The sequence below is a fragment of the Streptomyces lincolnensis genome (assembly GCF_021173675.1).
GTDB classification, from domain to species: domain Bacteria; phylum Actinomycetota; class Actinomycetes; order Streptomycetales; family Streptomycetaceae; genus Streptomyces; species Streptomyces lincolnensis_B.
In genome coordinates this window covers 227475-284771 of the sequence record NZ_JAIHON010000014.1, presented here as the reverse complement: position 1 = coordinate 284771, position 57297 = coordinate 227475, and the positions used below count along the sequence as shown (strand labels likewise).

The window sequence follows — 57297 nt, the reverse complement described above, 5'->3', positions numbered from 1 at the left end:
TCACGTACGCACTCGACGGCCGCCGCCTCGGCGGCCGTTTCTGTGTCTCCCTCCAGCACTCCTGAGGGGCAACCGGCCGGCGAGGTCGGCGGGCCCGACCAGGAGGAGAGAGATGACGCGGGTATTCAGCGGGGTCAAGCCGACCGGGCACCTGACGCTGGGGAACTACCTGGGAGCCATGCGGCAGTGGGCCGCCGTCGACCAGCACCGCGCCGACGCGCTGTTCTGTGTCGTGGACCTGCACGCGCTGACCGTGGACCACGATCCGGCGCGGGTACGGCGGCTGAGTCGGCAGGCGGCGACGTTGCTGCTGGCGTCGGGGCTGGATCCGGAGCTGTGCACCCTGTTCGTGCAGAGTCATGTGGACGAGCATGCGCGCCTGTCGTACCTGCTGGAGTGCGTGGCCACGGACGGCGAGATGCGGCGGATGATCCAGTACAAGGAGAAGGCCGTCCGGGAGAGGGAGCGCGGCGGGAGCGTGCGGCTGTCGCTGCTGACGTATCCCGTGCTGATGGCGGCGGACATCCTGGCGTACGGAACCGACGAGGTGCCGGTCGGGGACGACCAGGCCCAGCACGTGGAGCTGTCGCGGGATCTGGCGGTGCGGTTCAACCAGCGGTACGGACATACGTTCGTGGTGCCCAGGTCCACGGTGCCGAAAGTGGCCGCGCGAGTCATGAACCTTCAGGATCCGGCTTCGAAGATGGGGAAGTCCGACGACTCCGGTCCGGGGATCGTCTATCTGCTCGATGAGCCGGACGTCGTCCGGAAGAAGGTGATGCGGGCCGTGACGGACAGCGGGCAGGAGGTCGTCTACGACAGGGAGTCGCGGCCGGGGGTGGCGAATCTGCTGGAGATCCTCGCGGCCTGCACGAGTGGGAACCCATCGGAGCTGAGCGGTGTATATGAAACGTACGGAGCTTTGAAGAAGGACACCGCCGAGGCCGTGGTCGAGGTCCTGAGGCCCGTGCAGGACAGGCACAGGGAGTTGTGCGCGGATCCTGGCTATGTGGAGGGGGTGCTGCGGGATGGGGCGGAGAGAGCTCGGGCGATGGCCCGGCCGACGGTCGATGCCGCGTATCGGGCGATCGGGCTGCTGCCGGCCGCTGCTGATAGCGCGGTGACCGCGGCTCGGTAGAGCGGCGCGGGTCCGGCGGGAGTGGGCTTGCCGCCCCCGGGTGGGCAGGGGGCGGCGGGCCGGGGGTCAGCTGTTGTTGCCGGAGGCCAGTGCGCGGCTGCGGTCGCGGGCGGCTTCGAGGGCGGCGATGAGGGCGGCCCGTACGCCGTGGTTCTCCAGTTCGCGGATGGCGCTGATGGTCGTGCCCGCGGGGGACGTGACGTTCTCGCGGAGCTTGACCGGGTGTTCGCCGCTGTCGCGGAGCATGGTGGCGGCGCCGATCGCGGACTGGACGATGAGGTCGTGGGCCTTGTCGCGGGGCAGCCCGAGGAGAATGCCGGCGTCCGTCATGGCTTCGACCAGGTAGAAGAAGTACGCCGGGCCGGAGCCGGAGAGGGCGGTGCAGGCGTCCTGCTGGGACTCGGGGACGCGGAGTGTCTTGCCGACGGCGCCGAAGATCTCCTCGGTGTGGGCGAGGTGGTCGGCGGTGGCGTGGGTGCCGGCGGAGATGACGGACATGGCCTCGTCCACGAGGGCGGGCGTGTTCGTCATGACGCGGACGACCGGGGTGCCGTTGGCGAGGCGCTCCTCGAAGAAGGAGGTGGGGATTCCGGCCGCGCCGCTGATGACCAGGCGGTCGGTGGGGACGTGCGGGACGAGTTCGTCGAGGAGGGCGCCCATGTCCTGCGGTTTGACCGTGAGGATCAGGGTGTCGGCGGTCTTGGCGGCCTCGGGGTTGGTGACCGGGGTGACTCCGTAGCGGGTGCGGAGTTCTTCGGCTCGCTCGGGGCGGCGGGCGGTGACCAGGAGGTCGGCCGGGGCCCAGCCGGCGCGGATCATTCCGCTGAGCAGGGCTTCGCCGATCTTGCCGGTGCCGAGGACTGCGACTTTCTGGGTCATGGTGCGGGGCCCTCCGGGGGTGCGTCGTCCGGGGTTCATCCTCGCACCGGGGGCATGGGGCGGGCGCGGTTGTCCGGTGGGCGGGACGGGCGGGGCGCGGGTCGGAGACGGCGGCCCGTTACGCCGTCCGCCTCCTCAGCGTCGCCGCTCCCAGTCCCAGTACCAGGACCGCGCATCCCGCCACGATCAGTACGTCCCGTACGAAGGTCGCGGTCATGTCGGTGTGCCGGAGCACCTCGTTCATGCCGTCGACGGCGTAGGACATCGGCAGCACGTCGGAGATGGCCTCCAGGACGGGGTGCATGGTGTCGCGGGGAGTGAAGAGACCGCAGAGGAGGAGTTGGGGAAAGATCACGGCCGGCATGAACTGGACCGCCTGGAACTCGGAGGCGGCGAAGGCCGAGACGAAGAGGCCGAGCGCGGTGCCGAGCAGTGCGTCGAGCAGGGCCACCAGCAACAGGAGCCAGGGGCTGCCCGTGACATCGAGGTCGAGGAACCAGACCGCGAGACCGGTGGCAAGGGCGGACTGGATGATCGCGAGGATGCCGAAGGCGAGCGCGTAGCCGGCGATGAGGTCGCCCTTGCCGAGGGGCATGGCGAGGAGGCGTTCGAGGGTGCCGGAGGTGCGTTCGCGCAGGGTGGCGATGGAGGTGACCAGGAACATCGTGATCAGGGGGAAGATCCCCAGGAGGGAGGCGCCGATGCTGTCGAAGGTGCGTGGGTTGCCGTCGAAGACATAGCGCAGCAGGAGCAGCATCACGCAGGGGATGAGGATCATCAGCGCGATGGTCCGCGGGTCGTGGCGGAGCTGGCGCAGGACGCGGGCCGCGGTGGCGGCGGTGCGGGACGCGTTCAGGGCGCTGGTGGGGGCGGGCGCGGGAGTCGTACCCCGTGTGGGGCCCCCGCCGGTGTTCGTGCCGCTGTCCGTGTGCGCGCTCGTGCTCATCGTGCCGTCTCCTTCTGCTGTGTGCGGTCGGCCGCGATCGCCTCGTCGACCAGGTGCAGGAATGCCGCCTCGACCGTGTCGGTGTGCGTCCGGGTGCGCAGGGCGTCCGGGGTGTCGTCGGCGAGGATGCGGCCCTCGCGCATGAGGAGGAGGCGGTGGCAGCGCTCGGCCTCGTCCATGACGTGGGAGGAGATGAGGAGGGTCGCGCCGCGCCGGGCCGCGATGTCGTGGAAGAGGTTCCACAGGTCGCGGCGGAGGACGGGGTCCAGGCCGACGGTCGGTTCGTCGAGGACGAGGAGTTCGGGGGTGCCGAGGAGGGCGACGGCCAGGGAGACTCGGCTGCGCTGGCCGCCGGAGAGGTTGCCGGCGAGGGCGTCGGCGTGGCTGGTGAGGCCGACGTCGGCGATGGCGCGGGTGACGTCGTCGTGGCGGCGTTCGGAGGCCGCGCGGCCGGGGGCGAGGATCGCGGCGAAGTAGGCGAGGTTCTGGCGGACGGTCAGGTCGTCGTAGACGGAGGGGGCTTGGGTGACGTAGCCGATGCGGGTACGCAGGGTGGGGTGGCCGGCGGGGCTGCCCAGGACGTCGAGGGTGCCGGTGACCTTGGCCTGGGTGCCGACGATCGCGCGCATCAGGGTCGACTTGCCGCAGCCGGACGGGCCGAGGAGGCCGGTGATCTGGCCGCGCGGGACGGTGAAGTCGAGGCCGCGCAGGACCGTGCGGGGGCCTCGGACGACGGTGAGGTCTTCGGCGCGGACGGCCGGAGAGGCGGAGGGGGTGCTGGGAGAGGCGGTGGAGGGGGTGTCGTCGTTCGTGGGTGGACCGGGCGGATAATTCATCATGTGATGAATACTGCTCCGGAGGCGCGGGGTCGTCAAGCCGGGTCGTCAAGCGGGCATGCCGGACGGCGCGGGCACGCGGGTGCGGTGGCGCGCGGGTGAGATGAGGCGGTGGCGCGGTGACGTGATCGGAGTCGGGCGTCCGGGCGGTGCGAGAGGTGGGGCCGCCGGGCCGGGGGTCAGGCGGTGGTGGCGAGCAGGAGGTCGACGTCGTAGACCTCATCGACGATCTCGTCGGGGAAGGTCTTGAGGAGGAGGGCGCGCTCGTCGGCGAGGAAGGCGGCGGAGGCCTCTTCGCCGTGGACCAGGAAGATCGAGTGGCTGCCTATGTTGGCCAGGTGCGTGTCGAGGGGGACGCGGCGGCTCCAGCGGACCCAGCGGCGGGTGAAGGTGAGGCGGCCGGTGGGGTCGACGAGGGCGGAGTGGTCCGCGTCGCCGTTGCGGTGGACGGTGCGGTCGCCGCCGAAGCGGTGCTGGATGCGGTGGGACTGGGCGGCGATCCACGGCACGTCGAGGGCGTGGGTGTTCCACCACAGGGCGAGCGCGCCGCCCGGGCGCAGGACGCGGAGGGCTTCCGGGACCGAGCGGTCGGGGTCGGTCCAGTGCCAGGCCTGGGCGTAGGTGAGGAAGTCGACCGAGTCGGCGGCGAGGGGGAGGTCGTTGCCGTCGCCCCGGATGATCGGGATGCCGGGGTGGGCGCGGCGGAACTGGGCGGCCATGCCGTCGCCGGGTTCCACGGCGACGACCTCGGCGCCCCGGGCGTGCAGGAGTGCCGTGGCGAGACCGGTGCCGGCGCCGACGTCCGCGACACGGGCGCCGGCGAGGGGGCGGCCGGCCAGTTCCTCGATCGTGTCGAGGAGGGCGGTCGGGTAGGAGGGGCGGTTGGCGGCGTACTGGGCTGCCGCGGCGTTGAAGGAGTGGGCCCGGAAGGCGTGGGAGGAGGCCGTCATACGGCCATGGTGGCGGGGGTGGGTGTGGTGGCGGTGAGTTTTCGGTGAGAGTGGGCGGGCCCGGGCGCTGTCCGCGGCGGCGTTGTGTGCGTGCGGCCTGGTCCGCCGGGTCGGCTCTAGGAGCGGCGGCGTTTCTTGGAGGGGTTGCCGGTGCGGCGGGAGGTGCGTTTGCGGTGCTGGTCGAGGGCCGTCTCGTACTCGGCGCGGTGGAGTTTCTCGCCGGGGGCCTCTGTGAGGCAGCGGAAGGAGTAGGCAAGGAGTGAGCCGACGAAGCCGATGGCCAGCAGGCCGCGCAGGGAGGCCTGGCGGTCGGGGTCCGGGCGCTTGCCGAAGCCGTCCCAGGTGTGGCGGAAGGCGAGGGCGCTGCACACCGCGAACATCACGACGACCAGGAGCGTGACGAAGCTGCCGGTGTCGGCGATCCGGAGGCCCTCGAAGGCGAAGCGGAGGACGAGGCAGGAGGCGGCCGCGGCCGCGAGGGAGCCGACGCCTGCCCCGACTCGACGGAGGGCGTAGCCGTTGTCGTGGTTCACCCAGGTGGTGCCGAAGAGGCGGAGGGGCTCGGGGCGGGGGCCGCTCTCGGAGCCCGCGGGGGTGTTCTGGGTGCCGGATTCGTCGCTCACGCGTCGATTATGGCTCCGCACGGACCGCGGGCTCCGGGTGGGTTCAGCCGCAGCGGGACGCCACGTAACCGTCGCTGCCGGTGTTGACGTAGGCGTCCGAGACGAACTCGCCGTTGCTGATGTTGTCCCAGATGTTGGTCGTGCCGTAGGTGCCGGAGACCCAGGTGCCCGGGCTCTGGCAGTAGATCGGGACCTTGGATCCGCCGGGCAGGGTGCGGACGATGCTGTAGCCGGTACCGGGGCCGCTGCGGACGTTGAGACGGACTCCCGGAGCGGTGGTGTAGTAGCGCAGGGCCGCGGCTGTCGTGACGAGTTCTTCCCCGCCGCCCTCGATCTCCTCGACATGCTCAACAGACATGAATGCCTCCCCCGTTGGTCCCATGACTGCCATGGGATGCCGTTGATTCCCCCGAATCACGACATGAAACACATGTACGCAACTCGCACGCGGAGACTAGCAAGCCGCCTCTGTCTCGTACGAGACATCGACTAGGCTCCGTGCGTCGCGCGCGCGGACGAACAGCACGGGGGTGGTTCCATGGCGCCACAGCAGGGCACGGGAGCGGGTGCTGAAGCGGAACGTCCCGAGTACGCCGGTCACTACCGCCTGGAGTCGACTCTCGGGTCCGGCGGGATGGGCGTCGTCCACATCGCCCGGAGCGCCTCGGGGATGAAGCTCGCGGTGAAGATCGTCCATGCCGAGTTCGCCCGGGACCCGGAGTTCCGGGGCCGGTTCCGGCAGGAGGTGGCCGCGGCGCGGCGGGTGAGCGGGGCCTTCACGGCGTCCGTCGTCGACGCCGACCCCGAGGCCGAACGGCCGTGGATGGCCACGCTGTTCATCCCCGGGCCGACGCTGTCCGACCATGTGAAGCAGAACGGGCCGATGCCCTCGTCCCAGTTGCGCCGGCTGATGGCGGGACTGGCCGAGGCGTTGCGCGACATCCATCGGGTCGGGGTGGTCCACCGGGACCTCAAGCCGAGCAATGTGCTGCTCGCCGAGGACGGGCCGAAGGTCATCGACTTCGGTATCTCCCGGCCGAAGGACAGCGAACTGCGCACGGAGACCGGGAAGTTGATCGGGACGCCTCCTTTCATGGCGCCCGAGCAGTTCCGTCGGCCGCGCGAGGTGGGTCCCGCCGCCGACATCTTCGCGCTCGGGTCGGTGCTGGTGCACGCGGCCACGGGCCGGGGGCCGTTCGACTCGGACAGTCCGTATGTGGTCGCCTACCAGGTCGTCCATGACGAGCCGGACCTGACGGGCGTACCGGAGAATCTCGCGCCGCTGATCGCGCGGTGTCTGGCGAAGGAGCCCGAGGACCGGCCGACGCCGGACGAGTTGATGCGGGAACTGCGTTCGGTGGCGGCTTCGTACGACACGCAGGCCTTCATACCGGCGCAGCGGACGAGTGCGGAAGGGCCGCCGGAGCCGCCGGAGTCTTCGGAACCATCGGAAGCTTCGGAGGCGGAGCCCGGGCCGAAGCCCGCGAGGAAGGGGGTGCGCCGGCGGGTGGCGCTCGTGGGCGGGGCCGTCGCCGTCCTCGCCTGTGGCGTGCTCGCCTCGGTCCAGCTGATCGACGGGGGCCCCACCCCGCGTGAGGACACCGCGGCGCACTCGGCACCGGCGGCGTTCGGCGCGTGGGACGTGAAGCCCGCGCCCCGGGCCGACGGGGTGCCGCAGTGTGCCCACGGGGCGGGCAGGGTGCTGTGCGCGCAGGCCGGCCTCGTCTACGCCCTGGCCCCGTCCGACGGGACCGTGCTGTGGCAGCACTCCGTCTCCGAGGAGATACCGGGCGGCCCGCCGGTCGTCTCCGGTGGTCTCGTGCAGACCTCCACGGACGGCGGCCGGCGTCTGGAGGGGCTCGACCCCGCCACGGGCAAGCAGGTCTGGGAGCGGAGGCTGTCCGGTTCCGGCTCGGTGCGCTACGGCGGCGGGACGGTTCTGCTGACGGGGGCGGACGGGACGGTCACGGGGGTGGACGGCGCGTCGGGCGAGACGCGGTGGGAGCGCCGTATGCCGGGCGTCGGGGCCTTCGCCTCGTTCGCCGGGGATCCGCTGGCCTATGCCACGCGGGCGTCGGACGACGGTTCGAGCACCCGGGTCACCGCGGTCGATCCGGGCACGGGTGACGTGCGGTGGGAGGCACGGCTGGAGGGCATGCTGAGACCCGTCGCCGCCCGGGACGGATCCCTGGTGTTCCTCTCCGCCGACTGGGCCACGGGAAACACCGACGCCGTGGTCCGCTACACGCCCGCATCGAAGGAGACGACCCGGGTCGCCCTGCCCGTCCCGCGTCAGGACGCCATCGCCGGGGTGCGGGGGGACGTGGTGTACGTGCTGGCCACCGGTGGTTCGCTGGAGGCCGTCGATCTGGACGCACGCAAGCGGCTGTGGCATCTGGAGACCTCGGTGAGCCGCGGATCCGCTCCGGTCTCGGACGGTGAGCGGGTGTACTTCACCGCCCCCGACGGGCGGCTGCTGGCGGTCGACGGCGGCAGCGGGCGGCTCCTCGGGCAGACTCCGCCGCGGCTCGCCGCCGACACGGACCGGGTCGTGGCGACGCTGCCCACCCCGGTGCTCGTGGACGGCCACGTCTACGCGACCGCCCCCGACGGCACCGTCTTCGGCGTGGACGCCCGTGATCCCGCCCAGTGGTGACATGGGAAAGGGGCCGCCCCCGAGGAGGCGGCCCCCACCCGGAGGATCAGCCCAGCATGGAGACGTCCCGCACGGCGCCCTTGTCGGCGCTGGTGGCCATCGCCGCGTAGGCGCGCAGGGCCGCGGAGACCTTGCGCTCGCGGTTCTTGGGGGCGTACACGCCGTTCAGCGCCTGCTCGCGGCGGGCCAGTTCGGCGTCGTCGACCAGGAGCTCGATGGTGCGGTTCGGGATGTCGATGCGGATGCGGTCGCCGTTCTCGACGAGCGCGATGGTGCCGCCGGAGGCCGCCTCGGGTGAGGCGTGGCCGATGGACAGGCCCGAGGTGCCGCCGGAGAAGCGGCCGTCCGTGATCAGTGCGCAGGTCTTGCCCAGGCCGCGGCCCTTGAGGAAGGACGTCGGGTAGAGCATCTCCTGCATGCCGGGGCCGCCCTTGGGGCCCTCGTAGCGGATGACGACGACGTCGCCGTCGGTGACGTGTTTGTTGAGGATCTTCTCGACGGCCTCCTCCTGCGACTCGCAGACGACCGCGGGGCCCTCGAAGGTCCAGATCGACTCGTCGACGCCGGCCGTCTTGACCACGCAGCCGTCCACGGCGAGGTTGCCCTTGAGGACGGCCAGGCCGCCGTCCTTGGAGTAGGCATGCTCGGCGCTGCGGATGCAGCCGCCCTCGGCGTCGTCGTCCAGGGCCTCCCAGCGCTCGGACTGGGAGAAGGCCTCGGCGGAGCGGACGCAGCCCGGGGCCGCGTGCCACAGCTCGACGGCCTTGGGGGACGGGGAGCCGCCGCGGACGTCCCAGGTCTTCAGCCAGTCGGCCAGGGACGGGCTGTGGACGGCGTGCACGTCCTCGTTGAGCAGGCCGGCGCGGTGCAGTTCGCCGAGGAGGGCGGGGATGCCGCCGGCGCGGTGCACGTCCTCCATGTAGTACGTGCGGTTCTTGGCGACGTTCGGTGCGACCTTGGCCAGGCAGGGCACGCGGCGCGAGACCTCGTTGATCTCCTCCAGGCCGAAGGGGACGCCCGCCTCCTGGGCCGCGGCCAGCAGGTGCAGGATCGTGTTGGTGGAGCCGCCCATGGCGATGTCGAGGGCCATGGCGTTCTCGAAGGCCGCGAAGGTGGCCACGTTGCGAGGGAGGACCGTCTCGTCGTCCTGCTCGTAGTAGCGGCGGGTGATGTCCATGACCGTGCGGGCCGCGTCGACGTAGAGCTGCTTGCGCGCGGTGTGGGTCGCCAGGACCGAGCCGTTGCCCGGCAGGGAGAGGCCGATGGCCTCGGTCAGGCAGTTCATCGAGTTGGCGGTGAACATGCCGGAACACGAGCCGCAGGTCGGGCAGGCGTTCTCCTCGATACGGAGGATGTCCTCGTCGGAGATCTTGTCGTTGACCGCGTCGGAGATCGCGTCGACCAGGTCGAGCGTGCGGACCGTGCCGTCGACCAGCGTGGCGCGGCCGGACTCCATCGGGCCGCCGGAGACGAAGACCGTGGGGATGTTCAGCCGCAGGGCCGCGTTCAGCATGCCCGGGGTGATCTTGTCGCAGTTGGAGATGCAGATCAGGGCGTCGGCGCAGTGGGCCTCGACCATGTACTCGACCGAGTCCGCGATGAGGTCGCGGGAGGGCAGCGAGTACAGCATGCCGCCGTGTCCCATCGCGATGCCGTCGTCCACGGCGATGGTGTTGAACTCGCGCGGGATGCCGCCGGCCTCGACGATCGCCTCGCTGACGATCCGGCCGACGGGCTGCAGGTGGGTGTGGCCGGGGACGAACTCGGTGAAGCTGTTGGCGACCGCGATGATCGGCTTGCGGCCGATGTCCGCGCCGGGTACACCGGAGGCGCGCATAAGGGCGCGTGCGCCCGCCATGTTGCGGCCGTGGGTGACTGTGCGGGACCTCAGCTCGGGCATCGTCGCTCGCTCCTTCAGACAGATCTGACTGCTAACGAGCGTACGCCCGGGGTCTGACACCGTGGCCCCGGTGTCCGTATCGCGGGACGCGCGTCTCAGAGGAGCACGAGGTCGGGGATCTCGGCGAAGGACGCCTCAGGGACCCGTCAGGGCCCCGTCAGATGCCCCTGCACCACCGGCGCCACCCGCGCGATGATCTCCTCCACGTCCGCCGAGGCCACCGGTTCGATCTTGATGACGTAGCGCATCATCGCGACGCCGACGAGCTGCGCGGCCGCCAGTTCGGCGCGCAGCTCGGCGTCCGGGGCGTCGAGTTCCCCGGCGATGCGGCGCAGCAGCTGCGTGGAGACCAGGCGGCGGAAGACGGCGGCCGCGGCCTCGTTGTTCACCGCCGACCGGACGATCGCGAGCAGCGGCTTGCGGGTCACCGGGTTCTCCCAGAGCCCGAAGATGGTGCGGGTCATGCGCTCGCCGGCGTCGTCGAGAGGGCCCTCCAGGACCGCGTCCCGCACCTTCACGGCCGGGGCGAAGGCGACCTCGACGGCCGCCTCGAAGACCTGCTCCTTGGTGCCGAAGTAGTGGTGGACGAGTGCCGCGTCCACCCCGGCGGCCTTGGCGATGGCGCGCACGGACGTCTTCTCGAAGCCGCTCTCGGAGAACTGCTGGCGGGCCGCGTCCAGGATGCGGTCGCGAGTGCCGGCCGCGTCCGACTCGGTACGCCGGGGGCGGCCCCTCTTGCGGGCCGTGGCGTCGGTCACGGCCGGCGCGCCTGCGCCGTGGGCGCCGCCGAGGCCAGGTGGAGGCGGGTGAAGGCGAGGGCCTCGGCGAGGTCGGCCTCGCGTTCGGCGCCGGACATCGCGCGGCGGGTGTTGACCTCGATGACGACATGGCCGTCGAAGCCGCCGAGGGCGAGCCGTTCCAGCAGCTCGGCGCAGGGCTGGCTGCCGCGACCGGGGACGAGGTGCTCGTCCTTGCCTGAGCCGTTGCCGTCGGCGAGGTGGACGTGGCCGAGGCGGTCTCCCATGCGGTCGATCATCTGCATCGCGTCGGAGCGGGCCGTGGCCGTGTGACTGAGGTCGATCGTGAAGTGACGGTAGTCCTCCTTCGTCACGTCCCAGTCGGGGGCGTAGGCGAGCATCTCGCGGTCGCGGTAACGCCAGGGGTACATGTTCTCGACGGCGAACCGTACGTCCGTCTCGTCGGCCATGCGCCAGATCCCGCTGACGAAGTCGCGCGCGTACTGGCGCTGCCAGCGGAACGGCGGGTGCACGACGACGGTGCTCGCGCCGAGCTTCTCGGCGGCGGCCTGGGCGCGCTGGAGCTTGACCCAGGGGTCGGTGGACCACACGCGCTGCGTGATGAGCAGGCAGGGGGCGTGCACCGCGAGGATCGGAATCCGGTGGTAGTCGCTCAGTCTGCGCAGGGCCTCGATGTCCTGGCTGACCGGGTCGGTCCACACCATCACCTCGACGCCGTCGTATCCGAGACGGGCGGCGATCTCGAAGGCCGTCGCGGTCGACTCCGGGTAGACGGACGCCGTCGACAGGGCGACCTTCGCATCCGGGATGCGTACGACGGGCTCTGCCATGGGGGACAGATTACGGGGTGCGGTCGGGTGGACGTGGGGCTCCTCCGCGCCGTTGTGGGGTTCGCCATAGGAGGGCGCGGAGTTGTTCGTGGTTTGTCCGCGGCGGCTCTTCACCGGACGCGCAGAAAGCGGCAGGTCCACGGTGAAACAGGGGGCATCGGGTGGAACTTGATGTCGATCACGCCTCTTTGTCCGCGAAGCCGATTGACTGCCCGTGACGTACGGGTCGAAACGCACCCGTAACGGCGTTCGACGAAAGGCGTTTCGCCTCCATGCACCCCCCACGCTTGTCCGTCTCGCGCCCGCGCGCGGGACGTCTTCTTGGCGCCGCCCTCGCCCTCGGGGCCACCCTCTGCGCGTCCGTGCCCGCCCAGGCCGTCACCGAGCCCCCCACGGCCAGAACCACCGCCGACCTCGCCCGGTACGTGAACCCGTTCGTCGGCACCAAGCCCGGCGGACCCGACTTCGGTACCGGCGGCGGTGCGGGCAACACGTTCCCGGGCGCCGTCGCCCCGTTCGGGATGGTCCAGTGGAGCCCGGACACCGACCGGTCCCAGCCGGGCGGCTACTTCTACGACGACGACAAGATCCGCGGCTTCAGCCTGACCCACCTCTCCGGCGCCGGCTGCTACGGCGCCCAGGACCTGCCCTTCATGCCCTACTCCGGGCAGGTCACCGCCTCCCCCGCCACCGACCCCGACCACTACCTGGACGGCTTCTCGCACGACGACGAGAAGGCCTCGCCGGGCTCCTACGGCGTCACGCTCGCCTCCGGGACGAAGGTCGAACTGGCCGCCACCCAGCGCTCGGGCGCCGGACGGTTCACCTACCCGGAAAGCGACAGGACGGCGTCGCTGCTGGTGAACGTCTCCGGATCGATCGGCGGCGCGAACGACGCGCAGGCCGACATCAGTGAGGATCGCCGCACGATCAGCGGCTATGTGGCGAGCGGGAAGTTCTGCGGCGGCATCAACCGCTACCGCGTCTACTTCTCGGCCACCTTCGACCGCCCCTTCGCCTCCGTCGGCACCTGGCACAACGACACCGTCACCCCGGGCGACGAGAGCGTGCGCGGCACCGCGCGCGCCAAGGTCGACATGGACACGGCGGACAAGACGGAGCAGGTCGAGGAGACCGAGAACGCCGAGAACGCCGAGAAGTCAGAGCAGGGCGAGAAGTCCGAGAAGGTCGAGAACAGGTCCGTCAGCGTCTCCGGACCCGGCTCCGGCGCCTACGTCACCTTCGACACCGCCAAGGGCCGCTCGGTCGGCGTCAAGGTCGGGCTGTCGTACGTCAGTGCCGAGGGCGCCGCCGCCAACGCGAGGGCCGAGCAGGGCTCCGCCGGCTTCGACACCGTGGCCGCACGCGCGCGTGCCGCGTGGAACGAGCGGTTGAACCAGATCGCCGTCGAGGGCGGCACCGACGCCCAGCGGACGACGTTCTACACGGCCCTGTACCACTCGCTGATCCAGCCGAACGTCTTCAGTGACGTCGACGGCCGGTATGTCGGCTTCGACGGGCGCACGCACAGGACGACCGCGGGGCACACCCAGTACGCCAACTTCTCCGGCTGGGACATCTACCGCTCCGAAGTGCAGCTGCTGGCGCTACTCGCGCCCGATGTGGCCGGCGACATCGCGCAGTCGATGTACAACCAGGCCCACCAGGCCGGCGACGTGTGGGACCGCTGGTCGGTGAACAACGACTTCAACGGCGTCATGAACGGCGACCCCTACCACTCGATCCTGGCGAGCGTGTACGCCTTCGGGGCCACCGGTTTCGACGCCGAGGACGCGCTCGCGTCCATGGTGAAGGGCGCGACGACCGTCCAGAAACCCAACGCACGCTATGTGGAGCGCTACGGCCTCGCCGACTACCAGAAGCTCGGCTACCTCCCCAGCGACCCGTCCACGACCCTGGAGTACACGACCGCCGACTTCGGCATCGCACAGCTCGCGGGGCGCCTCGGCGACACCTCCACGCGGACCGCGTTCATGAAGCGGGCGCAGAACTGGCAGAACCTGTTCAACCCCGCCAACGACTCCCTCCAGCCGCGTCTGCGCGACGGCTCCTTCCTGACGCCGTACGACCCGGCCGACTCCAGCTGGTGGATGGAGGGCAACGGCGCCCAGTACCAGTGGATGGTGCCGTACGACCTCGCCGGGCTCTTCGGCGCGGTGGGCGGTGACCGGGCCGCCGTGAAGCGGCTGGACACCTACTTCACCAAGCTGAATGCCGGTCCGCACGAGCCGTACGCCTTCCTGGGCAACGAGCCGTCCCTGAACGCCCCGTACGCGTACGCCTACGCGGGCGCCCCGTACCGCACCCAGGACGTCGTACGGCGCTCCCTGAACACCCTCTACGGGCCCGGTCCCGACGGGCTGGTGGGCAACGACGACCTGGGCACGATGTCCGCCTGGTACGTGTGGGGCGCCCTGGGGATGTTCCCGCAGGTGCCCGGCCGGGCCGAACTGGTGCTGGCCAGCCCGCTGTTCCCGAGGATCACCGTCCACCGGGACAACGGCAGGACGATCACCGTGAACGCGCCGGGCGCGTCCGCGGACACGTACTACGTCCAGTCCCTGAAGGTGAACGGCCGGGCGAGCGGGCGTGCCTGGCTGCCGGAGTCCTTCGTCGCCGACGGGGGCACCCTGGACTACACGCTGGGGACCGGGGCGAACACGTCCTGGGGCGGTGCTGCCGGCGACGCGCCGCCGTCGTTCCGGGAGGGCGAGCAGCCGTACTTCACCGGCGTGACGCCTTCACGCGTGCGCGTGCGGCCCGGGGACACCTCCGAGAAGGTGACGGTCGGCGTGCGGTCACTGCGGGAGCGGGGCAGCACGCTGCGGTGGGCCGCCGCGCCACCGGAGGGCCTGACGGTCACCCCGGCCGGCGGCGAGGTCGCCGTGCCCGGGGTGGGCGGCGGTGACGGTGCCGCCTCGTTCACGGTGACGGCCGCGGACGGCTCCGACGGGTTCCGTACGGTCCCGCTGACGCTGACGGACTCCTCGGGCGCGGTCGTCGCGAAGGCGTCCGTGGCCGTCACCGTCGCCCCGCGCGGGAGCGTGCCGTGGTACCTCGACAACCACGGGATCTCCGCGGACGACAGCGCTCCGACCGGCGACTTCGACGGAGGCGGTGGCAGCTACTCGGCGAAGGCGCTGGCCGACCAGAAGGTCACGCCCGGTGCGCCGGTGGACGCCGGGGGCTTCTCGTTCACCTGGCCGAAGGTGGGTCCCGGGGATCCCGACAACATCGTCGTCGGCGGTGGTGGGCAGGTCCTCGACGTCTCCGGCGAGGCGACGCGGATCGCGCTCCTGGGCAGTTCGAGCAACGGCCCGAGTACGGGCACGCTCACGCTGACGTACACCGACGGGAGCACGCAGCAGGTGACCGTCGGGTTCAGCGACTGGACACTGGGCGGGGGCGCGCAGAAGCCGTCGTACGGGAACGTGGTGGCGGTGCGTACCGCCTACCGGCTGTACTCCGGGAGTACGGATGACGTGGACACGTATGTCTTCGCCACCGCTCCGGTCCCGCTGGCGGCGGGGAAGCGGTTGGCGAGTGTGACCTTGCCTTCGAGTACGAGCGGTGGGCGGATGCACGTGTTCGGGCTCGCCACCGCCTGAGCGCCCCCCAGGTGGTTACGGGGAGCCCATGTGGTCCAGGCGCCGCAGGATCACGCCCTCCCTGAGAGCCCAAGGGCATATCTCCACCGTCTCCACGCCGAACAGGTCCATCGCGGCCTCCGCCACAAGGGCGCCGGCGAGGAGCTGGTTGGCCCGGCCCTCGGAGACGCCGGGGAGTTCCGCGCGCTGGTCGGTCGTCATGCCGGCCAGGCGCGGGACCCAGGCCTCCAGGGACTCGCGCTTGAGTTCGCGCTGGACGTAGAGGCCCTCGGCGGAGCGGGCGGCGCCGGCCAGGCGGGCGAGTTGTTTGAAGGTCTTTGAGGTGGCGACCACGTGGTCGGGGGCGCCGAAGCGGCTGAACTCGCCGACCGTGCGGGCGATCTCGGTACGGACATGGCGGCGCAGGGCCCTGATGGCCTCCGGGTCGGGCGGATCGCCCGGGAGCCAGCCGGCGGTGAGGCGGCCCGCGCCGAGCGGCAGCGAGACGGCCGCGTCGGGCTCCTCGTCGATGCCGTAGGCGATCTCCAGGGAGCCGCCGCCGATGTCGAGGACGAGAAGTTTGCCCGCGGACCAGCCGAACCAGCGGCGGGCTGCGAGGAAGGTCAGGCGGGCCTCCTCGGCACCGGTGAGGACCTGGAGCTCGACGCCGGTCTCGGTCCGCACGCGCGCGAGGACGTCGTCGGCGTTGCTGGCCTCGCGCACGGCGGAGGTCGCGAACGGCAGCAGGTCCTCGACGCCCTTGTCCTCGGCGGCCTGGAGCGCCTCCCGGACGACCGAGATCAGCTTGTCGACGCCTTCGGGGCCGATGGCTTCGTCCTCGTCCAGGAGTTGGGCAAGGCGCAGTTCCGCCTTGTGCGAGTGCGCGGGCAGGGGGCGTGCGCCCGGGTGTGCGTCCACCACCAGCAGATGCACCGTGTTCGATCCCACGTCGAGGACACCGAGTCTCATGTACGGAACGCTACTGCCAGCGGGCCGCTCGGCAGTCTCCGGAGGTGCCTGTGGAGACTTACCCTTGACCCGTGCCAAAGACGAAAAAGGCGAAGACCGACAAATCCTCCACCGGTTCTTCGCAGGTGAAGCCACCGAAGCAGTCGAAGAAGGCGAGGCGGGCCCCGGCAGCGGACGAGACGGGGCTCGACTTCGCGCGCGCGTGGGTGGAGTTCCCTGATCCGGCGGACGACGAGCAGGTCTTCCGCTGCGATCTGACATGGCTGACCTCTCGCTGGAACTGCATCTTCGGCAGCGGCTGCCAGGGCATCCAGGCCGGCCGCGCGGACGACGGGTGCTGCACCCTGGGTGCCCACTTCTCCGACGAGGACGACGAGAAGCGGGTCGCCGACCACGTGGCCAGGCTCACTCCGGACATCTGGCAGTACCACGACGAAGGCGCACGAAACGGCTGGATCTCGGAGGACGAGGACGGCGACCGGCAGACCCGCCCCTTCCAGGGCTCCTGCATCTTCCAGAACCGGCCCGGCTTCGCGGGCGGCGCGGGCTGCTCGCTGCACATCCTCGCCCTGAAGGAGGGCCGCGAGCCCCTGGAGACCAAGCCGGACGTCTGCTGGCAGCTCCCGGTGCGACGGACGTACGACTGGATCGACCGGCCGGACGACACCCGGGTGCTCCAGGTGTCCATCGGGGAGTACGACCGGCGTGGCTGGGGTCCGGGCGGCCACGACCTGCACTGGTGGTGCACGTCGGCGACCTCGGCGCACGGCGCGGGCGATCCGGTGTACGTCTCCTACCGGCCCGAGCTGATCGAGCTGATGGGCAAGGCGGGCTACGACCGTCTCGTGGAGTTGTGCGAGGAGCGACTGGCCTCGCAGCTGCCGCTGCTGGCACCGCATCCGGCGGACCCCGTCGGCTGACGTCGGCCGCCGCCGGGCGGCGGGGACGATCTCGGCCGGAACCGACCGACGCACGGGCCGACGCGCGAGCCCACGGAGCCCGAGGCCTGCCACGCGCTACGACGTGGACGGGCTCGGGTCGCCGCCGTCGGACGGGGGTGGCGTCGAGCCGCCCGGGTCGGACGGGGCGGGGTCGGTGGGGGTCGGGTCCGGATCCGACGACGGGGGCGGGTCGCTCGGCGGCGGGTCGGAGGAGGGCGGGGGTGTCGGGCTGCCCGGGCCTCCCGGGTCTCCGGGATCGGAGGGGCCCGGGTCGGACGGGGGCGGGTCGCTCGGGTCGCCGTGGCCGGGATAGCCGGGGCCCGGATTGCCGGGTGCGGGGTCGGACGGGCCGGGTGCGGTGCCGTAGCCCTCGATGGAGACGACGGCGCCGGCGGGTGCGATCGCCACGCGCGCGTCCCAGGGGCCGGAGGGTTCGCGCAGCCGGTCGACGTACACCTTGATCGTCAACGACGCGCCCGGCGCGAGGGTTCCCGAGGACTGGCTGAAGTAGAGCCAGTCCACGCCGGTGGTCGCCGACCAGCGCACCGGCGCGGAGCCGGTCGCGGTGAGGGTGATCAGCGTGGTGTCGCCGTCGTTGCCCGCCGCGACCTCCAGCTGCCCGGCGCCCTTGCGGCCGGCTCCGGCGACGCTGATGACCTCCACCGAGACGTCGGGTTCGTTGCCCTTGGCGAAGCGGCCGCCGGGCCTGGTGCTGGCGTTGCCGGCGTTCTCGTAGCCGCCGCCCGCCGCCGCGTCGTCCAGGGTGTCGGGGCCGTGCGCCTCGCTGGCGCTGGCGGAACCGCCGGCCGGGCCCTCGCCGGTCGGCGTGCCCCGGTAGGCGGCCCACAGGGCGAGCACGGGGGCGGCGACCACGGTGGCGACGACGGTCGTGGTGACGGCCCGCGCGCGGAGGCGGTCCCTTCGGGCGGCCCGGTCCTTGGGGTCCATCGGGAAGCCGCGCCGGTCGAAGCGGGGCCCTGCGCCCCGCGCGCGTGGGAGGTGCGCCATCGCCATGCGTACGGCCGCGCGGGGCGCCTGCAGGACGGACAGCTCGGCGGGGGCGACGGCGGCACCGGGCCAGCGGCCGGGCACCGCGCGCTCGGCGGTACGGCGGCAGCGCGGGCAGTCGTCGACGTGCCGGACGAGTTCGCGGCGCAGGGCTGTGCTCAGCACCAGCTGGTTGTCGCCGGTGAGCCGCGCCACACTCGGGCAGCCTCCGGTCTCGACGACGGCGAGGGCCGCGCGGGTGCGCTCGACCTCGCAGGCCGCGGAGGCGAGCAGTTCCCGGGCGGCGGCCACGTCCATGCCGAGGACGGCGGCGACCTCGTGGGCGGCGAGGTGGTGGCGGACGGCGAGTTCGAGAGCCTCGCGCTGCTCCGGGGTGGTTCCGGCGGCCTCCGGCCAGGCGAGCAGGGCGAGTTCGCGGCGCCGCTGCTCCTGGACCTCCTCGGAGACGGGCGGGGTCGTGGGCGGCTCCTTCTCGGTGCCGTGTCGCCCCGCCGCGTGGCCGGCCTGACGTTTCTGCTTGGCCTCGGCCAGCTTGCGCAGGCACGCCCAGCGGGCCAGGGCGTAGAGCCAGGCCCGGCGGTCCCCGGCCGCGTCCGGGCCGCGGCGCTTCTCGGCGAGCGCGAGGACGTCGCCCAGGGCGGCGGTCGCCGTGTCGTGGTCGCACAGCACGGACAGGCAGTAGGTGAACAGGCCGTCCAGGTACGGCTCGTAGCGCGCGGGCGGGCGCTGCGCCAGCGTCCGCGCCGCCGCGCGGTCGCGCGCCTCACGGTGCGCCCGGTGTGCGCCGGTGGCGCGGGTCGAGGTCTCCGGACTGCTGCTCATCACCCGTGGACCGTAGGGGGCGCGCGATGACCCGTTCTCTCCCCTTGAGCACTTTTAATCCGTACGGGTGAAACGATCCCTCAATAGGGGTCGGGAACGACTCCTTCCGTGGCTGGTTCCCGACTTCGGTGGCTGGTTCGGGGCGTGGTGACGGTGCCTCTCGGAGCGGTCGGGCGGCCGACGGTCGGGACTGTCAGTGGCTCCGGTTACGGTTCGTCCATGGCCACCCGTACCAAGACCGCCAAGGACCGCCCGTCCTACCGCTGCACCGAGTGCGGCTGGCAGACGGCCAAGTGGCTCGGCCGCTGCCCGGAGTGCCAGGCATGGGGGACGGTCGAGGAGTACGGCGCGCCCGCCGTCCGTACGACGACACCGGGCCGCGTCACGACCTCCGCAGTACCCATCGGCCAGGTCGACGGCAGGCAGGCGACGGCCCGCTCCACCGGCGTGCCCGAGCTGGACCGGGTGCTCGGCGGCGGCCTGGTGCCCGGCGCCGTGGTGCTCGTCGCGGGTGAGCCGGGCGTGGGCAAGTCCACCCTGCTCCTGGACGTGGCCGCCAAGTCGGCGAGCGACGAACACCGCACCCTCTATGTGACCGGCGAGGAGTCGGCCAGCCAGGTCCGGCTGCGCGCCGACCGGATCAAGGCGATCGACGACCACCTGTATCTCGCCGCCGAGACCGACCTGGCCGCCGTGCTGGGCCACTTGGACGCGGTGAAGCCGTCGCTGCTGATCCTCGACTCCGTGCAGACGGTGGCCTCCCCGGAGATCGACGGCGCGCCCGGCGGCATGTCCCAGGTGCGCGAGGTGGCCGGGGCCCTGATCCGGGCCTCCAAGGAGCGCGGGATGTCGACGCTCCTGGTGGGCCATGTCACCAAGGACGGGGCGATCGCGGGCCCGCGCCTGCTGGAGCACCTCGTGGACGTGGTGCTCTCCTTCGAGGGCGACCGGCACGCACGCCTGCGCCTCGTACGCGGCGTCAAGAACCGCTACGGCACGACGGACGAGGTCGGCTGCTTCGAACTGCACGACGAGGGCATCACCGGCCTCGCCGACCCCAGCGGCCTGTTCCTGACCCGCCGCGCCGAACCGGTGCCCGGTACCTGTCTGACCGTCACCCTGGAGGGCCGCCGCCCGCTGGTCGCCGAGGTCCAGGCGCTCACCGTCGACTCCCAGATCCCCTCGCCCCGGCGGACCACGTCCGGCCTGGAGACCTCCCGGGTCTCGATGATGCTGGCGGTGCTGGAGCAGCGCGGCCGGATCAGCGCCCTGGGCAAGCGGGACATCTACTCCGCGACGGTCGGCGGTGTGAAGTTGTCGGAGCCCGCCGCGGACCTGGCCGTGGCGCTCGCGCTGGCCTCCGCGGCCAGCGACACCCCGTTGCCGAAGAACCTCGTCGCGATCGGCGAGGTCGGCCTCGCGGGCGAGGTCAGACGGGTCACGGGCGTGCAGCGGCGGCTCGCCGAGGCCCACCGTCTGGGCTTCACCCACGCCCTCGTACCGGGCGACCCGGGCAAGGTCCCGGCGGGCATGAAGGTCCTGGAAGTCGCGGACATAGGGGACGCCCTGAGGGTGCTTCCACGCTCGCGTCGCAGAGAGGCCCCACGGGACGACGAGGAGCGCCGGTAGACTTTGCCCTGGTCTCGCCCGTCCGTACGAACAGCTTGTGCGAAAGGGGAGCGCCCCAGAACCTGCGACCGGAGGAGTGCAGTGGCAGCCAACGACCGGGCAGCAGCTCCCGGAAAGTCCGGTGGGAGCTCCGGTGCCGATGGCCTGATGCGCGCCTCATTGAGCGCCGTGGCACCCGGCACCGCGCTGCGCGACGGCCTCGAACGGATCCTCCGGGGCAACACCGGCGGTCTCATCGTGCTCGGCTCCGACAAGACCGTCGAGGCGATGTGTACGGGCGGATTCGTCCTGGATGTCGAGTTCACCTCGACGCGCCTGAGGGAGCTGTGCAAGTTGGACGGCGGCATCGTGCTGTCCTCCGACCTGTCGAAGATCCTGCGGGCCGGCGTCCAGTTGGTGCCCGACCCGACGATCCCCACCGAGGAGACGGGCACGCGGCACCGGACGGCTGACCGGGTCTCGAAGCAGGTCGGCTTCCCGGTGGTCTCCGTCTCCCAGTCCATGCGGCTCGTCGCCCTCTACGTCGACGGCCAGCGCCGCGTCCTGGAGGACTCGGCGGCGATCCTCTCCCGCGCCAACCAGGCCCTCGCCACCCTGGAGCGCTACAAGCTCCGCCTCGACGAGGTCGCGGGCACGCTGTCCGCGCTGGAGATCGAGGACCTGGTGACCGTCCGGGACGTCTCGGCCGTGGCCCAGCGCCTGGAGATGGTCCGCCGTATCGCCACCGAGATCGCCGAGTACGTCGTCGAGCTCGGCACCGACGGGCGCCTCCTGGCGCTCCAGCTGGACGAGCTCATCGCCGGTGTGGAGCCCGAGCGCGAACTGGTCGTCCGGGACTACGTCCCCGAACCCACCGCGAAGCGCTCGCGCACGGTCGAGGAAGCCCTGTACGAACTCGACGCGCTCTCCCACGCCGAACTCCTGGAACTGCCCACGGTGGCGCGTGCCCTGGGCTACACCGGATCACCGGAGGCCCTCGACTCCGCCGTCTCCCCCCGCGGCTTCCGCCTCCTGGCCAAGGTCCCGAGGCTCCCCGGCGCCATCATCGACCGTCTGGTGGAGCACTTCGGCGGCCTGCAGAAGCTCCTCGCCGCGAGCGTGGACGATCTCCAGACGGTGGACGGCGTGGGCGAGGCCCGGGCCCGGAGCGTCCGCGAGGGCCTGTCGAGGCTGGCGGAGAGCTCGATCCTGGAGCGGTACGTGTAGCGGACGGCTCGGAAGGGGCGGCGCTGGTCCCGGAGGGCGGCGCCGGGCCGGAAGGGGCGGCGCCCGTCTCACGAGGAGGCGCCGTTCCCACAGGGAGGCGCCGGTCTCGGCTCCTAGTCGTTCTCCAGCACGAACGACGTCTGCACCGTGCCGAACCCGGGGGCCTTCGCCTCCACCAGGTACGTCCCCGCCGCGGCCGTCCCCGCCGGAGGCGTCGCGCACTCGGGAGCGCTCGGCTTGCGGTCCCACTTCACGGTGTAGGTGATGCTGCTGCCGGCGGGCGCCCGGAACACCAGGTTCGCGGCTCCCGAGGGACAGTCGGCGGAGGACCAGTAGTCGTTCTCGCTGCCCGCCTGAGTGATCGTCACCACCGCGTTCTTCGGCCCGAGATCGACCTTGCAGTCACTGCCGGAGGAGTTCGTGGCGGTGAGGAGCAGGGCGGGCGTGTCACCGGGCCCGTACGTGTTGTGAAGGCTGCGCACGGTCAACTTCACCGAACCGGCAGTGCAGTTGGGCAGCCCGGACCCCGCGGGAAGCACGTCGTCCTGCCCGACCCCGGCACCCGAGCCGCCACCGGCCGCACCCGCTCCGCCGGCGCCCCCGGAACCGCCACCCGCCCCGGCCGTGGTCCCCGCGTCGCCCGAGCCGTCACCGGCCCCCGAACCGTCGCCGGACCCTGCCCCGCCGGAGTCCTCGCCGGGACTCGACTCGTCCCGGCCGCCCGGCGCCTGACTGATCGCCGGACCGGAGCCGGACGGCCCCGGCGTGATCGTCGAGGGTGAGGGATTCTTGTCGTTGGACCCGTCGGCACCGTTGTTGCCGCCACCGCCGCCGGAGGTGACGATCCAGGTGATCAGTAGCGCCAACAGGGCGACCACAGACACCAGTACGGCCCTCCGTCGCCAGTAGATGGTGGAGGGAAGCGGCCCGACCGGATTGCGCAGAGATCCCACGGCGCAAACTGTACGAGAGATCGGCGCGTTCACCGGCCCCACCCGCCGCCAGGACTCACAACTTTTCCGGATCATCATCCCGGAACCGGTCGTCCCACCCCTGTCTTTCGTCAGGTGCGGAACCCTACGATCGCTGACTGTGACGGAAGTGGCCCGACGCCTACCGTCTGTGACATGAACTTCGAGGACGCGGAGCTCTACCGCGACATCACCGACACCGCACGGGACACCCCTTCGTGGGTACAACACGCGGCCGAGATATGGACGGAGGCCGGTCTCCTGGTCTTCGTCGCCCTCTTCGCAGTGGCCTGGTGGCGTGCCAGACGCGACACCACCCAGGCGTTCGCGATCGCGGCCCTTGCACCTCTGGCCACGGCCGTGGCGTACGTGTGCAGTGAGGTGGTCAAGTCCGGTGTCACGGAGGACCGTCCGTGCCGTGCCGTCACCGACGCCGCCCCGTCACTGATGGCCTGTCCGCCGCACGGTGACTGGTCCTTCCCCAGCAACCACGCCACCATCGCGGGAGCTTCGGCCGTCGCCCTGGCGCTGGTCCACCGCACGCTCCTGTGGCTGACGGCCCCGTTGGCCCTCCTGATGGCCTTCTCCCGGGTCTTCGTCGGCGTACACTACCCGCACGACGTGGCCGTGGGCCTCGCCCTGGGGGCGCTCTGCGCCTTCGCCCTCATACGGCTGTGCACAGGCCCGGCGACACGTGTGTCCGAGGCGATGCGCTCCTCCTCGGCGCCCGCGGTGCGGTGGTTCACAGGCCCCGGACCGGCCACGTCCCCCGCGCACGCGGCACCCCGGCAACCCACCCGGCACCGCTGAACCTCACGACTCCGCCAACCCCGCCTCGTACGCCACGATCGCCGCCTGCACCCGGTTGCGGACGCCCAGCCGGTCGAGGACCGCGCTCACATACGCCTTCACCGTGCCCTCGACCAGATGCAGCCGGGCGGCGATCTCCGGGTTGGACAGACCCGCGCCGACCAGGCCGAGCACCTCCCGTTCGCGCGGACTGAGTTCCTGGACGCGGGCGCGGGCGGCTGCCTCGCGGGCGAGGCGACGGGCACCGCCCGCCTCTCCCCCGCCGGCCAGGCCGTCGATGACGTAGCGCGCGACCTTCGGTGAGAGGAAGGCGCCGCCGCCCGCGACCGCCCGCACACCCGCGATCAGCTCGTACGGATCTCCGGACTTGAGGAGGAAACCGGTGGCACCGCCACCCAGCGCACGGGCCACGTAATCCTGTTCGGAGAAGGTGGTGAGCATCGCGACCGCGGTGCCGGGGACCGCTTGCACGATCTGTTCCGCCGCGGCGAGTCCGTCCAGGCGCGGCATACGGACGTCGAGCAGGGCCACGTCCGGGCGATGGGCGCGGGCCAGTTCGACCGCCTCCCGTCCGTCGCCCGCCTCGGCGACGACCTCCGTCCCGTCGTCGCTCGCCAGGATGGCCCGCACTCCCGCGCGGACCATCGCCTCGTCGTCAGCCAGCAGTACGCGGATCATCCTGCGAACTCCTCGTATTCTTCGCGTCCCTCGCCGGCGAATCCGACGCCGGGGATCACATCCTTGGCCACGAGCCGCCCCTCGCTGTCGAAGCACAACCTGAAGTGGTCGACGGAGACGAAGAGTTCACCGCTCGCCCGGTAGTAACGGCAGTCGGTACCCGGGGGTGGCGGTGACGGGGCTCGTTCGACGGGGGCGTCGCGGGCGGTGCGGTCGGGCAGGGCGGAGGCCATCTGCTGCACGGTGTCGCCCGGGCGGAGCTGTGCGTAGGCGGTGGGCTGGAGGACCGAGCCGGTCTCCGTGTAGGCGTACCAGCCGAAGGCGCCGCCGATCAGGGCGAGGCCCGCGCAGACGACGGCGCCGATGGTGACGGCGACGCGGCGGCGGGCGCGGACGAAAGGAGCCGCGGCGGCGGCGATGCGGGGCGCCGTGGAGGCGGGCCGGGCGGGGATGTGGGCGCGGACGCGGAAGCCGTCTCCGTGCGGCCCGGCCCTGAAGGTGCCGCCGGTCTCGGTGACGGCCACGCGCAGGCCGAGCAGGCCCGAGCCGGAGCCTTCCGTGCTGGTGGTGGAACTCCGGTGAGGGGCGGGCCCGTTGGTGACGGTGACCGTCGTGCCGCCCTCCTCTTCCGTCGCCGCGACGGTCACCTCGGCGCCGGGGGCGTGGCGGGCGGCGTTGGTCAGGGCCTCGCGCACCACCCGGTGCAGGAGGCGTCCGGCGACGCCGTCCGAAGGGGCGGCCCTGGGGGGTCCCGTCGGATCCCAGCACACAGGCAGGCCCGACTCGGCCGCGCGGGCGACGAGTTGTTCCACGCTCTCGCCGGCGGGGGTCAGCGGCGACGGCTCGTCGTCCTCGCGCAGGACACCGATGATGCGGTGCAGGCGGTCCGTGGCGTCGGCGGCGGCCAGGCGGAGGTCCGCGGCGGCGGTCCGATGGTGTGCGGGGAGGTCGGGGGCGACCTGGAGGGCGCCCGCGCGCAGGGCGATCAGGCTCAGCTCGTGGCCCAGGGAGTCGTGCATGTCCTGGGCGATCCGCGCACGTTCGCGCAGGCGGGCCCGTTCCTCGGCGATGCGCTGCTCGCCCTCCAGGCGGGCGGCCCGGGTCCAGCCGGCGGCGGCCAACTCGCGGCTCTGGCGCCAGTGGCGTCCTCCGAGCCAGGGGAAGAGGCACAGGAACAGCAGGGAGCTCATCAGGACCACCACCTGCGGTGCCGAGTCGGTGCCGAAGAGGGCGATCTTGACGATGCCCGCGCAGCCCACGGCGTTGAAGAGGAGCGTGGCCGGCAGTATCCCGGGCGCGCGCAGGCCGAGCAGCAGGGCGAGGACGCAGAGGGAGGGAGCGTAGGACACGGAGAACAGGGCGGGTTCGGTGATGAGGCTCAGGGCGGCGATCAGTCCGAAGGCGGTCAAGGGGTACGACCTGGCCGACGCGACCGCCACGGCGAGGACGGGCAGTGCGCACAGGAGCTCCCCGACGGAGCGCGGCTCGTTCAGCCCGAAGGCGTCCGCCAGGACCGGGGGCAGCGAGAGAGCCGCCCACAGCAGGAAGACGCTCAGGGCACGAACGCTCCGGGTGCTGGGTTCTTCCATCCACCCGACGCTACCGGCGTCCACCGGGGCGGCACCGCTGCCGATCGTCAGGTGTGCGGCGGTACGGCGGTAGGCGGTACGGCGGCCCTGGGCACCGCCGAGGCGCGCCCGACGCATCCGACGCCCCCACGCCCCGACACGTCGGACGCCCGACGCCGGAACGGACGGGCCACCGTCACCCGCCGGAACGCCCCCACGCGCCCCCGGCCCCCTGCCCGCCCCCGGCTCCGTCCCCCGGGACCACCCGACCGCGCGCCCGTCGGAACACACGACCGATGCCTTCGGCATGGCAGGCTAGGGAGGTCATGACTGCGCCCACGAAGCCCCCGCACGGCGGTCCCGCCGACGCCCGCTCCACTTCCCCCCTCGGTGAGAAGAGCTCCCTCTCCGGCGAGCATCTGCACTCCCCCGTCATCGACTGGTTCGACGAGCACGCCCGGGATCTGCCGTGGCGGCGGCCGGAGGCCGGGTCGTGGGGGGTGATGGTCAGTGAGTTCATGCTCCAGCAGACGCCGGTGAACCGTGTCCTGCCCGTCTACGAGCAGTGGTTGGCCCGCTGGCCGCGCCCGGCCGACCTGGCCGCGGACGCCCCCGGCGAGGCCGTCCGCGCCTGGGGCCGGCTCGGTTATCCGCGCCGCGCGCTCCGGCTGCACGGGGCGGCGGTCGCCATAACGGAACGGCACGGCGGGGACGTACCGACCGAGCACGCCCAGCTGCTGGCGCTGCCCGGTATCGGCGAGTACACGGCGGCCGCGGTGGCCTCCTTCGCGTACGGGCAGCGGCACGCGGTGCTGGACACCAACGTCCGCCGGGTCTTCGCACGGGCGGTCACCGGTGTGCAGTACCCGCCGAACGCCACCACGGCCGCCGAACGCAAGCTGGCCCGCGCGTTGTTGCCGGAGGACGAGGGGGTCGCCGCGCGGTGGGCCGCCGCGTCCATGGAGCTGGGCGCGCTGGTGTGCACGGCCAAGAACGAGACCTGTCACCGGTGTCCGATCGCCGACCGGTGCGCCTGGCAACTGGCGGGCAAGCCGGAGCACGAGGGTCCGGCGCGGCGGGGACAGACGTACGCCGGCACGGACCGTCAGGTCCGCGGGAAGCTGCTCGCCGTGCTGCGCGAGGCCCACGGGCCGGTGCCGCAGTCCGCCCTGGACCGGGTCTGGCACGAGCCGGTGCAGCGCGCCCGGGCGCTGGACGGTCTGGTGGCGGACGGTCTGGTGGAGCCTCTGCCGGGTGGTTTGTATCGGCTGCCGTTGACCCGGCCGTCCGGAACCTGAGGACAAATCCCCCCGGAGCGCCAGGATTGGGGGCATCGCTTTACCCGTTTCCCCCTTCCGTTACACAACCGACGGACAGCCGAGTGCCAGCCGCGCGCTGCTTCGGACAGCCCCGTGACAACACCTCCGTAACTTCATTCCCGTACCCGGCAGACCGGGGCGGTGAAGAAGGTTCCGACGGCGGGAGTGCCGACGGAAACGGGGATTTCAGGAGGCGGTCCACATGGCGCAGGGCGAGGTGCTCGAGTTCGAGGAGTACGTCCGCACCCGGCAGGACGCGCTGCTGCGCAGCGCGCGCCGGCTGGTTCCGGACCCGGTGGACGCGCAGGACCTGCTCCAGACGGCGCTGGTACGGACGTACGGCCGCTGGGAGACCATCGAGGACAAGCGGCTCGCCGACGCCTACCTGCGCCGGGTCATGATCAACACCCGTACCGAGTGGTGGCGGGCGCGCAAGCTGGAGGAGGTGCCGACCGAGCAGCTTCCGGACGCCTCGGTCGACGACGCCACCGAGCAGCACGCGGACCGCGCCCTGCTGATGGACGTCATGAAGGTGCTCGCCCCCAAGCAGCGCAGTGTCGTCGTGCTGCGACACTGGGAGCAGATGTCCACGGAGGAGACGGCCGCCGCCCTCGGCATGTCGGCCGGAACGGTCAAGAGCACGCTGCACCGGGCGCTCGCCCGGCTCCGCGAGGAGCTGGAGGCCCGCGATCTGGACGCACGCGCGCTGGAGCGTGAGGAGCGGGAGCGTTGCGCGGCCTAGGAGGCGCTGAGGCCGGTGGCACCGGGCACGCGGACGCGGCCCCCGACACCGCGGACGGCGCGAGCGGACACCCGTACGGCGTGAGCGGCGCCGGCGCGGGTTCCGAGCGGGTCGGACCCGTCCGGCCGGGGTCCGAGGCCGCCCGGGGAACCGTCCAGGCGGCGATCACGGCAGTGGCCGTGCTCGCCGCCCTCGCCCTTTTCGTGACCGCCTGCGGCACCGGCGGCACCGGCGCCCGCGACGAGGGCCCGGCACACGCCGACTCGGTGGCGGGCGCCGTGCCCTCGCCCTCCACCTCCCCCGTCCCCTCCCCGACGCCCGAACAGGTCAACGCCGTCCGCCTCCTCAAGGGCGACCCGAAGGTCTCCGCGGAGGTCAAGAACGAGCTGAAGCCCTGCGCAGGCGACGCCTACCCCGTCGACGTGTCATACGGGGACCTGACCGGAGGGGCGGCGGACGATGTCGTCGTCAATGTGCTGACCTGCGGTGACTCCGTAGGAGTGGGCTCGTACGTCTATCGCGAGCAGAGTGGTTCGTACCAGAATGTCTTTACGTCCGAGGAGCCCCCGGTCTACGCGGAGATCGACCGCGGCGCGCTGGTGGTGACGCGGCAGGTGTACGACAAGGGCGATTCGGTGACCAGTCCGTCCGGCGAGGAGGTGACCACGTACCTGTGGACCACCGACCACTTCAAGCGGCGGTACAGCACGCGTACCGAGTGGGGTGACGCCGACGGGCCGACACCGGTGCCGGACAGCTGACCGGCACCCGAACGCCCGCGTGAACCGATCGGGCCCCTCGAACCGATCCCCCGGTGATGACACGACACCGGACGGCCCCACTCAGGACCGCACCACTCAAGACGGCACCAGCCGAGACGGCACGACGACACCACCCGAGACGGAGAGCAGAGAGCGGCGCGATGGCAGACCAGACCCACGTCCTGTTCGTCGAGGACGACGACGTCATCCGTGAGGCCACCCAGCTCGCTCTGGAGCGGGACGGCTTCGCGGTCACGGCCATGCCCGACGGGCTGTCCGGACTGGAGGCGTTCCGCGCGAACCGCCCCGACATCGCCCTGCTGGACGTCATGGTGCCCGGCCTCGACGGGGTGAGCCTGTGCCGTCGTATCCGGGACGAGTCGACGGTGCCGGTGATCATGCTGTCGGCGCGTGCCGACTCCATCGACGTCGTGCTGGGCCTGGAGGCGGGCGCCGACGACTACGTGACCAAGCCGTTCGACGGCGCGGTGCTCGTCGCCCGGATCCGTGCGGTGCTGCGCCGCTTCGGACACGCGAGCGGCGGCGACCGTACGACGGAGGAAGCGGCGGCCCCGGCGGCCGGCGGCGGTCTGCTGACCTTCGGCGAGCTGGAGATCGACACCGAGGGCATGGAGGTGCGCAAGGCCGGCGAGCACGTGGCGCTCACCCCGACCGAGATGCGGCTGCTGCTGGAGTTCTCCTCCGCGCCGGGCACGGTCCTGTCGCGGGACAAGCTGCTGGAGCGGGTGTGGGACTACGGCTGGGGCGGCGACACGCGTGTGGTCGACGTCCATGTGCAGCGGCTGCGGACGAAGATCGGCCAGGACCGGATCGAGACGGTCCGCGGTTTCGGCTACAAGTTGAAGGCCTGACAGGGGTATCAGCGGCATGCGGGGGAACCTTCGGCGCCCGATGACGGCCCTCACGGACGGGCTGGGCCTGCGCACGGGCCTGAGATGGAAGCTCAGTGCCGCCATCGCGCTGGTCGGCGCGCTCGTCGCGGTCGCGTTGAGCCTGGTCGTGCACAACGCGGCCCGGGTCTCGATGCTGGACAACGCGCGCGACCTCGCCGACGAGCGCATCCAGATCGCCCAGCGCAACTTCGACCTGTACCAGAAGCCCAACTTCCCCAACATCAAGGTCGACGACCCGACGCTGCCGCCGGAGCTGCGGACCAAGGTCGAGCAGGGACGCCGGGCGACCTATGTGACCGACCGGCCGGGAGGCGTGCCGGACATCTGGGCCGCCGTACCGGTCAAGGACGGGCGGGTGCTGTCCCTGCACACCGGGTTCACCGACCGCAGCACGGACATCCTCAACGACCTCGACCAGGCCCTGGTGATCGGCTCCATCGCGGTCGTCCTCGGCGGCAGCGCGCTCGGCGTGCTCATCGGCGGGCAGTTCTCGCGGCGGCTGCGCAAGGCGGCGGCCGCGGCGGGCGAGCTCGCCAAGGGCGAGTCGAACGTACGGGTCCGGGACGCCATCGGCGGGGTCATCCGGGACGAGACCGACGACCTGGCGAGCGCGGTGGACGCGATGGCGGACACGCTGCGCCAGCGGCTGGAGGCCGAGCGGCGGGTCACCGCCGACATCGCGCACGAGCTGCGTACCCCGGTGACGGGGCTGCTGACGGCCGCGGAGCTGCTGCCGCCCGGTCGGCCGACGGAGCTGGTCCTGGACCGGGCCAAGGCCATGCGGAACCTGGTCGAGGACGTCCTGGAGGTGGCCCGTCTCGACGGCGCCTCCGAGCGGGCCGAGCTCCAGGACATCATGCTGGGCGAGTTCGTCGCCCGGCGGGTCGCGGCCAAGGACCCGGAGATCGAGGTCCGGGTGGTGCACGAGTCGGAGGTCACCACCGACCCGCGCCGGCTGGAGCGCGTGCTGTTCAACCTGCTCGCCAACGCGGCCCGGCACGGCAAGCCGCCGATCCAGGTCACCGTCGAGGGCCGGGTCATCCGGGTCCGCGACCACGGGCCCGGCTTCCCCGAGCACCTGCTCGCCGAGGGCCCGAGCCGTTTCCGCACGGGCAGCACCGACCGCGCCGGCCACGGCCACGGCCTCGGCCTGACCATCGCCGCCGGCCAGGCCCGGGTCCTGGGCGCCCGGCTCACCTTCCGCAACGTCCGCCCGGCCGGCGCCCCCGACCACGTACCGGCGGAGGGAGCGGTGGCGGTCCTGTGGCTGCCGGAACACGCCCCGACGAACACGGGCAGCTACCCGATGCTGCCGTAGACACAGAGTGTGCTGCCGAAGCCGTACGGCGTGCCGTAGCCGCACGATCTGCCGAGGCCGCGCGGTGTACCGATCAGCAGTCGAGGTCCTTGGAGAAGTCCAGCTCCTCGCTGCGCTGGGTCAGCGAGTACCAGTTGCCGTTGTCGTCACGGAAGATCGCCTCGATGCCGTACGGCCGTTCCTGCGGCTCCTGGAGGAACTCCACCCCGCGCGCTCTGAAGGTCTCGTAGTCCCCGCGGCAGTCGTCCGTACGGAACGCCCCGGCGCCGATCACGCCCTTGCCGACGAGCTTCTTCAGCGCGTCGGACGACTCGGGGTCGAGTCCGGGCCCGTCGAGGCTCATCAGGGCCAGCTCCACCCCGGGCTGCTCCTTGGCGCCGACGGTGATCCACGTCATGTCGCCCATCGCGATGTCGTGGCGCACCTCGAAGTCGAGCTTCTCGGTGAAGAAGGCCTTGGTCCGCTGCTGGTCGAAGGTCCATACGGTGGTGATGCCGAGGCCCTTGATCATGGCTCTGCTCTCCTGTCCGGGGCGGTCGCTTCCTGTTCGTCACCGTAGGCGGGGGCGTCCCCGGCGCGCTTCTTCAAAGTTGCGGACCTGGGGCCTGCCGGGAAGCCGCCGGCCCACAGCATCGCGTAGCACCCGGGGATCAGGGAGGCACCGCTGCCCACGTGCTGGACGCGGTACTCGCTCGGTGTCAGCCCGGTGCGGGCCTTGAAACGGGCGGAGAAGGTGCCGAGGCTGCTGAAGCCGACCAGGTGGCAGATCTCGGTGACCGTGAGATCGGCGCCGCGCAGCATCTCCTCGGCGCGCTCGATACGGCGGTGGGTGAGGTACTGGCCGGGCGTCTCGCCGTACGCCGCGCGAAAGGCCCGTAGGAAGTGATAGCGCGAGTAGCCCGCGTGCGCGGCCACCGCGTCCAGGTCGAGTTCGGGGTCGGCCCAGTCGCGGTCCATGGCGTCCTTGGCGAGACGCAACTGCCGCGTTCTGTCCATACGGCCGATGGTGGCACGCGGCACTGACAAGCGCGGCGCGGGCCAGGCGCGACCCAGGCGCGGGCCGGCAAAAAGCCCCCCAGGGCGGACACCGGCCGGGGGGCCTTCGCTCACTACAGGGTCACACCGCCTCGGCCACCGGCACCTTCGCCTCCGCGTTCTCCCCCGGAGCCGTCGGCCCCGCTCCCTTCAGCGGAACCTCCTTCACGAACACCGCCGCCACCAGCGCGACCACCGCGACCACGGCCCCCAGCAGGAACGCCGAGTGCGTACCGGCGGACACCGCGTGCTGGTACGCCTCCCGCGCGGCCTCCGGGAGCTTGGCCAGGCTCGCCGCGTCCAGCTGTGCGGACTGCTCGGTCACCTTGGAGCCCAGTGCCCCGGCGCGCTCGGTCATGACGTCCTGGACCCGGTTGTTGAACAGGGCGCCCATGATCGCCACGCCGAAGGAGGAGCCGAGCGTACGGAACAGGGTGGTGGACGAGGACGCGACGCCCATGTCCTTCATCTCCACGCTGTTCTGCGCGACCAGCATGGTGATCTGCATCAGGCAGCCCATGCCGAGCCCGACGACGGCCATGAACAGACCGGAGGTGAGGCGGGAGGTCCCGGTGTCCATGGTGGACAGCAGGTACAGCCCGACGACCATCAGTACGCCGCCGGCGACCGGAAGACGTAGTACCTGCCGGTGTTGGTGGTCACGCGTCCGGCCACCATCGAGGTCACCAGCATCGCGCCGAGCATCGGCAGGAGCAGCAGCCCGGAGTTGGTCGCGGACGCGCCCTGCACGGACTGCTGGTACAGCGGCAGGAAGAGGGTCGCGCCGAACATCACGAAGCCGGTGATGAAGCCGATCAGCGACATCAGGGTGAAGTTGCGGCTGCGGAAGATGTGCAGCGGCACGATCGGCTCGACGGCCTTGGTCTGCCAGAACACGAACCCGACGAGCGAGGCGACACCGAGGGCGATGAGTTCCATGATCCGCGTGGACGTCCAGGCGTACTCCGTGCCGCCCCAGGTCGTGACGAGCACGATGGAGGTGATGCCGACGGTCAGCAGCGCGGCGCCCAGGTAGTCGATGCGGGCCTTCGAGCGCTTCTTCGGCAGGTGCAGTACGGCGCCGACGAGGGCCAGTGCCACCGCTCCGAGCGGCAGGTTGATGTAGAAGGACCAGCGCCAGCCCCAGTTGTCGGTGATGGTGCCGCCGACGAGCGGCCCGCCGATCATCGCCAGCGCCATCACGGCGGCCATCATGCCCTGGTACTTGCCGCGCTCCCGCGGCGGGATCAGGTCACCGATGATCGCCATGACGCCGACCATCAGACCGCCGGCGCCCAGGCCCTGCACGGCCCGGAAACCGATCAGCTCGCCCATGTTCTGGGCCATGCCGCTGAGGGCGGAGCCGATCAGGAACAGCACGATCGACGTCATGAAGACGTTCTTCCGGCCGTACATGTCGCCGAGCTTGCCCCAGATCGGGGTGGAGGCCGCGGTGGCCAGCGTGTAGGCCGTCACCACCCATGCCAGGTGTTCGAGCCCGCCGAGGTCGCCCACGATCGTCGGCATCGCGGTGCCGACGATCATGTTGTCGAGCATCGCGAGCATCATCGCGATCATCAGGGCGAGCAGGACGACCCGCACACTCCTCGGCTGTTTCTCCGGTTCCGTCTCGACCGTCTGCGTGTCCGCCATCGTCTCCACTCCCCTTGGCCCCGCGGCAATGCCCCCGGCGACCTACTTACTTGCCGACCGGCTAGTTGTCTACACTGGGGAAGGTAGAGCCGTAACTAGCCGGGCGTCAAGTAAGTTTTACGGAAAGCCGAGGAACGCGAGGATGGGCGGCACCATGGACGGCATGAAGCAACAGCGCCGCGGCGACACCCGCCAGCGCATCCAGGACGTCGCGCTCGAACTCTTCGCGGAGCAGGGCTACGAGAAGACCTCGCTGCGGGAGATCGCCGAGCGCCTGGACGTGACCAAGGCGGCGCTCTACTACCACTTCAAGACGAAGGAAGAGATCCTCGTCAGCCTCTTCGAGGACCTGACGCGGCCGATCCGCGAGCTCATCGAGTGGGGCGCCCGACAGCCGCACACCCTGGAGACGAAGCAGGAAATCGTACGCCGCTACAGCGAGGCCCTGGCCGACGCGGCGCCGCTGTACCGCTTCATGCAGGAGAACCAGGCGACGGTACGGGAACTGCGGGTCGGCGAGACCTTCAAGGAGCGCATGCAGGGCCTGCGCGACATCATGATCGACCCGGAGGCGGAGTTGGTCGACCAGGTCCGCTACATCAGCGCGATCTTCACCCTGCACGCGGGGATGTTCTTCCTCCAGGACCTCGACGGCGACGCCGAGGACAAGCGCAAGGCGGTCCTGGAGGTCGCGGCGGACCTGGTCACGCAGGCCCACGAAGGGGCTCAGCGGACGCGGGGGCTGTCGTAGGCGGGCTGCGGGGATCACCGTAGGCGAGCCACCGCCACCGTAGGCGAGCTTCAGGGCCCGCCGCGGATCTGGCGCCCGCCCCCGGATCCCCCTAGAGCGTCACGCCCTTGCCCCGCAGGAAGGCGACCGGGTCGATGGCCGAGCCGTAGTTCGCGGACGTACGGATCTCGAAGTGCAGGTGGGGGCCGCTGGAGTTGCCGGTGTTGCCGGACAGGGCGATGCGCTGACCGGTCCGGACGATCTGGCCGACCTTGACGTCGACGCGGGACAGGTGGGCGTACTGCGAGTACGTCCCGTTGCCGTGCTTGACGACGACGGCGTTGCCGTAGGCGGGGCCGTCACCGGCGCCGTTCGCACCGGCCTTGACCACCGTGCCGCCGTGCGCGGCCACCACGCGGGTGCCGCTGGACACGGCGAAGTCCTGGCCGCTGTGGGTGGACTGCCACATGCCGCCGGACTGGGCGAAGCTCGCGGACAGCGTGTACGTCTTCACCGGGTCGACCCAGGAGGCGGCCTTCTTCGCCGCGCCGGCCCCGGCCTTGGTCGCCTTCGCCTTCTTCTTGGCGGCCTTCGCCTTCTTCGCGGCGGCGGCCTTGTCGGCAGCGGTCTTCTTCGCGGCGGCCTTCTTCGCGGCAGCCGCCTTCGCCTGCGCGGCGGCCTGCGCCTGGACGGCACTGGCGGCACCGGCCGCGCTGGAGGCGGTGGTCGCGCCGGAGGCCGTGGTCGCGGCGATGGCGTCGGCGGCGACCGCACCCCCGGCCCCCAGTACGACCGACGCCCCCAGACCGACGGCCAGGACAGTCGCACGGGCGCGGAGGAGGGACGTACGGGAAGAGCGGAACGGGACGCGCGGGGTCATCGAGAACCTCATGGGGACGGGGACATAAAAACCACCCGGCGCTCAGGCACCCGCCGGATGGACCACCCCTTGGTAACCGCTGTCCCCATCCACCCCCAAACACGTGATCTACGACGAAAGCTAGTACGTGACCGTAAAACCTCCCTCTTACCTCCCTTTCACCCCATGCATACGGCTTCCACTATTTCCCGTAGTAACGGACAAATCGCCTGTGCGGCATGTCACCGACCCTCAAGATCGAAGGCCCTCGTGATGTGACGGCCACTACGCTGCTGTCGGCGCAGCGGCTCAGGGGGAGGCCACGTGGATCCGACGGTCATCGGCACCAGACTCGCGTCGAGCGTGGTGGGTCCGCTGGTGCGGAAGTTGTTCGTCCACGAAGGGCCCGGGGCGGGGCTGGTGGACAAGCCCGTGCGGATATCCGGCATCGTGTCGTTCAGGGGCGAGAAGGCCACGCTCACCTATCCCGACCTCCGCAAGCTCACGGAAGAGCTGGTGGACCGGGCGATGAGGGGCCCCGAGCCTCCGGTGCCCCACGAACAGACGGAGCTGGTCGTGACCACGGTCGCCCAGGCTCTTCAGGCACTCGGCGACCTCGACATGAGCGACGTACAAGCCGTGGCACTGGGCCACGAGGCACTCGCCCGGCGCCTGCGCGACACGCCCACGAACCGGACGTTCACCTATCTCCTCTCCCTGGACGCGTCCCTCTTCTGCGAGCGGGTGCTCGAAACGGCCTGTCTGCACATCCTGCACTTCTTCACGCAGCGCTCCACCTTCGTCGCCCGCACCCTCGTCGAGCAGACCCGCAGGCAGAGCGAACTGATCGCCAAGGTGGACGAGTTGATCGCCCGTACCCCACCGACCGGCGGCACGGACAGCGCCTTCGAGCAGCGCTACCTGGCCTACGTCACCACCAAGCACAGCCATCTCACGATCTACGGCATCGACCTGGTCACCACCCGCGCCCACTGGCCCCTGGACGCGGCCTACCTCAGCCTCCAGGCGCTGAGCCCGGCCGCCGAGGACGATCACGCGGCGGGCCCGGACGGGGTGCGCGTCGCCACCGCCGCCACCGCCCTCCCGGCCGAACAGGCCCTCGCCGAGCACGACCGGGTCCTGCTGCGGGGCGTGGCCGGCTCCGGCAAAACCACCCTCGTGCAGTGGCTCGCGGTGACCACGGCGAGGGGCGAGCGCGGAGACCGCGTCCCCTTCGTCCTGCCGCTGCGCACCCTCGCCCGCCGGCCCGACGGCTTCCCGGCCCCCGACGCCTTCCTGGCCGCCGTACACGTGCCCTTCCACGCGAACCAGCCGGCCGGATGGGCGGACCGTGTGCTCACCGCGCGCCGCGGGCTGCTCCTGATCGACGGCATCGACGAGATCCCGGAACGGCAACGCGAACGCACCCGGCGCTGGCTGCGCGACCTGCTGGACGTCTATCCCGGCAACCAGTGGCTGGTCACCTCCCGCCCCTCGGCCGTACGGGAGGACTGGCTCACCCCCGACGGGTTCACCGAGCTGGCGCTGACCCCGATGGGCCAGGGCGACGTGGCCGCGTTCGTCGCCCGCTGGCACGCGGCGGCCCGCGCGGGCGCGCCGGAAGCGGAGCTGGAGCGTCTCGACGACTACGAGCGCGGCCTGCTCGACGCCGTCCGGACCAAGCCCGACCTCGGCCGGCTCGCCACCAACCCGCTGATGTGCGGCCTGCTCTGCGCCCTGCACCGCGACCGGCGCGGCTATCTCCCGCACGGCAGGCAGGAGTTGTACGACGCCGCCCTGTCGATGCTGCTCGCGCGCCGCGACGAGGAGCGGGACATGTTCCCGGAGCGGGACGGGATCCATCTCACCGAGCCGCCCCAGATCCAGCTTCTCCAGCGCCTGGCGTACTGGCTGATCCGCAACAACCAGTCGGAGATGGACCGCGAGCGCGCCGAGCGCATCGTCGCCGAGGTCCTGCCCTCGCTGCCGGCCGTGGCGGGGCAGGGGGACGCCACGGCGGTCCTGCGGCATCTGCTCGTCCGCAGCGGGCTGCTGCGCGAACCCACCGTCGGCACCGTCGAGTTCGTGCACCGCACCTTCCAGGACTACCTGGGCGCGAAGGCCGCGGTGGAGGACGGCGACTTCGGGCTGCTCGTCCGGGGCGCCGTGGACGAGCAGTGGGCGGACGTGGTCCGGATGGCCGTGGCGCACGCGCGTCCGCGGGAACGGGCGGACCTTCTGCGGGACCTGATCGACTCCGCCCGGCACCTGGACGGCCCCGCCGCCACCCGCGTACGGCTCCTGGCACTGGCGTCGCTGGAGCACGCCACCCAACTCGACCCGGGCGTCAGGACCTTGGTGGAGCGGAACGCGGCCGCGCTGATCCCGCCCCGCACCACGGAGGAGGCGCGCGCCCTCGCCTCGGTGGGCCCGCTGGCCCTGGAGCTGCTGCCCGGCCCGGAGGGGCTGACCGACTCCGAGGCGCGGGCGGCCGTCGTCACCGCGTCCCTCATCGGGACGGAGGCGGCGGTGCCGGTGCTGGCGCGGTTCCGGTCGCACCCGGACCTCGGGGTGCGGGCCCAACTGGCCTGGTCCTGGCACCGGTTCGGGACGCGGCGGTACGGCGAGGAGGTCGTCGGGCGGCTGTGTGCGGACGACCTGCTGTTCACCGTGCGCTCCCGGGAGCACCTGCACGTGCTGCGCGACCTGGGCGGCAGAAGCCGCCTTCAGCTCCACGGCGGGATCGACCCGGCCGAGATCGCCGCTGTCCTCGATCCCGGCCAGGTGACCGAACTCGTCATCCGAGACAACCACGACGTACGGGACCTGGACCGCCTCGCGCCCTTGCACCGCCTCGGCCACCTGGACATCAGCATGTGCCCGGAGGTGAGCGACCTGACCCCCCTGGCCCGCCTCCCCCTGTCCTGGCTGTCCCTGGATCTCATGTCGGGACTCCAACGGCCGGGCGCCCTGCACCCCTTGTCCGCCTCGACGACGCTGGACCAGCTCGACCTCGGAGTGGGGCTGATGGCCGAGTCCCTGGACGAGGCCCTGCCCATGGACCTGCCCCTGCGATACCTGCGCTTCACGAAGAACGCGCTCGATCACACCGGGCTGCGCGGCCTGCGCGGGTTCCGCACCCTGAAGCAGCTGAGCTTCGGCACCGTGCTCGCCACACTGACCCACGAGGACCACGAGGAGATCGCCGCCCTGCCCGCCCTGGAGGAGCTGCGCGTCAACTGGCAGCACATGGGCTGGAACGGCCCGCCCCTGCCCGGCATCACCGCCCTGCGCCTCAACAACGTCCACGGCACCGAGGACTTCTCCCGGATCCCGGAGCTCTTCCCGGGCCTGCGGAAGATCATGATCGTCCTCGCGCCGGACGCCTCCGCGATCCCCGAGCACGTCCTCGCGGCTCTCCCCGTGACCCCCACCGTCACCACGGTCCACCGTGCGGTGTGACGTACATCTCTGGCCACTTACCGTCCGGTAACCCTACGGTTCCCCTCGCGCCACCCTCACCAACAAGCATGCACGCGACAACTTCAGCGTGCACGGACGTGAGAGGACCCCCACAGATGACCACAGGACGCCCATGGGCGCGCCGCGCAGCCGTCACCGCCGTCTCCGCCGCCGCCCTCGTGGCGCTGGCCGTCCCCGCCGAGGCCGCGACGACGACCACGAGCACCTCCACGAGCACGAGCACCGCCACGGCCGCAGCGGCCGCCGAGGACGTCGACTACGCCACCTGGCAGAAGGACTGCCAGGCCGTCATGGACCAGGCCCTGCCGTACCTGCAGCAGCGCATCGCCGCGCCGAAGCCCGGCGAGAAGCAGGCGATCGTCCTCGACATCGACAACACCGCCCTGGAGACCGACTTCGGCTTCAGCTACCCCCAGCCGGCCAACAAGCCGGTCCTGAACGCCGCCCGGTACGCCCAGGACCACGGTGTCGCGGTGTTCTTCGTGACCGCCCGTCCGGGCATCATCGCCTCGGCGACCGACTACAACCTCAAGCAGGTCGGCTACCAGGTCTCCGGCCTCTACGTGCGCGGCTTCTCCGACCTCTTCAAGGACGTCGCCGCGTACAAGACCGCCCAGCGCGTCGACATCGAGTCGAAGGGCTACACGATCATCGCGAACATCGGCAACAGCGCCACCGACCTGTCGGGCGGCCACGCCGAGAAGACGTACAAACTCCCCGACTACGACGGGCAGTTGTCCTGATTCGGTTGTCCTGATCCGGTGATTCGGTCGTCCTGATCCGGCGCCCGCCCCGGCTTCGGCCGGACGGCGGGCACAGCCCGCGTGGGGCCGGTACCTTCGGGTATCGGCCCCACGCCCGTTGCGGGCCAGGCGGCCGTGGACCCCGGCCGATCCGTCGACCGAGGGGGAACTCATGAGCGCGTCCGGCCGTGTCACGCGTGTCACGACCGCGAGGCCGTGATGCTCCGCTCGGCGGTCGACCGGTCCGTGGTGGTGCTGGCCGGGGCGCAGGGCAGCGGCGTCATGCTGACCCCGAGGCTCGTGCTGACCAGCGCCCATGTGCTGCGCAACCGGGAGTGGATCCGCACGGTCCACCCGGAGAGCGAACAGCCCCTGCCCAGCAGGGCGGTGTGGCAGGACGAGGAGAGCGACGTGGCGCTCCTGCTCACCGGCGAGGAGCTCGTCGACCCCGAGCGGTGGGCGCTCTCCCGGCTCCGCTGGGGAGTCCTCGACGCACCCGACCCCCTGCCCGGCTGCCAGGTCGTCGGCTTCCCGGCCGTCCAACGCTTCGGCGCCGAGGAGCACTTGGAGTACGACCAGCTCACCGGCACCGTGCTGCCGATGGCCGGGCGGATGCGCTCCCTGCTGGTCTGCGAGTTCGACCGGGCCCCGGTGGCCGCCGCCCCGAAGCGCGGGGAGTCGCCGTTCGCCGGGCTCTCCGGCTCCCCCGTGTTCGCCGGCGCCGTCCTGATCGGCGTGGTGACCCAGGTGCCCGTGGGACGCGACCACCGCCGGGTCGAGGCGGTCCCGGTCCGGCGCATTCTCGAAGCACCCGGCTTCCCCCGCCAGGTGATGGGGGCCGAGCCCGGCCATGTGCCGCCCGTACTGGAGGCGGTACTGCCCGGTCGGCACCTCCAGGACGAGCAGTTCGAACGGCACTACGCGCGCGCCCTGAAGACCCGCTACCGCAAGATCGAGATATTCGGGATCGACGAACTCGGCACCACCGAGACCAACTGGGATCTCGACACCGCGTATCTGAGCCTGGAGGCCATCTCGGCCTCGGTACCCCGCGAGAACGATCCCGTCGCCAGGACCGTCTCCCTGCCCCGCCGGATCAACGACCTGCTCGCCGACCGCCCCCGGACCCTGCTGCGCGGCGAGGCGGGCGCGGGCAAGACCACCCTGGTGTGGTGGCTCGCCTCGCACGCCGCCTGCGGGGCGCTCGACCACGAACTCGCCGAGCTCAACGGCCTGGTGCCCTTCGTGATCCCCATGCGCAGCCTGCTGGCCCGGGGCATGGCCTTCCCCGCGCCGCACGAGCTGGCCACCGTCGCCGAACTGCAGATCGACCGCGCCCCCGACGGCTGGACCCGCCGTGTCCTGGAGTCCGGCCGGGCCCTGCTCCTGGTCGACGGCATGGACGAAGTACCGCCCGCGGAGCGCGAGGAGGCCCGGCGCCGCCTCGCCGACCTGCTGGCGATGTACCCGCACAACCGCTGTCTGGTGACCGTGCGCCCCCTGGCGGTGGCCGCCGACTGGCTCGGCTCCGAGGGCTTCGAGGAGCTACGGCTGCTGCCCATGCGGGACGAGGACGTCCTCGCCTTCTCCCGGGCCTGGCACGCGGCCGCCCGCCTGGAGTGCAAGGACTTCCGCGACACCCACCGGGCCGCCGCCGAGGAGAAGAACCTGCACGCCCTGGAACAAGCCCTGGAACGGGAGCTGGCCCGCAACCCGGCCCTGCTCCGGCTCTCCCGGACCCCGCTGCTGGCCGCCGTGGTCTGCGCGCTGCACCGGCGCCGGCGCGGCTTCCTGCCGGAGACCCGCTGGTCGCTGTACAACGCGGCGCTCACCATGCTCCTGGGCAGCCGCGACACCCTGCGCCGGGTCGGCGCCCCGGAGGGCATCGTCCTCGGCGTCGAAGAACACCAGCAGCTGCTCCAGCGGATCGCGGCCTGGCTGGCCCGCGGCGGCTACGCCGAGTTCAGCCACACCCAAGGCCGCCATCAGATCGAACTCGCCATGCGGGGCATGCCCCAGGTACGCCGGCAAGGGTCCCCCGAGACCGTACTGACCCATCTGCTCAACCGCAGCGGACTGCTCCAGGAGCGCAACGAACGGGTCATCCAGTTCATCCACCGCACCTTCCAGGACTATCTGGCGGCGAAGGAACTCCAGGAGAGCGACGGCCTGGGCGAACTCCTGCGCCATGCCGCCGACGAGGAGTGGCAGGACATCGTCCTGCTGGCGGTGGGCCACTGCCACCGGGGCGAGGTCCGCCGGCTGATCGAGGGGCTGATCGAGAAGGGCGACCAGGCCGAGGACCCCCGTACCCGCGGCGACATCCATGTCCTGGCCGCCCGGTGCGCTCTCGGCGCGGTGGTGCTGGACGACGAGGTACGGGAGCGCATCGCGGACCGCGTCCGGGCGCTGTTCCCGCCGCCCGACGGCACCGCCGCCGCCAAGCTGTCGTCCCTCGGCCCGTACGTCTTCCCGCTGGTGCCCGACCCCGCCGAGCTGCACGACGACGAGGCCAGGGCGGTCGTCCAGGTGATCCGGGACATCGGCGGCCTCGCCTCCCTGCCGCTGCTACGACGCTTCGCCCCCCACGCCTCACCGGGCGTCCGGGACGTCCTCGTCGCCGCCTGGCCGCGCCATCCGGTGCAGGAGTACGCCCGTGAGGTCCTCGCGCACGCGCCGCTGGAGGACGCCCGGGTCGTCGTGATCAACCCGGAGATGGCCGCGGCGCTACGGCACTGCGGACCCGTCGGCCAGGTGATCGCCGACATGCCGGCCGGCGGTCCGGAGCTGGCCAAGCTCCTGCCGGAGCAGGGGATCCGCGAGCTGACCATGGTCAACAACCCGCTGCTCGACAGTCTCTCCTTCGTCCGCGGTCTGTCCGGCCTGACCTCCCTGACGCTGCACAAGTGCCCTCGGGTCAGACGCTGGCCGGCCCTCGAAGGCCTGCCGCTCACCTCGCTCGCCCTGGAGCTCCACGACACGGAGAAGGCCGACCTGGCCTCCCTGCAACGCCTCGACCGGCTGACCGACCTGTCGCTCACCGGAGAGCTGATCGACAGCAGCATCCCGCTGCCTCCGGGCCACCCGACCGTGCGAAGGCTACGGCTGAGCAGCCCGGCCAAGATGATGATCAACGACCTGTCCCAGTGGCCCGCGCTGCGCGAACTCGTGGTGGAAGGCGACTGCCACGCGCACTCCCTGCTGCTCGCGGCCTCCCGCGCCCCCTCGCTCGGCAGCCTGGACTTCTCGCTCGGGTCGCTGCGGCTGCCGCGCCAGGTCGTGCCGCCGGCCGTCGACAAGGAGGACGGCGTACTGCCGCGCCGCCCCCGCGAACTGGAACCGCTCCCCGCGATCCGCTCCCTGACCCTCCGGAGGGTCAGCCGGGGCGGCTCGGCCAGGGACCTGGCCCGGGTGTTTCCCGCCCTCACCCGGCTCACCCTGGAGACGGCGGACGACGCGCCCCTGGACCTGACCCCGCTCGGCCGGCACACCGGACTGGTGATCGAGGTCAACGGACGGGTCGTGGCGCCGGGCAGGCTGTAGCCGGACAACGCGAGAGGGGCCGGTGCTCCAAGAGCACCGGCCCCTCTCCCCGGCCTCGCGGCCGTGAGGCTTACGCCTCCTTGCTCAGGTTCGGCCCGGCACCGCCGGCCGCCTGCTCAATCGGCGGGACGTCGGGCAGCGCGGCCTTCTCCTCACCCCGGAAGGTGAAGGTCTGGGTCTCGCCCTCGCCCTCGGTGTCCACGACCACGATGTGGCCCGGACGCAGCTCGCCGAAGAGGATCTTCTCCGAGAGGGTGTCCTCGACCTCGCGCTGGATGGTGCGACGCAGCGGACGCGCACCCAGCACCGGGTCGTAACCCTTCTTGGACAGCAGCTCCTTGGCGGACTGGGAGAGCTCGATGCCCATGTCCCGGTCCTTGAGGCGCTCGTCCACCTTGCCGATCATCAGGTCGACGATCGCGAGGATGTCGGCCTGGGTCAGCTGCGGGAAGACGACCACGTCGTCGACACGGTTGAGGAACTCGGGCCGGAAGTGCTGCTTGAGCTCGTCCGAGACCTTGTTCTTCATGCGCTCGTAGTTGGACTTCGTGTCGCCCTGGGCCGCGAAGCCCAGGTTGAAGCCCTTGGAGATGTCCCGGGTGCCGAGGTTGGTCGTCATGATGATGACCGTGTTCTTGAAGTCCACGACCCGGCCCTGGGAGTCGGTCAGACGACCGTCCTCCAGGATCTGCAGCAGCGAGTTGAAGATGTCCGGGTGCGCCTTCTCGACCTCGTCGAACAGGACCACGGAGAACGGCTTGCGGCGGACCTTCTCGGTCAGCTGGCCGCCCTCTTCGTAGCCCACGTAGCCGGGGGGCGAACCGAAGAGACGCGAGACCGTGTGCTTCTCGCTGAACTCCGACATGTCGAGGGAGATCAGCGCGTCCTCGTCACCGAAGAGGAACTCGGCGAGCGCCTTGGACAGCTCGGTCTTACCGACACCGGACGGACCGGCGAAGATGAACGAACCACCGGGACGCTTGGGGTCCTTCAGACCGGCACGCGTACGACGGATCGCCTTCGAGAGCGCCTTGACGGCGTCCTTCTGGCCGATGACCCGCTTGTGGAGCTCGTCCTCCATGCGCAGCAGACGCGAGGACTCCTCCTCGGTCAGCTTGAAGACCGGGATGCCGGTGGCGGTCGCGAGGACCTCGGCGATCAGCTCGCCGTCGACCTCGGCGACGACGTCCATGTCGCCGGCCTTCCACTCCTTCTCCCGCTTGGCCTTCGCGGCGAGGAGCTGCTTCTCCTTGTCGCGCAGGGAGGCGGCCTTCTCGAAGTCCTGCGAGTCGATCGCGGACTCCTTGTCCCGGCGGACACCGGCGATCTTCTCGTCGAACTCGCGCAGGTCCGGCGGCGCGGTCATCCGGCGGATGCGCATCCGGGAACCGGCCTCGTCGATCAGGTCGATCGCCTTGTCCGGCAGGAAGCGGTCCGAGATGTACCGGTCGGCCAGGGTGGCGGCCTGGACCAGCGCCTCGTCCGTGATGGAGACCCGGTGGTGGGCCTCGTACCGGTCACGCAGACCCTTGAGGATCTCGATCGTGTGCGGCAGGGACGGCTCGGCGACCTGGATGGGCTGGAAGCGGCGCTCGAGAGCCGCGTCCTTCTCCAGGTGCTTGCGGTACTCGTCCAGCGTGGTGGCACCGATGGTCTGGAGCTCACCGCGGGCCAGCATCGGCTTCAGGATCGAAGCGGCGTCGATGGCGCCCTCGGCGGCACCCGCACCGACCAGCGTGTGGAGCTCGTCGATGAACAGGATGATGTCGCCGCGGGTGCGGATCTCCTTGAGGACCTTCTTCAGGCGCTCCTCGAAGTCACCGCGGTAGCGGGAGCCGGCGACCAGCGCGCCGAGGTCCAGGGTGTAGAGGTGCTTGTCCTTGAGGGTCTCGGGCACCTCGCCCTTGACGATGGCCTGGGCGAGGCCCTCCACGACGGCGGTCTTGCCGACGCCGGGCTCACCGATCAGGACCGGGTTGTTCTTGGTACGGCGGGACAGCACCTGCATGACCCGCTCGATCTCCTTCTCGCGCCCGATGACCGGGTCGAGCTTGGACTCACGAGCGGCCTGGGTGAGGTTCCGGCCGAACTGGTCGAGGACCAGGGACGTCGAGGGGGTGCCCTCGGCAGGCCCGCCGGCGGTGGCGGTCTCCTTGCCCTGGTAGCCGGAGAGCAGCTGGATGACCTGCTGCCGCACCCGGTTGAGATCAGCGCCCAGCTTGACCAGGACCTGGGCGGCGACGCCCTCGCCCTCACGGATCAGGCCGAGCAGGATGTGCTCCGTGCCGATGTAGTTGTGGCCCAGCTGAAGGGCCTCGCGGAGCGACAGCTCCAGGACCTTCTTGGCACGGGGGGTGAAGGGGATGTGCCCGGACGGGGCCTGCTGCCCCTGCCCGATGATCTCCTCCACCTGCTGGCGGACCGCCTCGAGCGAAATCCCGAGGCTCTCAAGGGCCTTGGCGGCGACACCCTCACCCTCGTGGATCAGGCCCAGGAGGATGTGCTCGGTGCCGATGTAGTTGTGGTTGAGCATCCGGGCTTCTTCCTGAGCCAGGACGACAACCCGCCGCGCGCGGTCGGTGAACCTCTCGAACATCGTTAATCGCTCCTCAGAGCGGTCAGGCAGTGGGGGGAACTTCCCCTCCCTGTCCTTCCGCAGCTTAGTCCCGCAAGCGGGGACCGCTCATTCCAACTGCCGACACCGTCGATGGCCTCCTGACCCGTGACGCCGACATCTGCTCCAACCCGATGGTGCGAGACGATGTTCCCGCAGGCCAGGCAGTTACCCCCACCATCAGTACGCCGATGGCGAACGTGAGACGTCCTGTCCTGCGTGTCGCCCCCTCCCACTAGGGATGTCTTACCCGCCGGGACGGACACTCCATGCCGCGCGCCCCGGTTCGCTCCGCTATGGGCGAACAACCTTGCGCCTCCCCACACCCCCGCACGCCCCCTTGTTCGATACTGTGCGCATTCGCAGGAATACCCAGCGTAACCCGCACACCGCTCCGACGGTTGCACTTGGCATGTCTGGAGCCCTCCCCCCGGTCGTCGCGGGTGTTCCCGTGGTCCCGCTCCCCCGCCGCCCGTTCGATCACGGCACCGCGGGCGATGCGGTCCGCCGCTGGTACGAGAACGAACTCGGCTGGGAGACAGTGCCCGGGGCACCGGGAACTCCGCCGCGGCTCCGCGTGGGTCTGCGCTTCGACGTCCTGGACGTGCCGGCCGAGGCGGGCCGGGCGGCGCTGCGCCACCTGGCGCCGGGCTCTCCGGTGGCCCTGCGGGGCGATCGCGTGCGGCTGCTCGTGGCCGCGGGCGGCGCGCAGGAGGTGCCGGGAATCCTGGACTGGCTGGAGTGGGGGACGCTGCCGCTCGACCTCAGGATGATCGGCGAGGGCGGCACCATGGAGGCACCGCTGCCGGGGCCGGCGCCGGAAGCGCTCGGCGTGCGGCCGCTCCCTCCGGGCCGCTCAGGAGCCGTCCAGGGGGCCGCCGTGTGGCTGCGGCCCCCCGAGCCTGGGTGCGAGGTCGAGGCCTCGCTGCCGACACTGTCGGCTCTGGGGGGCGGTGGGGGCGCCCCCGAGCTCGTACGAGTACTGAACACGGTGGCGACGCACTGCCACCGGCTGCGGCTGCGGCGCGCGGGCGCCCAGCCACCGACGATCCCCGGCCCCGGCACTGATCCGGGCACCGTGATCGACCGACCGGATCCCGCGATCAGCCGTTGGCCTTCTCGTAAGCCTCGCGAATGGTCGCCGGAACACGGCCGCGGTCATTGACCTCGTAACCGTTCTCCTTCGCCCACGCGCGGATCTGTGCGGTGTCCTGGCTGCTGCCGGAAGCGGCACGCGCCTTTCCACGCCCACCCGAAGCACGGCCTCCGGTGCGACGACCGCCCTTCACGTAAGGCTCAAGAAGGCCGCGCAGCTTGTCCGCATTGGCGGTCGTGAGATCGATCTCGTACGTCTTGCCGTCCAACGCGAACGTGACGGTCTCGTCCGCCTCGCCGCCGTCGATGTCATCGACAAGAAGGACCTGAACCTTCTGTGCCACCGGATTTCCTTTCATCCATAACTTGAGGGCCGGGGGTCTGCGGCGTCCCCGTTTCGCCGCCCCCTGTTATATGCAGTACTGCAGTACGTCGGAAAGCAAACCGCTTTTGCTGGGAAAACACAAACCCCTGGGAGAGACTGGCCGACCCCCACAGTCCGGAAACATGTGCGTTTCGGACATAGGGAACCTGGGCAGCACGGGCCGAGCCGGAATAGTTCCTCCCCTTGCGGACCCACTCACCCCTTGCCGCGTCTCGGCGATCACAGATGCAGAAGCATCCGGCTGTTGCCCAAGGTGTTCGGTTTCACTCGTTCGAGACCGAGGAACTCCGCCACGCCTTCGTCATAGGAACGCAGCAGCTCCGCGTAGACATCGGTGTCAACCGGCGTCTCACCGATCTCGACGAACCCGTGCTTGGCGAAGAAGTCCACTTCGAAGGTCAAACAGAAAACTCGGCGAACCCCGAGCCAGCGGGCGGTCTGGAGCAACTTCTCCAGCAACTGATGACCGACGCCGGCTCCCTTCAGCCCGGGCTTCACTGCGAGAGTGCGGACTTCCGCGAGGTCTTCCCACATCACGTGCAGGGCGCCGAAGCCGACCAGCTCGGCGTTGTCGTCGAGCTCGGCGACCCAGAACTCCTGGATGTCCTCGTAAAGCGTCACGGTCGCTTTGTCGAGCAGGATGCGGTCACGGACGTACGCGTCAAGGAGACCGCGGACGGCCGGGACATCGCTGGTGCGGGCCCGCCGGACGGTGATGGCTTTTGCCGTGACTTCGGGACTCTCCGTCGAGGGACTTGCCGCCCGTCCCTCTGCTGGACTCTCTGCTGACATGAGCGGACGCTATCGCCCGCCCGCCTCCGGCGCCGCGCCGGGGTTCGCCCCGGGCCTATCGCCGGGGGCCTCCCGGACCGGTTCGGAGGATTCCGGTCCTTGAACCATGTGGACGGCGTCCCTCAGGTGCTGTCGCTGTTCCTCGCTCATCATCCCGAAGAACGCGACGAGAGCGGCCGCGGGGTTGTCGCTCTGCGACCAGGCGTCGTTCATCAGCGCCGCGGCGTACGCGGCCCGCGTCGAGACCGCCTCATATCGATAGGCCCGGCCTTCCGCCTCACGGCGCACCCAGCCCTTCTGATGGAGATTGTCCAGAACGGTCATCACCGTGGTGTACGCGATGGACCGTTCCTGCTGCAGATCTTCCAGGACTTCTCGAACGGTCACCGGGCGGTTCCACTTCCACACCCGCGTCATGACCGCGTCTTCGAGTTCTCCCAATGGGCGAGGCACAGCTCAGCACAATAGTGGGAGATCCGGGTATTGACGTGGCGGACGTGCACTTTCTTCGGCAAACAGCCACAAAAAGGGCGCACGACCCCTGGAACACGCTGGAACACGGGGTCGTACGCCGATGAGGTGCCGCCGGGTCAGGCCTCCGAGCCCGAGGAGTTCTGCCGGGCACCCTCCACGCGCGCGAGCGCGGCGTCCACGGCCGCGTCCTCCTTGGCCTTGTTCGCCCCGCCCTGGGTCTTCACGATCACCCTGATCACACCGATGAAGAGCACGGCCATGACGACCGGGGGCAGGAGCGCGGAAACGTAGTCCATACGTCCAGAGTAGCCAGCGGCGACGGGAGGGTCCGGGCGGGGTGGGACGGAGTCGGGTGGGGTGGGGTGGGGTGGGGCGAGTCGGATGAACGGGACGGGGCGCGGCGGGGCGTCCTACCCGGCGGCCAGTTGCCGCTGCTGCGACGGCGGCGGGGTCGGCTTGCGCCGGGGGAAGACCTCGCCGGGGGTGGGGATGGGACGGCCCGGCTTGGGAGCCGCGGGAGTCGACGGCTTGGGGGCGGCGGGGCGCTCGGCGGGGGTGGCGGGCCGCTCGGCGGGCTTCTTCTCCTTCTCCGGCCCCCCGGGCTTCCCGCTCGCCGCGGAACGCCCCCCAGGAAGGGCCAGGAGGCGGGTACGGGAGGCCGGGACGGTCGGCGCGGACACTACGGACCGCAGCGCGGCCCCGCGCGCCAGACGGCCCCGTACGTCCTGCTCCGCCAGCACCTGGCACCGGTCCAGCAGAGCCGCCGCCGAGGGGTTCCCCCGCAGGGCCCGCAGCGCGGCGAGGTCGTCCGGGTCGGGCCGGTACCCGGCGCCCAGCGCCTCTTCGAGGAGCGTGAGATAACCGGCTGCGGTACCGGGCAGGGCGGCGCGGTAGCGGGCGAGATCGGCCACCAGGAAGGCACGCAGCCGGGCCCCCTCGCGCGTCGCCTCGTCGAGCGACTCGGCGAGGCGAAGGCAGTCCTGGACGTCCTCGACCGAGGCGGGCGTGGGCAGCAGGGCGAGAGCGAGAGCGCGGCGGAGCACACGCAGCTCCTCCACACCGAACGCCATGCCGCCCCGGGATCCGTATGGCGTGGGCATGCGGCGACAGTACGCGCTAATCAGACAATTCCCTCACACCCGCCAGGCGTGGCGTCCATGCGCCACCCGCCCGGCGTCATCCCACCGCGGCCGCTGTTCCTCTGGGCTCGTCCCTGCGCCGCCGCCCCCACCGCTCACATCCGCGAGACGTTCCGCTCGTACACCAACCGCAGCCCGACCAGCGTCAGCCACGGCTCGTGCTCGTCGATCACGGACGACTCCCCGAGCACCATCGGCGCCAGTCCGCCCGTGGCGATCACCGTCACGTCGTCGGGGTCCTCGGCCAGTTCCCGGGCCATCCGCCCGACGACCCCGTCCACCTGCCCCGCGAAGCCGTAGATGATCCCGGCCTGCATCGCCTCGACCGTGTTCTTCCCGATCACGCTCCGCGGCCTGGCCACCTCGATCTTCCGCAGCTGCGCGCCCCGCACCCCCAGCGCCTCGACGGAGATCTCGATCCCGGGCGCGATGACGCCTCCCACGTACTCCCCGCGCGCGGACACCGCGTCGAAGGTCGTGGCCGTACCGAAGTCCACGACGATCGCGGGCCCGCCGAACAGTTCGACGGCCGCGACCGCGTTGATGATCCGGTCGGCGCCGACCTCCTTGGGGTTGTCGGTCAGGATCGGCACACCGGTCTTCACCCCGGGCTCCACCAGCACCGCGGGCACGTCCCCGTAGTACCGCCGGGTCACCTCACGCAGCTCGTGCAGCACGGAGGGGACCGTCGCGCAGATCGCGATCCCGTCGATGCCGTCACCGAGTTCGTCCCCGAGGAGGGGGTGCATGCCCATCAGGCCCTGCAACAGCACCGCCAGCTCGTCGGCCGTGCGGCGCGCGTCCGTCGAGATCCGCCAGTGCTCGACGATGTCCTCGCCGTCGAACAGGCCCAGAACCGTGTGCGTGTTGCCCACGTCGATCGTGAGGAGCATGGCGGCTACTCCGCGGCGCGCAGGTCGAGGCCGATGTCGAGGATCGGCGAGGAGTGGGTGAGCGCCCCGACGGCGAGGTAGTCGACGCCGGTGTCGGCGTACGCCTTGGCGTTCTCCAGGCTCAGCCGCCCGGAGGCCTCCAGCGCCGCCCGCCCGTGGACGAGGGCCACCGCCTCCTCGCACTCGCCGGGCGTGAAGTTGTCCAGCAGGATCAGGTCGGCGCCGGCGTCCAGGACCTCGCGCAGCTGGTGCAGGGTGTCGACCTCGACCTCGATCGGTACGTCCGGGAAGGCCTCCCGTACGGCCTTGAAGGCCTGCGCGACACCGCCGGCGGCGACCACGTGGTTGTCCTTCACCAGCGCCGCGTCGGACAGCGACATCCGGTGGTTGACCCCGCCGCCGCACCGCACCGCGAACTTCTCCAGGGACCGCAGTCCGGGGGTCGTCTTCCGCGTGTCCCGCACGCGTGCCTTGGTGCCCTCCAGAACGTCCGCCCACGCGCGCGTGGCCGTCGCGATGCCGGACAGCCGGCACAGCAGGTTGAGGGCGCTGCGCTCGGCGGTGAGGAGGTCGCGGGTGCGCGTGGTGACCGACAGGAGCTTCTGCCCGGCCTCCACCCGGTCGCCGTCCTCGACGTGCCGTTCGACCGCGAACTCGTCCTCGCAGACGATCGAGACGACGGCCTCGGCGACCCGGAGGCCGGCCACGACGCCCGCCTCGCGCGCGACGAAGTCGGCGGTGGCGACGGCGTCCTCGGGGATGGTCGCGACGGTCGTCACGTCCACGCCGTGGGCGAGGTCCTCCTGGATGGCCACGTTGGCGATGTCCTCGACCTCCACGGGGTCGAGTCCGGCTTCGGCCAGGAGCTGCGCGAGCGCGGGGTCGAGCCCGCACTCCAAGTACTCCTCACCGGCATCCGTGCCACAGGCACAGCCGTCGCCGCAGCCGCCGGACGAGGCGAGGGGAAGGTCGGGGGTGCTCACGTCTGTCACTGCTCCTGAAGGGGCTGCCGGGTCGGGGGGAAGTCTGCGGTATCGGTGGTGTGTACGGCGAGGGTGCGGTCCGGATTCAGCCGTACGACGATGTGGCGGCGCCAGTCCGTGTCGTCGCGCTCGGGCTCGTCCTCGCGCCAGTGGCAGCCGCGGGTCTCCCCGCGCAGGCGGGCGGCGGCGACCAGGACGCGGGCCACGCACAGGAGGTTGGTGGCCTCCCAGGTGTCGACTCCGGGCTCGGCGGTCTTGCCGTTCTCGTCGAGGGCGTCGCGGGCCTCGGCGTGCAGCCGCTGCAGGGTGTCCGCGGCGGTGGCCAGGGACTCGGCGGAGCGCAGGACGCCCGCGCCGCGGGTCATGGTCCGCTGGATCGCGAAGCGGGCCTCGGGCGCGAGCAGGGGGTGCGCGGGCTTCTCGGGGTGCTCGACCGGGGCGGGCACGCGCGCGTGGAGGCCGTTCTCCGCGTGGCCGGCCGCGATGTCGGCCGCGATGCGCTCGGCGTAGACCAGGCCCTCCAGGAGGGAGTTGGACGCGAGCCGGTTGGCGCCGTGCACGCCGGTGCAGGCGACCTCGCCGCACGCGTACAGACCGGGGACGGTCGTGCGGCCCCGGGAGTCGGTGCGCACGCCGCCGGAGGCGTAGTGGGCGGCCGGCGCTATCGGGATGGGCTCGTGGACCGGGTCGATGCCGTGGGCGCGGCAGGCGGCGAGGATGGTCGGGAAGCGGTGTTCCCACATCTCGGCGCCGAAGTGCCGGGCGTCGAGGAACATCTGCTCGGCGTCCTGCTCCTGCATGCGGCGCGTGATGCCCTTGGCGACGATGTCCCGGGGCGCGAGCTCGGCGAGTTCGTGCTGGCCGACCATGAAGCGCACGCCGTCGGCGTCCACCAGGTGGGCGCCCTCGCCGCGTACCGCCTCGGAGACCAGCGGCTGCTGGCCCTCCGCGTCGGAGCCGAGGAAGAGCACGGTGGGGTGGAACTGCACGAACTCCAGGTCGCTCACCTCCGCGCCCGCGCGCAGGGCGAGCGCCACGCCGTCGCCCGTGGAGACGGACGGGTTGGTGGTCGCGGAGAAGACCTGGCCCATGCCGCCGGTGGCGAGGACGACCGCGGGGGCGTGCACGGCGCCCACGCCGTCGTGCTGGCCCTCGCCCATGACGTGCAGGGTCACACCCGCCGTCCGGCCGTCGGCGTCGGTGAGCAGGTCCAGGACGAGCGCGTTCTCGATCGTGCGCAGTCCACGCGCGCGGACCGCCTCGACGAGCGCGCGGGAGATCTCCGCGCCGGTCGCGTCGCCGCCGGCGTGCGCGATGCGGCGGCGGTGGTGGCCGCCCTCGCGGGTCAGCTCCAGGCGCCCTTCCTCGGACTCGTCGAAGTGCGCGCCGGTCTCGATGAGTCGCCGTACGGCGTCGGGGCCCTCGGTGACGAGGATCCGTACGGCCTCCTCGTCGCACAGGCCCGCGCCCGCCACCAGCGTGTCGTCCAGGTGCTGCTCGGGTGTGTCGCCCTCGCCGAGGGCCGCGGCGATGCCGCCCTGCGCCCAGCGGGTGGAGCCGTCGTCGAGGCGGGCCTTGGTGACGACGACGGTCCGCAGGCCGACGGCCTCGCAGCGCAGGGCCGCGGTGAGGCCTGCGACCCCGGATCCGACGACGACGACGTCCGCGTCGATGGACCACCCGGGGGCGGGCGCATGCAGTCGTATGCCTGTGCTGGTCACGAGGCGGCTCCGAAGGTGAGGGGGATGTTGTCGATCAGCCGGGTCGTCCCGACCCGGGCGGCGACGGCGAGGACGGCCTCACCGGTGAAGTCGTCCTGGATGTCGGTGAAGTCGGACGGGTCGACGAGCGCGAGGTAGTCCAGCGCGAGCGGCGGGTTCAGGCGGCCGGCCTCGTCGAGGACCAGGCGGGCGGCCGCGCGGACGGCCGCCGGGCCACCCGGGGACGCCTTGGCGACGGCGTGCGTGTCGGCCGCCGCGCGGGACTCCCCCAGGGCACTCAGGGCCTCGGCACGCGCGTGCGTGGCGGGCACCTCCCGGGCCCGCGCGCGCAGGGCCTCCTGTGCCGCGTGCCGGTCGCGGCCGGCGAACAGCGCGCGGGACAGGGCGAGCGCGGTGCGGCGCTCGGCGGCCGAGAGGTAGCGGTTGCGGCTGGACAGGGCGAGCCCGTCCTCCTCGCGCACGGTCGGGACGCCGACGATCTCCACGCCGAAGTTCAGGTCCCGCACCATGCGCCGGATGAGGGCGAGCTGCTGGGCGTCCTTCTGGCCGTAGAGGGCGATGTCGGGGCGGGTGAGGTGGAGCAGTTTGGCGACGACGGTGAGCATGCCGTCGAAGTGGCCCGGGCGCGCGGCGCCCTCCAGGCGCTCCCCCATGGGTCCCGCGCTGATGCGGACCTGGGGTTCGCCGCCGGGGTAGACCTCGTCCACGGCGGGGGCGAACACGGCGTCCGCGCCCGACTGTTCGGCGAGCTTGAGGTCGGCGTCCAGGGTGCGCGGGTAGCGGTCGAGGTCCTCGCCCGCGCCGAACTGGAGGGGGTTCACGAAGACGGTGACGACGACCTCGCCGTCGGGGCCGGCGATCTCGCGCGCGGTCCGGATCAGCGTGGCGTGGCCCTCGTGCAGCGCGCCCATGGTCATCACGACGGCGCGGCGGCCCACGCGCGCGCGGGCATTCAATTCGGCCGCGGTGCGCAGCAGGGCGGTGGTCGTCATCGGGCGCCCCCTTCGGTGCCGTCGGTCCCGTGGTTCCCGGGCGTCCCGCCCGCGAGTACCCCCAGAAGGTCTTCCGCGAGCTCCGGCTTCAGCAGCCCGTGGGCGAGCGCCCGGTCGGCGGTCGCGCGGGCCATCGCCAGATAGCCGGAGACGGTCTGCGGGGCGTGGACGCGCAGTTCCTCGATGTGCGCGGCGACCGTGCCGGCGTCCCCGCGCGCGACGGGGCCGGTGAGGGCCGCGTCGCCGGAGCGCAGGGCGTTGTCGAGGGCGGCGCCGAGCAGCGGGCCGAGCATCCGGTCGGGCGCCTCGACACCGGCCGCGCGCAGCAGCTCCATCGACTGGGCTACCAGGGTGACCAGGTGGTTGGCGCCGAGCGCGAGGGCCGCGTGGTAGAGCGGCCGCATCTCCTCGGCGACCCACTCGGGTTCGCCGCCCATCTCGATGACGAGGGCCTCGGCGGCCAGCCGCAGTTCGTCGGGCGCGGTGACACCGAAGGAGCAGCCGGCCAGGCGCTGCACGTCCACGGGGGTGCCGGTGAAGGTCATCGCCGGGTGCAGGGCCAGCGGGAGCGCGCCCGCGCGCAGGGCGGGGTCCAGCACCCGCGTGCCGTACCGCCCCGAGGTGTGCACCAGGAGCTGCCCCGGCCGTACGGCGCCGGTCTCGGCGAGTCCCGTGACGAGGCCGGGCAGCGCGTCGTCGGGCACGGTCAGCAGGACCAGGTCGGCGCGCGCCAGGACCTCGGCGGGCGGGACGACCGGCACGTCGGGGAGCATCTGCGCGGCGCGCCGCCGGGACGCGTCGGAGACCCCGGAGACGGCGACCGGGCGATGTCCGGCCAGTTCGAGGGACGCGGCCAGTGCGGGACCCACGCGGCCGGCGCCTACGACGCCGACGGTGAGCCGCGCGGGGCGGTCCTTGGTGTCTGCTTGTTGGGCTGTACTCACGCGACGGCGGCCTTCCGTTCCAGTCCGCTCCGGGTACCGGACGATTTCTCGTCATGTTAACGCGATCGGTTCGAGGGGCGTCCGGTCGTCCACAGGCTGTGGGTTTCCGGAGCCGTCCGGCCCGGGGAAATGCGGGTGCCCGCCCGGGGCGGCGCGCGGGATGATCCCGGGCATGAGCGATACCGCGGAACAGGGCGAGGAACGGACCGAACCGGCGTCGGCCGACGAACGGCGAGCACGGCAACGCGAGCGACGTATCGGCGCACACCGGAGCGCGCGGCGGGTGCTCGCGCGCTCCGGACATCAGCGCACGCTCCGGGAGCGCCTGGCCCTGCTGGAGCGGGCGGCGGAGGTGCACGACCTCGACGAGCTGTCGGACATCTACGGCGGCGGAGTCGTCGAGGCCCTGGAGGAGAAGGTCGCGGGACTGCTCGGCAAGGAGGCCGCCGTCTTCTTCCCGACGGGGACGATGGCCCAGCAGGTGGCGCTGCGCTGCTGGGCGGGCCGCACCGGCGATCCGACCGTCGCCCTGCACGCGCTCGCCCACCCCGAGGTGCACGAACGGAACGCCTTCAGCCAGGTCTCCCGACTGCGTCCGGTCCGGCTGACGAGCGAGCCCCGGCTGCCCACCGCCGACGAGGTCCGCGACTTCGAGGAGCCCTTCGGCGCGTTGATGCTGGAGCTGCCCCTCAGGGACGCCGGTCACCTGCTGCCCTCCTGGGAGGAGCTCACCGGGATCGTGGAGGCGGCGCGCGAGCGCGACGCCGTGGTGCACTTCGACGGCGCGCGCCTGTGGGAGTCCACCGTCCATCTCGGCCGCACCCTGGACGAGATCGCCGGCCTGGCGGACAGCGTGTACGTGTCGTTCTACAAGTCCCTCGACGGCTACGGCGGCGCCGTCCTCGCCGGTCCCAGGACGCTGACCGAGGAGGCGAGGGCCTGGCGGCACCGCTACGGCGGCACGGTCTACCAGCAGTTCCCCACCGTCCTGTCGGCCCTCCTCGGCCTGGAGCGCGAGCTGCCCCGACTGCCCGACTACGTGCGCCACGCGCGCGTGGTGGCCGCCGCGCTGCGTGAGGGCTTCGCGGCGGCCGGGGTGCCCTGGACACGCGTCCACCCCGAGGTGCCGCACACCAACGAGTTCCAGCTCTGGCTGCCGTACGACGCCGAGACGGCCGCGGAGGCGGCGGTCCGGCAGACCGAGGAGACGCGGACCGAGCTCTTCGGCCGCCCCTGGGACACCCCCGGCCCGGGACTCGCCGTCACCGAGGTCTCCGTACGGGCCGAGAGCCTGGAGTGGACGCCCGAGGACGTGAAGGAGGCGGTCGCGGACTTCGTCGTACGGCTGACACGGGTCAGCGGCTAGGACGCGGTCCCCGGGCGGCCGCGGCGCAGCCACCGGGACAGCGCCTGCCGGGTGCGTCCCCGGGCGGGGCGGCCGGCGACCACGGCGCGGAACCGGCGGTGGTCCCGCAGTTCGCGCACGACCTGCCAGTCGTGGGCGCCGGGGGCGGGCGGGTCGAGCTCGCCGCGCTGCCGGGCCCGGTAGGTGTCGAGGAGGTACTGCTGCGTGATGCTCATGGCGGATCGCCTTCTCGGGACGGGGAGACGGACAGGCTCGGGTCATGGAGACGTACAGGCGTGGTGACAGGGATCCGTGGGCTCCGCGGCGGCCCCGGTGCTGTCAGCCTGCGCCGGACACCGCGGCGCGGTCGCGTCGATTGACGGCGGCCGTCAATCGACGGCCGCGTTGTCAGTGGTGGGGTGCACCATGAGGTCATGAGCGTGCGCATCGACATCGCGGGGCTGCGGCCGGAGAGGGTCGCCGTCGTGCCCTCCCCCCTGGCCGAGCTCGGCATGGCGCTGCACGCGCTGTCCGAGCCGGGGCACCACCCCGGCCTCCAGGGCTGGGTGACCGGCGTGAGCGCCCGGCTCGACCCGCACCTGGCCGACCGGATGTGCGAGGCGGACTTCCTGTGGCGGACGACGTTCTCGGACCTGTTCCTGCCGTACGCGGGCATCCCGGGCCGCACCGCCCTCCCCGGCGCGACCCTCGCCGAGGAGCTGGACCTGCTCGACAAGCTGACGGACGAGCAGTTCGTGGACGCGGCCCTGGAGTTCAGCTGCGCGATGCCCTACGGCGGTGACCGCAGCCCTCTGGTCGACGCGGGGCTGCGGCGTCGCGCCCTTGAGCTGGCCGCCGCGCGGGGACCGCAACAGGAGCGGTTCAGCGAGCTGTTGCTGACCGACCCGCCCAGGATCCGAGCCTGGCTCCGGCAGTTCCTGGAGGACTGCGACGAGCTGTTCTTCGCGGACACCTGGGCCCGGCTGCGCCACCAGCTCGCTGCGGACGCCCGCCACAAGACCGAGCTCCTGCGCCGCAAGGGTCTGGCCGAGGCGCTGGCCGCGGTGTCCCCCGCGGTCGCCCTCGACGAGGCC

The 57297-nt window shown here is 71.7% G+C and carries 47 protein-coding genes and 2 pseudogenes (1 of these 49 cut by a window edge); 19 read left to right on the top strand and 30 right to left on the bottom strand.

What is annotated here, in order from left to right; all coding sequences use genetic code 11:
* The first annotated feature begins 112 nt into the window (after nucleotides 1-112).
* Nucleotides 113-1138 (top strand): tryptophan--tRNA ligase, encoded by a 1026-nt coding sequence (gene trpS / locus K4B79_RS36875; RefSeq protein WP_232031782.1) that lies wholly within the window; start codon nucleotides 113-115, stop codon nucleotides 1136-1138.
* 66 nt (nucleotides 1139-1204) lie between these two features.
* Here trpS and proC read toward each other — a convergent pair whose 3' ends face one another.
* From proC to K4B79_RS36845, 6 genes are all read right to left on the bottom strand, one after another.
* Nucleotides 1205-2017 carry a pyrroline-5-carboxylate reductase gene (proC, locus tag K4B79_RS36870; RefSeq protein ID WP_232031781.1) on the bottom strand — a complete coding sequence of 271 codons (813 nt, stop codon included), beginning with the start codon at nucleotides 2015-2017 and terminating at the stop codon, nucleotides 1205-1207.
* Between the two features lie 118 nt (nucleotides 2018-2135).
* Nucleotides 2136-2963, bottom strand: coding sequence for an ABC transporter permease (locus tag K4B79_RS36865; protein WP_232031780.1), 828 nt, complete (start codon nucleotides 2961-2963; stop codon nucleotides 2136-2138).
* A complete protein-coding gene (locus K4B79_RS36860; RefSeq protein WP_232031779.1) occupies nucleotides 2960-3802 on the bottom strand; it encodes an ABC transporter ATP-binding protein in 843 nt (280 codons plus the stop codon). Before K4B79_RS36860 ends, K4B79_RS36865 begins: the two co-directional genes overlap by 4 nt.
* Before the next feature lie 176 nt (nucleotides 3803-3978).
* Nucleotides 3979-4749, bottom strand: coding sequence for a class I SAM-dependent methyltransferase (locus K4B79_RS36855; protein WP_232031778.1), 771 nt, complete (start codon nucleotides 4747-4749; stop codon nucleotides 3979-3981).
* A gap of 116 nt (nucleotides 4750-4865) precedes the next feature.
* Nucleotides 4866-5372 (bottom strand): EamA/RhaT family transporter, encoded by a 507-nt coding sequence (locus tag K4B79_RS36850; protein ID WP_232031777.1) that lies wholly within the window; start codon nucleotides 5370-5372, stop codon nucleotides 4866-4868.
* Nucleotides 5373-5415: 43 nt separating this feature from the next.
* Nucleotides 5416-5730: an SH3 domain-containing protein gene (locus K4B79_RS36845; protein ID WP_232031776.1), complete on the bottom strand. Its 315-nt coding sequence runs from the start codon at nucleotides 5728-5730 to the stop codon at nucleotides 5416-5418.
* A gap of 180 nt (nucleotides 5731-5910) precedes the next feature.
* Here K4B79_RS36845 and K4B79_RS36840 point away from each other — a divergent pair, with 180 nt between their 5' ends.
* Nucleotides 5911-8028: a serine/threonine-protein kinase gene (locus K4B79_RS36840; RefSeq protein WP_232031775.1), complete on the top strand. Its 2118-nt coding sequence runs from the start codon at nucleotides 5911-5913 to the stop codon at nucleotides 8026-8028.
* A gap of 46 nt (nucleotides 8029-8074) precedes the next feature.
* Here the strand turns inward: K4B79_RS36840 and ilvD are convergent, their stop codons facing one another.
* The 3 genes from ilvD to K4B79_RS36825 all read right to left on the bottom strand — a co-directional run bounded on the left by ilvD (nucleotide 8075) and on the right by K4B79_RS36825 (nucleotide 11516).
* Entirely contained in the window at nucleotides 8075-9928 is a 1854-nt protein-coding gene (gene ilvD / locus K4B79_RS36835) for a dihydroxy-acid dehydratase (protein WP_232031774.1), read from the bottom strand.
* A 146-nt stretch (nucleotides 9929-10074) separates the two neighbouring features.
* Complete coding sequence (locus tag K4B79_RS36830; RefSeq protein ID WP_232031773.1) at nucleotides 10075-10686, bottom strand: TetR/AcrR family transcriptional regulator; 612 nt, start codon at nucleotides 10684-10686, stop codon at nucleotides 10075-10077.
* Nucleotides 10683-11516 carry a sugar phosphate isomerase/epimerase family protein gene (locus tag K4B79_RS36825; RefSeq protein WP_232031772.1) on the bottom strand — a complete coding sequence of 278 codons (834 nt, stop codon included), beginning with the start codon at nucleotides 11514-11516 and terminating at the stop codon, nucleotides 10683-10685. The genes K4B79_RS36830 and K4B79_RS36825 overlap by 4 nt, the downstream gene beginning before the upstream one ends.
* Nucleotides 11517-11803: 287 nt before the next feature.
* On the opposite strand from K4B79_RS36825, the gene K4B79_RS36820 reads away from it, so the two are divergent.
* Nucleotides 11804-15145: a GH92 family glycosyl hydrolase gene (locus K4B79_RS36820; RefSeq protein ID WP_232031771.1), complete on the top strand. Its 3342-nt coding sequence runs from the start codon at nucleotides 11804-11806 to the stop codon at nucleotides 15143-15145.
* Nucleotides 15146-15160: 15 nt separating this feature from the next.
* Here the strand turns inward: K4B79_RS36820 and K4B79_RS36815 are convergent, their stop codons facing one another.
* A complete protein-coding gene (locus tag K4B79_RS36815; RefSeq protein ID WP_232031770.1) occupies nucleotides 15161-16093 on the bottom strand; it encodes a Ppx/GppA phosphatase family protein in 933 nt (310 codons plus the stop codon).
* A 71-nt stretch (nucleotides 16094-16164) separates the two neighbouring features.
* On the opposite strand from K4B79_RS36815, the gene K4B79_RS36810 reads away from it, so the two are divergent.
* Nucleotides 16165-17013, top strand: coding sequence for a hypothetical protein (locus tag K4B79_RS36810; protein WP_232031769.1), 849 nt, complete (start codon nucleotides 16165-16167; stop codon nucleotides 17011-17013).
* Between the two features lie 96 nt (nucleotides 17014-17109).
* On the opposite strand, the gene K4B79_RS36805 is transcribed toward K4B79_RS36810, so the two are convergent.
* The gene (locus tag K4B79_RS36805) at nucleotides 17110-18867 is read right to left on the bottom strand and encodes a BACON domain-containing protein (RefSeq protein WP_232031768.1); all 1758 of its coding nucleotides are present in this window, start codon (nucleotides 18865-18867) and stop codon (nucleotides 17110-17112) included.
* A gap of 216 nt (nucleotides 18868-19083) precedes the next feature.
* Between K4B79_RS36805 and radA the strand changes: the two genes are divergently transcribed.
* Both radA and disA read left to right on the top strand, forming a co-directional pair.
* Complete coding sequence (gene radA / locus K4B79_RS36800) at nucleotides 19084-20493, top strand: DNA repair protein RadA (protein WP_232031767.1); 1410 nt, start codon at nucleotides 19084-19086, stop codon at nucleotides 20491-20493.
* Between the two features lie 81 nt (nucleotides 20494-20574).
* Nucleotides 20575-21699: a DNA integrity scanning diadenylate cyclase DisA gene (disA, locus tag K4B79_RS36795; protein WP_232031766.1), complete on the top strand. Its 1125-nt coding sequence runs from the start codon at nucleotides 20575-20577 to the stop codon at nucleotides 21697-21699.
* A gap of 113 nt (nucleotides 21700-21812) precedes the next feature.
* On the opposite strand, the gene K4B79_RS36790 is transcribed toward disA, so the two are convergent.
* Nucleotides 21813-22652, bottom strand: a complete 840-nt coding sequence (locus K4B79_RS36790; RefSeq protein WP_232031765.1) for a hypothetical protein — start codon at nucleotides 22650-22652, stop codon at nucleotides 21813-21815.
* A gap of 174 nt (nucleotides 22653-22826) precedes the next feature.
* On the opposite strand from K4B79_RS36790, the gene K4B79_RS36785 reads away from it, so the two are divergent.
* Nucleotides 22827-23480, top strand: coding sequence for a phosphatase PAP2 family protein (locus tag K4B79_RS36785; RefSeq protein WP_232031764.1), 654 nt, complete (start codon nucleotides 22827-22829; stop codon nucleotides 23478-23480).
* Nucleotides 23481-23483: 3 nt separating this feature from the next.
* Here the strand turns inward: K4B79_RS36785 and K4B79_RS36780 are convergent, their stop codons facing one another.
* Together K4B79_RS36780 and K4B79_RS36775 are read right to left on the bottom strand one after the other, a co-directional pair.
* Nucleotides 23484-24158, bottom strand: coding sequence for a response regulator transcription factor (locus K4B79_RS36780; RefSeq protein ID WP_232031763.1), 675 nt, complete (start codon nucleotides 24156-24158; stop codon nucleotides 23484-23486).
* The gene (locus K4B79_RS36775) at nucleotides 24155-25864 is read right to left on the bottom strand and encodes a sensor histidine kinase (protein WP_232031762.1); all 1710 of its coding nucleotides are present in this window, start codon (nucleotides 25862-25864) and stop codon (nucleotides 24155-24157) included. Before K4B79_RS36775 ends, K4B79_RS36780 begins: the two co-directional genes overlap by 4 nt.
* A gap of 188 nt (nucleotides 25865-26052) precedes the next feature.
* On the opposite strand from K4B79_RS36775, the gene K4B79_RS36770 reads away from it, so the two are divergent.
* From K4B79_RS36770 to cseC, 5 genes are all read left to right on the top strand, one after another.
* Nucleotides 26053-27024 carry an A/G-specific adenine glycosylase gene (locus tag K4B79_RS36770; protein WP_232031761.1) on the top strand — a complete coding sequence of 324 codons (972 nt, stop codon included), beginning with the start codon at nucleotides 26053-26055 and terminating at the stop codon, nucleotides 27022-27024.
* A 223-nt stretch (nucleotides 27025-27247) separates the two neighbouring features.
* Nucleotides 27248-27787 (top strand): SigE family RNA polymerase sigma factor, encoded by a 540-nt coding sequence (locus K4B79_RS36765; RefSeq protein ID WP_232031760.1) that lies wholly within the window; start codon nucleotides 27248-27250, stop codon nucleotides 27785-27787.
* An 80-nt stretch (nucleotides 27788-27867) separates the two neighbouring features.
* On the top strand, nucleotides 27868-28548 hold the full coding sequence (locus K4B79_RS36760) for a hypothetical protein (RefSeq protein ID WP_374208554.1): 681 nt from the start codon (nucleotides 27868-27870) through the stop codon (nucleotides 28546-28548).
* A 161-nt stretch (nucleotides 28549-28709) separates the two neighbouring features.
* A complete protein-coding gene (cseB, locus tag K4B79_RS36755; protein WP_232031759.1) occupies nucleotides 28710-29420 on the top strand; it encodes a two-component system response regulator CseB in 711 nt (236 codons plus the stop codon).
* A gap of 16 nt (nucleotides 29421-29436) precedes the next feature.
* A complete protein-coding gene (cseC, locus tag K4B79_RS36750) occupies nucleotides 29437-30780 on the top strand; it encodes a two-component system sensor histidine kinase CseC (RefSeq protein ID WP_232031758.1) in 1344 nt (447 codons plus the stop codon).
* Between the two features lie 73 nt (nucleotides 30781-30853).
* Here cseC and K4B79_RS36745 read toward each other — a convergent pair whose 3' ends face one another.
* From K4B79_RS36745 to K4B79_RS36735, 3 genes and pseudogenes are all read right to left on the bottom strand, one after another.
* The gene (locus tag K4B79_RS36745; protein WP_232031757.1) at nucleotides 30854-31291 is read right to left on the bottom strand and encodes a VOC family protein; all 438 of its coding nucleotides are present in this window, start codon (nucleotides 31289-31291) and stop codon (nucleotides 30854-30856) included.
* Nucleotides 31288-31776, bottom strand: a complete 489-nt coding sequence (locus K4B79_RS36740) for a helix-turn-helix transcriptional regulator (RefSeq protein WP_232031756.1) — start codon at nucleotides 31774-31776, stop codon at nucleotides 31288-31290. Before K4B79_RS36740 ends, K4B79_RS36745 begins: the two co-directional genes overlap by 4 nt.
* 121 nt (nucleotides 31777-31897) lie before the next feature.
* Nucleotides 31898-33468: pseudogene (locus K4B79_RS36735) on the bottom strand (MDR family MFS transporter).
* A gap of 142 nt (nucleotides 33469-33610) precedes the next feature.
* Between K4B79_RS36735 and K4B79_RS36730 the strand changes: the two are divergent.
* Nucleotides 33611-34219: a TetR/AcrR family transcriptional regulator gene (locus tag K4B79_RS36730; protein WP_232031755.1), complete on the top strand. Its 609-nt coding sequence runs from the start codon at nucleotides 33611-33613 to the stop codon at nucleotides 34217-34219.
* A gap of 91 nt (nucleotides 34220-34310) precedes the next feature.
* Here K4B79_RS36730 and K4B79_RS36725 read toward each other — a convergent pair whose 3' ends face one another.
* On the bottom strand, nucleotides 34311-35078 hold the full coding sequence (locus K4B79_RS36725) for a M23 family metallopeptidase (protein WP_232031754.1): 768 nt from the start codon (nucleotides 35076-35078) through the stop codon (nucleotides 34311-34313).
* Nucleotides 35079-35381: 303 nt separating this feature from the next.
* Here K4B79_RS36725 and K4B79_RS36720 point away from each other — a divergent pair, with 303 nt between their 5' ends.
* From K4B79_RS36720 to K4B79_RS36710, 3 genes are all read left to right on the top strand, one after another.
* Nucleotides 35382-38519: an NACHT domain-containing protein gene (locus tag K4B79_RS36720; RefSeq protein ID WP_232031753.1), complete on the top strand. Its 3138-nt coding sequence runs from the start codon at nucleotides 35382-35384 to the stop codon at nucleotides 38517-38519.
* A gap of 116 nt (nucleotides 38520-38635) precedes the next feature.
* A complete protein-coding gene (locus tag K4B79_RS36715; RefSeq protein WP_232031752.1) occupies nucleotides 38636-39283 on the top strand; it encodes an HAD family acid phosphatase in 648 nt (215 codons plus the stop codon).
* Nucleotides 39284-39502: 219 nt separating this feature from the next.
* Nucleotides 39503-42826: an NACHT domain-containing protein gene (locus K4B79_RS36710; RefSeq protein WP_232031751.1), complete on the top strand. Its 3324-nt coding sequence runs from the start codon at nucleotides 39503-39505 to the stop codon at nucleotides 42824-42826.
* A 70-nt stretch (nucleotides 42827-42896) separates the two neighbouring features.
* On the opposite strand, the gene K4B79_RS36705 is transcribed toward K4B79_RS36710, so the two are convergent.
* Nucleotides 42897-45422 (bottom strand): ATP-dependent Clp protease ATP-binding subunit, encoded by a 2526-nt coding sequence (locus K4B79_RS36705; RefSeq protein WP_232031750.1) that lies wholly within the window; start codon nucleotides 45420-45422, stop codon nucleotides 42897-42899.
* Nucleotides 45423-45852: 430 nt separating this feature from the next.
* Between K4B79_RS36705 and K4B79_RS36700 the strand changes: the two are divergent.
* Nucleotides 45853-46482, top strand: a pseudogene (locus tag K4B79_RS36700) (SCO3374 family protein); the annotation flags it as partial.
* 61 nt (nucleotides 46483-46543) lie between these two features.
* On the opposite strand, the gene K4B79_RS36695 reads toward K4B79_RS36700, so the two are convergent.
* From K4B79_RS36695 to K4B79_RS36650, 10 genes are all read right to left on the bottom strand, one after another.
* Nucleotides 46544-46879: a histone-like nucleoid-structuring protein Lsr2 gene (locus K4B79_RS36695; protein WP_067437511.1), complete on the bottom strand. Its 336-nt coding sequence runs from the start codon at nucleotides 46877-46879 to the stop codon at nucleotides 46544-46546.
* Between the two features lie 260 nt (nucleotides 46880-47139).
* Nucleotides 47140-47712, bottom strand: coding sequence for an amino-acid N-acetyltransferase (locus K4B79_RS36690; RefSeq protein ID WP_232031749.1), 573 nt, complete (start codon nucleotides 47710-47712; stop codon nucleotides 47140-47142).
* A gap of 9 nt (nucleotides 47713-47721) precedes the next feature.
* Nucleotides 47722-48165 (bottom strand): BlaI/MecI/CopY family transcriptional regulator, encoded by a 444-nt coding sequence (locus K4B79_RS36685; RefSeq protein ID WP_374208553.1) that lies wholly within the window; start codon nucleotides 48163-48165, stop codon nucleotides 47722-47724.
* Between the two features lie 137 nt (nucleotides 48166-48302).
* Nucleotides 48303-48482 carry a hypothetical protein gene (locus K4B79_RS36680; protein WP_232031747.1) on the bottom strand — a complete coding sequence of 60 codons (180 nt, stop codon included), beginning with the start codon at nucleotides 48480-48482 and terminating at the stop codon, nucleotides 48303-48305.
* Between the two features lie 114 nt (nucleotides 48483-48596).
* A complete protein-coding gene (locus K4B79_RS36675; RefSeq protein ID WP_232031790.1) occupies nucleotides 48597-49256 on the bottom strand; it encodes a hypothetical protein in 660 nt (219 codons plus the stop codon).
* A 164-nt stretch (nucleotides 49257-49420) separates the two neighbouring features.
* Nucleotides 49421-50218 (bottom strand): type III pantothenate kinase, encoded by a 798-nt coding sequence (locus tag K4B79_RS36670; protein ID WP_232031746.1) that lies wholly within the window; start codon nucleotides 50216-50218, stop codon nucleotides 49421-49423.
* Nucleotides 50219-50223: 5 nt separating this feature from the next.
* The gene (nadC, locus tag K4B79_RS36665) at nucleotides 50224-51201 is read right to left on the bottom strand and encodes a carboxylating nicotinate-nucleotide diphosphorylase (protein WP_232031745.1); all 978 of its coding nucleotides are present in this window, start codon (nucleotides 51199-51201) and stop codon (nucleotides 50224-50226) included.
* Nucleotides 51202-51206: 5 nt separating this feature from the next.
* On the bottom strand, nucleotides 51207-52922 hold the full coding sequence (locus tag K4B79_RS36660; RefSeq protein ID WP_232031744.1) for an L-aspartate oxidase: 1716 nt from the start codon (nucleotides 52920-52922) through the stop codon (nucleotides 51207-51209).
* Nucleotides 52919-53914 (bottom strand): pantoate--beta-alanine ligase, encoded by a 996-nt coding sequence (gene panC / locus K4B79_RS36655; RefSeq protein ID WP_232031743.1) that lies wholly within the window; start codon nucleotides 53912-53914, stop codon nucleotides 52919-52921. Before panC ends, K4B79_RS36660 begins: the two co-directional genes overlap by 4 nt.
* On the bottom strand, nucleotides 53911-54858 hold the full coding sequence (locus K4B79_RS36650) for a Rossmann-like and DUF2520 domain-containing protein (RefSeq protein ID WP_232031742.1): 948 nt from the start codon (nucleotides 54856-54858) through the stop codon (nucleotides 53911-53913). Before K4B79_RS36650 ends, panC begins: the two co-directional genes overlap by 4 nt.
* A 172-nt stretch (nucleotides 54859-55030) precedes the next feature.
* Here K4B79_RS36650 and K4B79_RS36645 point away from each other — a divergent pair, with 172 nt between their 5' ends.
* Complete coding sequence (locus tag K4B79_RS36645; protein WP_232031741.1) at nucleotides 55031-56224, top strand: threonine aldolase family protein; 1194 nt, start codon at nucleotides 55031-55033, stop codon at nucleotides 56222-56224.
* On the opposite strand, the gene K4B79_RS36640 is transcribed toward K4B79_RS36645, so the two are convergent.
* Complete coding sequence (locus tag K4B79_RS36640) at nucleotides 56221-56439, bottom strand: hypothetical protein (protein ID WP_232031740.1); 219 nt, start codon at nucleotides 56437-56439, stop codon at nucleotides 56221-56223. The genes K4B79_RS36645 and K4B79_RS36640 overlap by 4 nt on opposite strands.
* A gap of 198 nt (nucleotides 56440-56637) precedes the next feature.
* Between K4B79_RS36640 and K4B79_RS36635 the strand changes: the two genes are divergently transcribed.
* On the top strand, nucleotides 56638-57297 hold the 5' portion of the coding sequence (locus tag K4B79_RS36635) for a DUF5937 family protein (RefSeq protein ID WP_232031739.1). 444 nt of this gene lie beyond the right edge of the window; the window shows 660 of its 1104 coding nt (coding positions 1-660); it begins with the start codon at nucleotides 56638-56640; the stop codon falls past the right edge of the window.

Excerpts from the sequence above, each read along its gene's own strand:
- trpS (WP_232031782.1), top strand. The coding sequence starts at position 113 with ATGACGCGGGTATTCAGCGGGGTCAAGCCGACCGGGCACCTGACGCTG.
- proC (WP_232031781.1), bottom strand. The coding sequence starts at position 2,017 with ATGACCCAGAAAGTCGCAGTCCTCGGCACCGGCAAGATCGGCGAAGCC.
- K4B79_RS36865 (WP_232031780.1), bottom strand. The coding sequence starts at position 2,963 with ATGAGCACGAGCGCGCACACGGACAGCGGCACGAACACCGGCGGGGGC.
- K4B79_RS36860 (WP_232031779.1), bottom strand. The coding sequence starts at position 3,802 with ATGATGAATTATCCGCCCGGTCCACCCACGAACGACGACACCCCCTCC.
- K4B79_RS36855 (WP_232031778.1), bottom strand. The coding sequence starts at position 4,749 with ATGACGGCCTCCTCCCACGCCTTCCGGGCCCACTCCTTCAACGCCGCG.
- K4B79_RS36845 (WP_232031776.1), bottom strand. The coding sequence starts at position 5,730 with ATGTCTGTTGAGCATGTCGAGGAGATCGAGGGCGGCGGGGAAGAACTC.
- K4B79_RS36840 (WP_232031775.1), top strand. The coding sequence starts at position 5,911 with ATGGCGCCACAGCAGGGCACGGGAGCGGGTGCTGAAGCGGAACGTCCC.
- ilvD (WP_232031774.1), bottom strand. The coding sequence starts at position 9,928 with ATGCCCGAGCTGAGGTCCCGCACAGTCACCCACGGCCGCAACATGGCG.
- K4B79_RS36825 (WP_232031772.1), bottom strand. The coding sequence starts at position 11,516 with ATGGCAGAGCCCGTCGTACGCATCCCGGATGCGAAGGTCGCCCTGTCG.
- K4B79_RS36815 (WP_232031770.1), bottom strand. The coding sequence starts at position 16,093 with ATGAGACTCGGTGTCCTCGACGTGGGATCGAACACGGTGCATCTGCTG.
- radA (WP_232031767.1), top strand. The coding sequence starts at position 19,084 with ATGGCCACCCGTACCAAGACCGCCAAGGACCGCCCGTCCTACCGCTGC.
- K4B79_RS36785 (WP_232031764.1), top strand. The coding sequence starts at position 22,827 with ATGAACTTCGAGGACGCGGAGCTCTACCGCGACATCACCGACACCGCA.
- K4B79_RS36780 (WP_232031763.1), bottom strand. The coding sequence starts at position 24,158 with ATGATCCGCGTACTGCTGGCTGACGACGAGGCGATGGTCCGCGCGGGA.
- K4B79_RS36775 (WP_232031762.1), bottom strand. The coding sequence starts at position 25,864 with ATGCGTCGGGCGCGCCTCGGCGGTGCCCAGGGCCGCCGTACCGCCTAC.
- K4B79_RS36770 (WP_232031761.1), top strand. The coding sequence starts at position 26,053 with ATGACTGCGCCCACGAAGCCCCCGCACGGCGGTCCCGCCGACGCCCGC.
- K4B79_RS36765 (WP_232031760.1), top strand. The coding sequence starts at position 27,248 with ATGGCGCAGGGCGAGGTGCTCGAGTTCGAGGAGTACGTCCGCACCCGG.
- cseB (WP_232031759.1), top strand. The coding sequence starts at position 28,710 with ATGGCAGACCAGACCCACGTCCTGTTCGTCGAGGACGACGACGTCATC.
- cseC (WP_232031758.1), top strand. The coding sequence starts at position 29,437 with ATGCGGGGGAACCTTCGGCGCCCGATGACGGCCCTCACGGACGGGCTG.
- K4B79_RS36745 (WP_232031757.1), bottom strand. The coding sequence starts at position 31,291 with ATGATCAAGGGCCTCGGCATCACCACCGTATGGACCTTCGACCAGCAG.
- K4B79_RS36740 (WP_232031756.1), bottom strand. The coding sequence starts at position 31,776 with ATGGACAGAACGCGGCAGTTGCGTCTCGCCAAGGACGCCATGGACCGC.
- K4B79_RS36730 (WP_232031755.1), top strand. The coding sequence starts at position 33,611 with ATGGGCGGCACCATGGACGGCATGAAGCAACAGCGCCGCGGCGACACC.
- K4B79_RS36725 (WP_232031754.1), bottom strand. The coding sequence starts at position 35,078 with ATGACCCCGCGCGTCCCGTTCCGCTCTTCCCGTACGTCCCTCCTCCGC.
- K4B79_RS36715 (WP_232031752.1), top strand. The coding sequence starts at position 38,636 with ATGACCACAGGACGCCCATGGGCGCGCCGCGCAGCCGTCACCGCCGTC.
- K4B79_RS36710 (WP_232031751.1), top strand. The coding sequence starts at position 39,503 with ATGCTCCGCTCGGCGGTCGACCGGTCCGTGGTGGTGCTGGCCGGGGCG.
- K4B79_RS36705 (WP_232031750.1), bottom strand. The coding sequence starts at position 45,422 with ATGTTCGAGAGGTTCACCGACCGCGCGCGGCGGGTTGTCGTCCTGGCT.
- K4B79_RS36690 (WP_232031749.1), bottom strand. The coding sequence starts at position 47,712 with ATGTCAGCAGAGAGTCCAGCAGAGGGACGGGCGGCAAGTCCCTCGACG.
- K4B79_RS36680 (WP_232031747.1), bottom strand. The coding sequence starts at position 48,482 with ATGGACTACGTTTCCGCGCTCCTGCCCCCGGTCGTCATGGCCGTGCTC.
- K4B79_RS36675 (WP_232031790.1), bottom strand. The coding sequence starts at position 49,256 with ATGGCGTTCGGTGTGGAGGAGCTGCGTGTGCTCCGCCGCGCTCTCGCT.
- K4B79_RS36670 (WP_232031746.1), bottom strand. The coding sequence starts at position 50,218 with ATGCTCCTCACGATCGACGTGGGCAACACGCACACGGTTCTGGGCCTG.
- panC (WP_232031743.1), bottom strand. The coding sequence starts at position 53,914 with ATGACGACCACCGCCCTGCTGCGCACCGCGGCCGAATTGAATGCCCGC.
- K4B79_RS36645 (WP_232031741.1), top strand. The coding sequence starts at position 55,031 with ATGAGCGATACCGCGGAACAGGGCGAGGAACGGACCGAACCGGCGTCG.
- K4B79_RS36640 (WP_232031740.1), bottom strand. The coding sequence starts at position 56,439 with ATGAGCATCACGCAGCAGTACCTCCTCGACACCTACCGGGCCCGGCAG.